The organism is Aquisalimonas sp. APHAB1-3, from assembly GCF_048323695.1.
Taxonomy (GTDB): domain Bacteria; phylum Pseudomonadota; class Gammaproteobacteria; order Nitrococcales; family Aquisalimonadaceae; genus Aquisalimonas.
In genome coordinates, this window is record NZ_JBLWFT010000011.1 from 1 (window position 1) to 57,671 (window position 57,671).

At 66.2% G+C, this 57,671-nt stretch carries 46 protein-coding genes (1 of these 46 running past the window's edge); 13 read left to right on the plus strand and 33 right to left on the minus strand.

What is annotated here, in order from left to right; genetic code table 11:
- Nucleotides 1-333: 333 nt before the first annotated feature.
- From ACNSTU_RS14085 to ACNSTU_RS14100, 4 genes are all read right to left on the minus strand, one after another.
- Nucleotides 334-1,749 (minus strand): FAD-binding oxidoreductase, encoded by a 1,416-nt coding sequence (locus ACNSTU_RS14085; RefSeq protein ID WP_290636878.1) that lies wholly within the window; start codon nt 1,747-1,749, stop codon nt 334-336.
- Entirely contained in the window at nt 1,730-2,896 is a 1,167-nt protein-coding gene (locus ACNSTU_RS14090) for a toxic anion resistance protein (protein ID WP_418212511.1), read from the minus strand. The genes ACNSTU_RS14085 and ACNSTU_RS14090 overlap by 20 nt, the downstream gene beginning before the upstream one ends.
- 11 nt (nt 2,897-2,907) lie before the next feature.
- Complete coding sequence (locus tag ACNSTU_RS14095; protein WP_418212512.1) at nt 2,908-3,849, minus strand: cobyrinic acid a,c-diamide synthase; 942 nt, start codon at nt 3,847-3,849, stop codon at nt 2,908-2,910.
- 70 nt (nt 3,850-3,919) lie between these two features.
- Nucleotides 3,920-4,771 carry a 3-hydroxybutyryl-CoA dehydrogenase gene (locus tag ACNSTU_RS14100; RefSeq protein WP_418212513.1) on the minus strand — a complete coding sequence of 284 codons (852 nt, stop codon included), beginning with the start codon at nt 4,769-4,771 and terminating at the stop codon, nt 3,920-3,922.
- A 207-nt stretch (nt 4,772-4,978) separates the two neighbouring features.
- On the opposite strand from ACNSTU_RS14100, the gene ACNSTU_RS14105 reads away from it, so the two are divergent.
- Nucleotides 4,979-6,196: an acyl-CoA dehydrogenase family protein gene (locus ACNSTU_RS14105; protein WP_290633375.1), complete on the plus strand. Its 1,218-nt coding sequence runs from the start codon at nt 4,979-4,981 to the stop codon at nt 6,194-6,196.
- 348 nt (nt 6,197-6,544) lie between these two features.
- Here the strand turns inward: ACNSTU_RS14105 and zipA are convergent, their stop codons facing one another.
- Together zipA and smc are read right to left on the minus strand one after the other, a co-directional pair.
- Nucleotides 6,545-7,618: a cell division protein ZipA gene (gene zipA / locus ACNSTU_RS14110; RefSeq protein ID WP_290633505.1), complete on the minus strand. Its 1,074-nt coding sequence runs from the start codon at nt 7,616-7,618 to the stop codon at nt 6,545-6,547.
- A gap of 156 nt (nt 7,619-7,774) precedes the next feature.
- Nucleotides 7,775-11,293 carry a chromosome segregation protein SMC gene (gene smc, locus ACNSTU_RS14115; RefSeq protein WP_418212514.1) on the minus strand — a complete coding sequence of 1,173 codons (3,519 nt, stop codon included), beginning with the start codon at nt 11,291-11,293 and terminating at the stop codon, nt 7,775-7,777.
- Between the two features lie 149 nt (nt 11,294-11,442).
- Between smc and queF the strand changes: the two genes are divergently transcribed.
- The 7 genes from queF (at nt 11,443) to ACNSTU_RS14150 (ending at nt 20,192) form a co-directional block, all read left to right on the plus strand.
- The gene (gene queF, locus ACNSTU_RS14120) at nt 11,443-11,832 is read left to right on the plus strand and encodes a preQ(1) synthase (RefSeq protein ID WP_290633501.1); all 390 of its coding nucleotides are present in this window, start codon (nt 11,443-11,445) and stop codon (nt 11,830-11,832) included.
- A gap of 8 nt (nt 11,833-11,840) precedes the next feature.
- Nucleotides 11,841-12,746, plus strand: a complete 906-nt coding sequence (gene gluQRS, locus ACNSTU_RS14125) for a tRNA glutamyl-Q(34) synthetase GluQRS (RefSeq protein ID WP_290633499.1) — start codon at nt 11,841-11,843, stop codon at nt 12,744-12,746.
- 97 nt (nt 12,747-12,843) lie between these two features.
- Nucleotides 12,844-13,041 carry a hypothetical protein gene (locus ACNSTU_RS14130; protein ID WP_290633497.1) on the plus strand — a complete coding sequence of 66 codons (198 nt, stop codon included), beginning with the start codon at nt 12,844-12,846 and terminating at the stop codon, nt 13,039-13,041.
- Complete coding sequence (locus ACNSTU_RS14135) at nt 13,031-16,006, plus strand: sensor histidine kinase (RefSeq protein WP_290633495.1); 2,976 nt, start codon at nt 13,031-13,033, stop codon at nt 16,004-16,006. Before ACNSTU_RS14130 ends, ACNSTU_RS14135 begins: the two co-directional genes overlap by 11 nt.
- A gap of 16 nt (nt 16,007-16,022) precedes the next feature.
- Entirely contained in the window at nt 16,023-17,375 is a 1,353-nt protein-coding gene (locus tag ACNSTU_RS14140) for a sigma-54-dependent transcriptional regulator (protein ID WP_290633493.1), read from the plus strand.
- A 282-nt stretch (nt 17,376-17,657) separates the two neighbouring features.
- Nucleotides 17,658-19,595, plus strand: coding sequence for an acetate--CoA ligase (gene acs / locus ACNSTU_RS14145; RefSeq protein WP_418212515.1), 1,938 nt, complete (start codon nt 17,658-17,660; stop codon nt 19,593-19,595).
- Nucleotides 19,596-19,820: 225 nt separating this feature from the next.
- Nucleotides 19,821-20,192: a hypothetical protein gene (locus ACNSTU_RS14150; protein ID WP_290630153.1), complete on the plus strand. Its 372-nt coding sequence runs from the start codon at nt 19,821-19,823 to the stop codon at nt 20,190-20,192.
- Nucleotides 20,193-20,272: 80 nt separating this feature from the next.
- Here ACNSTU_RS14150 and ACNSTU_RS14155 read toward each other — a convergent pair whose 3' ends face one another.
- The 4 genes from ACNSTU_RS14155 to ACNSTU_RS14170 all read right to left on the minus strand — a co-directional run bounded on the left by ACNSTU_RS14155 (nt 20,273) and on the right by ACNSTU_RS14170 (nt 26,633).
- Nucleotides 20,273-21,046, minus strand: coding sequence for an SDR family NAD(P)-dependent oxidoreductase (locus ACNSTU_RS14155; RefSeq protein ID WP_290630151.1), 774 nt, complete (start codon nt 21,044-21,046; stop codon nt 20,273-20,275).
- 11 nt (nt 21,047-21,057) lie between these two features.
- The gene (locus tag ACNSTU_RS14160) at nt 21,058-22,755 is read right to left on the minus strand and encodes an ABC-ATPase domain-containing protein (protein ID WP_290636883.1); all 1,698 of its coding nucleotides are present in this window, start codon (nt 22,753-22,755) and stop codon (nt 21,058-21,060) included.
- Between the two features lie 36 nt (nt 22,756-22,791).
- The gene (locus ACNSTU_RS14165; protein ID WP_418212516.1) at nt 22,792-23,457 is read right to left on the minus strand and encodes an MOSC domain-containing protein; all 666 of its coding nucleotides are present in this window, start codon (nt 23,455-23,457) and stop codon (nt 22,792-22,794) included.
- Nucleotides 23,458-23,564: 107 nt separating this feature from the next.
- Nucleotides 23,565-26,633: an EAL domain-containing protein gene (locus ACNSTU_RS14170; protein WP_290636885.1), complete on the minus strand. Its 3,069-nt coding sequence runs from the start codon at nt 26,631-26,633 to the stop codon at nt 23,565-23,567.
- Between the two features lie 257 nt (nt 26,634-26,890).
- Between ACNSTU_RS14170 and ACNSTU_RS14175 the strand changes: the two genes are divergently transcribed.
- Both ACNSTU_RS14175 and ACNSTU_RS14180 read left to right on the plus strand, forming a co-directional pair.
- Nucleotides 26,891-28,177, plus strand: coding sequence for a metallophosphoesterase family protein (locus ACNSTU_RS14175; protein WP_290636886.1), 1,287 nt, complete (start codon nt 26,891-26,893; stop codon nt 28,175-28,177).
- The gene (locus ACNSTU_RS14180; RefSeq protein ID WP_418212517.1) at nt 28,174-31,455 is read left to right on the plus strand and encodes an AAA family ATPase; all 3,282 of its coding nucleotides are present in this window, start codon (nt 28,174-28,176) and stop codon (nt 31,453-31,455) included. The genes ACNSTU_RS14175 and ACNSTU_RS14180 overlap by 4 nt, the downstream gene beginning before the upstream one ends.
- 72 nt (nt 31,456-31,527) lie before the next feature.
- On the opposite strand, the gene flgL is transcribed toward ACNSTU_RS14180, so the two are convergent.
- The 13 genes from flgL to ACNSTU_RS14245 all read right to left on the minus strand — a co-directional run bounded on the left by flgL (nt 31,528) and on the right by ACNSTU_RS14245 (nt 44,154).
- Nucleotides 31,528-32,754 (minus strand): flagellar hook-associated protein FlgL, encoded by a 1,227-nt coding sequence (gene flgL, locus ACNSTU_RS14185; RefSeq protein WP_290630139.1) that lies wholly within the window; start codon nt 32,752-32,754, stop codon nt 31,528-31,530.
- Nucleotides 32,755-32,756: 2 nt separating this feature from the next.
- Nucleotides 32,757-34,745 carry a flagellar hook-associated protein FlgK gene (gene flgK, locus ACNSTU_RS14190; RefSeq protein WP_290635725.1) on the minus strand — a complete coding sequence of 663 codons (1,989 nt, stop codon included), beginning with the start codon at nt 34,743-34,745 and terminating at the stop codon, nt 32,757-32,759.
- Nucleotides 34,746-34,763: 18 nt separating this feature from the next.
- Complete coding sequence (flgJ, locus tag ACNSTU_RS14195; protein WP_290635723.1) at nt 34,764-35,750, minus strand: flagellar assembly peptidoglycan hydrolase FlgJ; 987 nt, start codon at nt 35,748-35,750, stop codon at nt 34,764-34,766.
- A gap of 11 nt (nt 35,751-35,761) precedes the next feature.
- Nucleotides 35,762-36,859, minus strand: a complete 1,098-nt coding sequence (locus ACNSTU_RS14200) for a flagellar basal body P-ring protein FlgI (protein ID WP_290635727.1) — start codon at nt 36,857-36,859, stop codon at nt 35,762-35,764.
- A gap of 46 nt (nt 36,860-36,905) precedes the next feature.
- Complete coding sequence (locus tag ACNSTU_RS14205; protein WP_290635721.1) at nt 36,906-37,577, minus strand: flagellar basal body L-ring protein FlgH; 672 nt, start codon at nt 37,575-37,577, stop codon at nt 36,906-36,908.
- A 68-nt stretch (nt 37,578-37,645) separates the two neighbouring features.
- Nucleotides 37,646-38,431 (minus strand): flagellar basal-body rod protein FlgG, encoded by a 786-nt coding sequence (gene flgG / locus ACNSTU_RS14210; protein ID WP_290635719.1) that lies wholly within the window; start codon nt 38,429-38,431, stop codon nt 37,646-37,648.
- 36 nt (nt 38,432-38,467) lie between these two features.
- Nucleotides 38,468-39,211: a flagellar basal-body rod protein FlgF gene (gene flgF, locus ACNSTU_RS14215; protein WP_290635717.1), complete on the minus strand. Its 744-nt coding sequence runs from the start codon at nt 39,209-39,211 to the stop codon at nt 38,468-38,470.
- A 21-nt stretch (nt 39,212-39,232) separates the two neighbouring features.
- A complete protein-coding gene (gene flgE / locus ACNSTU_RS14220; protein WP_290635715.1) occupies nt 39,233-40,510 on the minus strand; it encodes a flagellar hook protein FlgE in 1,278 nt (425 codons plus the stop codon).
- 15 nt (nt 40,511-40,525) lie between these two features.
- Entirely contained in the window at nt 40,526-41,203 is a 678-nt protein-coding gene (locus ACNSTU_RS14225) for a flagellar hook assembly protein FlgD (protein WP_290635713.1), read from the minus strand.
- A 10-nt stretch (nt 41,204-41,213) separates the two neighbouring features.
- On the minus strand, nt 41,214-41,639 hold the full coding sequence (gene flgC, locus ACNSTU_RS14230; RefSeq protein WP_290635711.1) for a flagellar basal body rod protein FlgC: 426 nt from the start codon (nt 41,637-41,639) through the stop codon (nt 41,214-41,216).
- Nucleotides 41,640-41,642: 3 nt separating this feature from the next.
- On the minus strand, nt 41,643-42,050 hold the full coding sequence (gene flgB / locus ACNSTU_RS14235; RefSeq protein ID WP_290635709.1) for a flagellar basal body rod protein FlgB: 408 nt from the start codon (nt 42,048-42,050) through the stop codon (nt 41,643-41,645).
- Between the two features lie 223 nt (nt 42,051-42,273).
- Nucleotides 42,274-43,107, minus strand: a complete 834-nt coding sequence (locus tag ACNSTU_RS14240) for a CheR family methyltransferase (RefSeq protein WP_290635708.1) — start codon at nt 43,105-43,107, stop codon at nt 42,274-42,276.
- Nucleotides 43,108-43,212: 105 nt separating this feature from the next.
- Complete coding sequence (locus tag ACNSTU_RS14245; protein WP_290635706.1) at nt 43,213-44,154, minus strand: chemotaxis protein; 942 nt, start codon at nt 44,152-44,154, stop codon at nt 43,213-43,215.
- Between the two features lie 175 nt (nt 44,155-44,329).
- Between ACNSTU_RS14245 and flgA the strand changes: the two genes are divergently transcribed.
- From flgA to ACNSTU_RS14260, 3 genes are all read left to right on the plus strand, one after another.
- Entirely contained in the window at nt 44,330-45,088 is a 759-nt protein-coding gene (gene flgA, locus ACNSTU_RS14250) for a flagellar basal body P-ring formation chaperone FlgA (RefSeq protein ID WP_290635704.1), read from the plus strand.
- A 151-nt stretch (nt 45,089-45,239) separates the two neighbouring features.
- Nucleotides 45,240-45,551 carry a flagellar biosynthesis anti-sigma factor FlgM gene (gene flgM, locus ACNSTU_RS14255; RefSeq protein ID WP_290635701.1) on the plus strand — a complete coding sequence of 104 codons (312 nt, stop codon included), beginning with the start codon at nt 45,240-45,242 and terminating at the stop codon, nt 45,549-45,551.
- 4 nt (nt 45,552-45,555) lie between these two features.
- Nucleotides 45,556-46,041 carry a flagella synthesis protein FlgN gene (locus ACNSTU_RS14260; RefSeq protein ID WP_290635699.1) on the plus strand — a complete coding sequence of 162 codons (486 nt, stop codon included), beginning with the start codon at nt 45,556-45,558 and terminating at the stop codon, nt 46,039-46,041.
- Between the two features lie 278 nt (nt 46,042-46,319).
- Here ACNSTU_RS14260 and ACNSTU_RS14265 read toward each other — a convergent pair whose 3' ends face one another.
- From ACNSTU_RS14265 to ACNSTU_RS14310, 10 genes are all read right to left on the minus strand, one after another.
- Nucleotides 46,320-46,568: a hypothetical protein gene (locus ACNSTU_RS14265; protein WP_290635697.1), complete on the minus strand. Its 249-nt coding sequence runs from the start codon at nt 46,566-46,568 to the stop codon at nt 46,320-46,322.
- A gap of 36 nt (nt 46,569-46,604) precedes the next feature.
- On the minus strand, nt 46,605-48,068 hold the full coding sequence (locus ACNSTU_RS14270) for a DHA2 family efflux MFS transporter permease subunit (protein WP_418212518.1): 1,464 nt from the start codon (nt 48,066-48,068) through the stop codon (nt 46,605-46,607).
- A 92-nt stretch (nt 48,069-48,160) separates the two neighbouring features.
- Nucleotides 48,161-50,749, minus strand: a complete 2,589-nt coding sequence (gene tssH, locus ACNSTU_RS14275) for a type VI secretion system ATPase TssH (RefSeq protein WP_290636889.1) — start codon at nt 50,747-50,749, stop codon at nt 48,161-48,163.
- 13 nt (nt 50,750-50,762) lie between these two features.
- Nucleotides 50,763-51,740, minus strand: a complete 978-nt coding sequence (locus tag ACNSTU_RS14280; RefSeq protein ID WP_290635691.1) for a type VI secretion system baseplate subunit TssG — start codon at nt 51,738-51,740, stop codon at nt 50,763-50,765.
- Nucleotides 51,725-53,428, minus strand: coding sequence for a type VI secretion system baseplate subunit TssF (locus tag ACNSTU_RS14285; protein WP_290635689.1), 1,704 nt, complete (start codon nt 53,426-53,428; stop codon nt 51,725-51,727). Before ACNSTU_RS14285 ends, ACNSTU_RS14280 begins: the two co-directional genes overlap by 16 nt.
- Nucleotides 53,406-53,852, minus strand: a complete 447-nt coding sequence (gene tssE, locus ACNSTU_RS14290) for a type VI secretion system baseplate subunit TssE (protein WP_290635687.1) — start codon at nt 53,850-53,852, stop codon at nt 53,406-53,408. Before tssE ends, ACNSTU_RS14285 begins: the two co-directional genes overlap by 23 nt.
- Before the next feature lie 55 nt (nt 53,853-53,907).
- A complete protein-coding gene (locus ACNSTU_RS14295) occupies nt 53,908-54,393 on the minus strand; it encodes an Hcp family type VI secretion system effector (protein ID WP_290635685.1) in 486 nt (161 codons plus the stop codon).
- 110 nt (nt 54,394-54,503) lie between these two features.
- The gene (gene tssC, locus ACNSTU_RS14300) at nt 54,504-56,024 is read right to left on the minus strand and encodes a type VI secretion system contractile sheath large subunit (RefSeq protein WP_290635682.1); all 1,521 of its coding nucleotides are present in this window, start codon (nt 56,022-56,024) and stop codon (nt 54,504-54,506) included.
- A gap of 14 nt (nt 56,025-56,038) precedes the next feature.
- Complete coding sequence (tssB, locus tag ACNSTU_RS14305) at nt 56,039-56,548, minus strand: type VI secretion system contractile sheath small subunit (RefSeq protein WP_290635680.1); 510 nt, start codon at nt 56,546-56,548, stop codon at nt 56,039-56,041.
- 58 nt (nt 56,549-56,606) lie between these two features.
- Nucleotides 56,607-57,671, minus strand: partial view of a type VI secretion system domain-containing protein gene (locus ACNSTU_RS14310; protein WP_418212519.1) — the 3' portion only. The gene runs 411 nt beyond the window's last position; only the last 1,065 of its 1,476 coding nucleotides appear in the window; its start codon lies off the right edge, out of view; it ends in the stop codon at nt 56,607-56,609.

The window sequence follows — 57,671 nt, forward strand, 5'->3', positions numbered from 1 at the left end:
GCCTTGATCGCCTGCATCCGCAGGGCATGCATGACTGCTTTGTCGATGGCACGACCGTCGTTCGAGCGTTTGCATTCCATGGGGAAAAGCCTAACACCATGGCTTTACTTTGTTAAAGGTTAGTAACCGCGGATGTAAGTCCCCACCAATGCGCGCCCTTCGATTCGGGTCCATGCGGGCCCATCCGGGGGCATGGGGCGGGCACCCTGATCACGGACACGCTGTGAACCCTTCCCTGGGCACTTGACCGCGGCCGTCCGGGCCGCGGACAGTCCGTGATCAGGGCACCCACCCCATGCCGGAGGCTCACTGGCCATTGCCACCTTATCCGGGTCAGTCTCGCTGGAACACCTTTCCCGGATTCATCAGGTTGTGGGGGTCCAGGGCGGCCTTGATGCTGCGCATGACGGCCACGGCGTCACCGTGCTCGGCCTGGAGGAAGGGCATCTTGCCCATGCCGATGCCGTGCTCGCCGGTGCAGGTGCCGTCCAGAGCCAGGGCACGTTCCACGAGGCGCTCGTTGAAGGCCTTGGCCCGGGCGTAGTCGTCGGCGCTGTCCGGCTCGCAGAGAAGGATGACGTGGAAGTTGCCGTCACCCACGTGGCCCAGGATGGTGCCGGGCATGGGCAGGCGCTCCAGTTCGCGCTGGGCGTCCGCGATGCAGTCGGCCAGTGAGGACACGGGGACGCAGACGTCGGTCAGCACGGGCCGGGCTCCCGGGCGCAGTTGCAGTGCGGCGGGATAGGCGTCGTGCCGAGCCTGCCAGAGGCGGTTGCGCTCTTCTTCGACGGTGGCCCACTGGAAGGTGTGCCCCCCGTGCTCGCTGGCAATGGCCTGGGTGGTCTCCGCCTGCTCGGCGACGCCCGCCGGAGAGCCGTGGAACTCCAGGAACAGGTGCGGCGCCTCGGGGTGATCCAGGCCAGCGTACCGGTTGATGGCCTGCATCTGCAGTTCGTCCAGCAGTTCCACCCGGGCCACGGGCACGCCAGTCTGGATGGTCTCGCTGGCCGCCTCCACGGCATCCCGCACGGTGGGAAATGCGCACACGGCGCTGCTGATGGCCTCCGGCAGGCCGTGCAGGCGCAGTGTGATGTCGGTGATCACACCCAGGGTGCCCTCGGCGCCAATGAGCAGGTGCGTGAGGTCATAGCCGGCAGAGGACTTGCGCGCACGGCGGCCGGTATCGATGACGCGCCCGTCCGGGAGCACGGCGGTGAGGGAGAGGACGTTGCCGGCCATGGTGCCGTAGCGCACGGCGTTGGTGCCGGATGCGCGGGTCGAGGTCATGCCGCCGATGGACGCATCCGCCCCGGGGTCGATGGGAAAGAACAGGCCGGTATCGCGCAGGTGGCGATTGAGCTGTTTGCGGGTCACGCCCGCCTGCACGGTGCAGTCCATGTCCGCGGCATGGACCGCCACCACCTGGTCCATGCCGGCGAGGTCTATCACGACACCGCCCTGCAGCGCCTGCACGTGCCCTTCCACGGCGGTGCCGGTGCCGTAGGGAATCATGGGCATGCGGTGGCGGGCGCAAACAGTCACGGCTGTCGCCACGTCGTCACGCGAGCCGGCGAAGACCACAGCGTCCGGTGGCATCACCGGCCAGCCGGATTCGTCATGGCCGTGCTGCTCGAGCACCGTGGCATTGGTGGAGACCCGCTCACCCAGGCGCTCCCGCAGCTCGGTCACGACATGGTTCACCGTATCGGCGGACGGCCTCGTGCCGGCATCACTGATCGTGCCTGTCATGACTCGCATTCCCCTCGTCCATGGACCGGACCGACGCCCGCCCCCGGACGGCGAGCTGGTCCAGCCGGTCGATCTGTTCGTCCAGCCGCGGCAAGGCCTCGCGCCGGTAGCGGGAAACCTCGTCGATGGCGGCGAGCACGTCGGTAAAGGCCTGTTCAAGCTGCTCCATGTCCAGGGACGTGGAGGCCGCCCGGTTCTGGATATCGACACCCTGGCCACGCAACGCTTTCGCGGTGCCGGCAATCATGTCGGAGGTGCCGCGATTGAGCGCCTCGACGCGGTCCAGCACCAGCCGCTGGTTCGCCAGGCCCATGGCCACGGTCACGGCCACGTTCAGCGCCGAGACGGTGACGTTGATGGCGCGATCGACGCCGCGCATGAGTTCACGGTTGTTGCGAATGACCACTTCCAGCGCCAGCACGCCCTGCTGCGCCACGGCCAGCTGTTGCTGCAGATCGGTGATGCGCTGGCGCAGCGGAAACAGGAGTTCGTTCTCGAGAAAGGCGCGGCGCGGGTGCTCGGCCGGGTATTCCGCTGCGGCGGCCACCAGACGCTCATCGATCAGCCGGCCCAGGGCCACTTCCCGCTCCAGGCGCTCCAGACTGGACCGCAGCGCGGTCTGATCGTCACTGAGGGTGAGGTTGTCGCGCCGGAGCATGTCACGGCCGCCTTCCAGGTCGTGGATAATGGCATCCAGCGCTTCCTGCGCCGTCTCGAAGCGGCGGAAGTACCGCTGCACGGGGCTGCCCACGCCGGGGATGCGCCCGAGCAGGCGCGACACGCCACCGCGGGAGAGCGCGTGGCGATGCGGGTCAAGGTCGTCCATGCGCGTGCGCAGATCCTCCAGGGAGCGGGCCACGGGGCCGCCGTCATCTCCCTGGTGCGCAAGCTGACGCAGCGGCGTCTGCAGCATGGCGCTGCGGTGTGCGGCTTCCTGCTGGGCGTCGGCGCCCATGGTATCCACCACCTCGCGCTGCTGCTGGTCGTGTTCCGCATCCGCCTCCAGTATCCTGCCGACGAACGCATCGGCCTCGGCGGCCAGCGCCGACTCCTCATCGGCCGTGCCGTTCTGCGCCGTGAGATCCTCCGGATCCGGGATGGCGAGCTTCAGGGACTCTTCGCCGCGGTCGTCACTGGTCTCGGTCATGTGTTCGCCCGTTATTCGCTACGCTGATACCGCCCCGCGCCGTCGACAAATCGCTGCAGGTCCTGCAACGCCCGCTCGGCAGCGACGGACGCATGAGGCCGCGCCGTCTCGATACGGGCCACCGCGACCGTGGCGTCGTCCAGCGCGGTAATCACCGCCTCGTTACGGCCGCCCAGCGCTTTCAGGCTCTGTTCCGTCTCCCGCAACAGCTCCAGGCGACGCTCCAGGGCCTGACGCTCCTCCGTTGGCAGCGTATCACCTTCACGCCGCAGGCGTCCGCGCACGTAATCGGCATCCACGCCGGCCACGCTGGCCGCCTGGGAGGCCATGGCCTGGAAGTTGTCCAGCGCGCCCCGGCAGACCTCGGCCATGAGGCCAGCAGCCCGTTGATAGGTCAGCTCGCCGGGATCGAAACGCGCGCCCAGCACGGCGAGGCCGTGGCTGTAGCGGGAATACAGACGATCCACCTGCAGCGCCAGATCGTCCCGCCGCGCCCCGAGCAGTCGTTTCTTGACGCTGCAAAGCTCCCGGACCACCGCGTCGGCGTCTTCCGGCGGGTGATCGGGATCGAGCACGGCGACCCCCGCCTCCCGCGCCCGCGCCTCCTTCTCGGCCCGTCGCTGCCGCTGGCTGGCATCCTGTTGCCGGCGCCGCAGTCTCTCACGGCGGCGTGTCAGCCACCGGCGCCAGGCCCGCTCCAGCGGCACTTCCACACCGATGGCAACGAGCCCGACGATCCAGCCGGCCAGCGTCGGGCCGAACCCGCCCCAGAGCGACGTCAGCCAGAGCAGGAAGGCGAGAAACGGAATGCCCAGCCAGTAGCGCAGGATGACGTGCCAGCGGCTCGGCGGCTCGTTGGGCACCGCCACCGCCGGGTTCACCATCCCGGCAATGAACCACGGGATACACGAGAGAAACAGCCCGTAGGCGAACCCCTGGAGAAAACCCAGCATGCGCTACCCGCCCCCGCGGCGCCGGACGGCTCCGCCGATCGGAACGGCGAAGCCGGCACGCGCGGTCGCCTCAGTCGTAGACGTAGAAGCCACGGCCAACCTTGCGCCCCAGGTATCCGGCGTCAACCATCTGCTGCAGCAGCGGTGACGGCCGGTATTTCGGGTCCCCCAGCGCGGAGTGCAGCACCTTCATGACTTCCAGACAGGTATCCAGACCGATCAGGTCGGCCAGGGCCAGCGGCCCCATGGGGTGGTTGGCCCCCATCTGCATGACCTTGTCGATGTCCTCCGGCGCGGCGATGCCCTCGGCGCAGGCGAAGCAGGCCTCGTTGATCATGGGCACCAGGATGCGGTTCACGGCGAATCCGGGGCTGTCCTTCACGGCCACGGGCTCCTTGCCCAGTTGCCGGGTCAGGCTTTCCACCTGTTCGAACACGGCGTCGCTGGTCTGCAGCGCACGCACCACTTCCACCAGCTTCATCACCGGCACCGGGTTGAAGAAGTGCATGCCGATGACCCGCTCGGGGTTCGCGGTGGCGGCGGCGATGCGGGTGAGCGAGATCGACGAGGTGTTGGACGCCAGGACGGTCTCGGCACTGACCAGCTCCGAGAGCTTGCGGAAGATGTCCAGCTTGAGCTCCTCGCGCTCGGTGGCCGCTTCGACGATGAAGTCGCAGTCGGCGAGGCCGTCGAGGCCAACCACACCCTCCACGCGCTCCAGCGCCGCGCCATGGTCGGCCACCGAGAGCTTGTCCTTGGAGACCAGGCGGTCCAGGCTCTTCTCGATCGCCTTGCGACCGCGGTCCACCTGCTCCTGCCCGATATCGGACATCTTCACGCGGAACCCGCTCACGGCGAAGGCCTGGGCGATGCCATTCCCCATGGTGCCCGCTCCGATCACACCGACTGTCTTGACGCTCATGGCTTGCTACTCCTGTTTGATGTCGCATTGCACGAAAACCGGCTCACATTAGCAGGGTTTTCGCCCGTGGCAAGCGGCCGCAGGGCCACGGCCAATCATGCACAAGATGAATTGATACGAATCCAGTTAATTCATTGGATTCATTCTCTAAGGTTCACCACACTCGATACTTCCTGCGAATCATTGAATACGGCTCCGGAGGTTGCCATGCATTTCGAACACTCACAGCGAACCCTTGAACTGCGCGACCGCCTGCAGGCGTTCGTGGACGAGCACATCGTGCCCAATGATGCGCGCTACAAGGAAGAGCTGGAGGCGAATCGCCAGGCAGGCAAGGCCTATGCGGCGGTTCCGCTGGTGGAGGAGCTCAAGCCCCTGGCCCGGGAGGCCGGGTTGTGGAACCTGTTCTTGCCCGAGGAGGAGTACGGCGCCGGGCTGACCAACCTGGAGTATGCGCCCCTGGCGGAGATCATGGGCCGGTACATGTGGTCGTCCGAGGTATTCAACTGCAACGCACCCGACACGGGCAACATGGAGGTGCTCGCCCGCTACGGCAGCGAGGAGCAGAAGCGGGACTGGCTGTATCCGCTGCTCAACGGCGAGATCCGGTCGTCCTTCGCCATGACGGAGCCGGCCGTTGCTTCCAGCGACGCCACCAACATCGAAACGCGCATCGAGCGCGTCGGTGACGAGTACGTGATCAACGGCCGCAAGTGGTTCATCACCAACGGCTGCAGTGAGAAGACCCGCGTCTTCATCCTCATGGGCAAGACGGATCCGGACAACCCCGACCGTCACAAGCAGCAGTCCATGATCATCGTGCCCAAGGATACCCCCGGCGTGCACATCGTGCGCGACATGCCGGTGTACGGCTATTACCACGCGCCCAAGGGGCACCCGGAGATCGCGTTCGACAACGTGCGCGTGCCGGCCTCGAACATGATTCTCGGCGAGGGCCGCGGCTTCGAGATCGCCCAGGGCCGGCTGGGGCCGGGGCGCATCCACCACGTCATGCGGGTCATCGGCCAGGCGGAGCGGGCGTTCGAGCTCATGTGCAAGCGCCTGAGCGAGCGTGTCGCGTTCCACAAGCCTCTGTCCGAGCAGGGTGTGTGGCGGGAGCGGGTCGCCGAGAGCCGCATCCGCATCGACCAGCTGCGCTGGCTCACACTGAACGCGGCCTACATGATGGACACCGTCGGCAACAAGGTGGCGAAGAAGGAGATCGCCATGATCAAGGTGGCGGCTCCGGACATGGCTTGCCAGGTCATCGACTGGGCCATCCAGGCCCACGGCGCCGCGGGCTACACCGAGGACTTCCCGCTGGCGGACATGTACGTCTACGCACGCCACCTGCGCACCGCGGACGGCCCGGATGAAGTCCACCGGAATGCGATCGCCAAGGAAGAGCTGAAGGCGTACCTGTAAGGGAAGCAGTACCCGGGCCGGGGCCGGGTCGTGCGGGTGCGGTGACGGCAGATCTGTATGGGTTCCGGCACTGCGCCTAACTTTGCTTCCGTTCGGAAGCAAAGTTTCCGCGTCTCCGGCCTGGTCGATTTACAGCACATCCCTGTGCTGTAAATCGATGGCGGCGTCCCTGCCGCCACCCTTCGGGCCGGGCGGCCTCCGGCGCGGAGCTTCGTGAGTCACCCATACAGATCTGCCGTCACCGCACCCGCGCGACCCATCACACCATTCACCCGGCGTATGGCGCATGGCAGAAACGTCTCTGGTGCGCTCCGGAAGTAAGTGCGATCGGTCAGGAGGACTGGCCGCTCACGCCCGCGTCTTACGCGCCGCCAGATGGGCCAGTCGGCGGTACTCGCGCAGATCCTCGCGAATGTGCTCCACGGACTGCGCCGTAAGATCGCAGCGCTTGCCATCCAGCAGGTGGCCGTCGAGCTGATCCGCGAGCCGGCGGGCGATCTCCAGCATCTGCTCGAAACCGGACAGGCCGTCGAACGGCCCCGGCAGCTGCATGAACAGCGCCAGACCGGGGGTCTCGAGGGTTTCCGGCTGCGACGGGTCCAGGGTGCCGGGCTTGACCATGCTGGCAACACTGAACATGGGCTCCTCGCCCCGGCGCGTCTCCACGTGACGGTGGAAGATCTCATGCTGCCCGAAACGCAACCCGACCTGCTCCAGCGCATCACTCACGCCATCAGCAGTAAAGCACATGCCTTCGCCCGCATGCACGTGCAGAACGATGATCTTTTCGCCTACCGCCTGCGCCACCGCATCCTCGTAGCTCGACTCTTCGGCTTCCTGTTCCTCGCTGTCCACGCGACCGCCGTGTTCGCCACCCAGCCAGCCGGCCTCCTTGACCCAGGCAGGGCGCGGAATCCGGACTGGCCCGAGGTTCCAGCCGTCGGCTCCCCGCTCATGTTCGGGAGCCTCTTCGGACGCCTCCGGCGCCTCGTCGTGTTCCGGCTCGAAGTCGTCGTTCCAGGCGCCCGTCTCGTGGTCATTGAGGGCGTCTGAGAAATCAGTGGCACCCACATCGTCCGCCACCGAGCGCACGCGCACGGGGCCGACGCTGGAGTCGTGATCATCGGCCTCGTGGTGACTGGAGCGCACTCGCGCACGGCTGACGGGCGCGTCGTCCGGATCCGGCTCCACATCGGGAAGATCGGCCGCATCGTCAATGCCGTCGTCCAGCAGAAAGTCGTCCATGTCGCGCAGCGCGGCCTCCACGTCGCGGTCACCACGCACGGACCGTCTCACCCCCGCTGATCTGGAGGTACTCCGTCGACCGCTGCTGCTCTGGCGCTCCTGCCACTTGTAGTAGCCGAACAGTCCGGCAATCACCAGTACGCCAACAGCCAGCAGTATCCAGCGCAGTGTATCCATTGTGTCCATCCGCGAAAGTCGATTCGTAGTACCCGGCTGCAGCCACCATGGACGATCGGTCAATGGTCCGCCACCCCTACAGGGTCCATGGTCTGCGGCGCATCGTCCAGCGTCTCCTGCAGGAGACGCCACGAGACGCCATTTGTTCCTGCTCGATCAGGCCACTGCCATCTCGGCAGCCTCGTCCACGTCCACCGCCACCAGCCGCGATACACCCGCCTCGTGCATGGTCACGCCCATGAGGTGGCTGGCGATCTCCATGGTCGCCTTATTGTGGGTAATGAGGATGAACTGCACCCGCGCCGACATCTCCTTGACCAGCTGGCAGAACCGGCCCACGTTCGCCTCGTCCAGGGGGGCATCCACCTCGTCGAGCATGCAGAACGGCGCCGGGTTCAGCTCGAAGATGGCGAAGATCAGTGCCACCGCCGTCAGCGCCTTCTCCCCGCCCGAGAGCAGGTGAATGGTGCTCACGCGCTTGCCTGGCGGCCGCGCCATGATGGTGATGCCGGTCTCCAGCAGATCGTCGCTGGTCATCTCCAGGTACGCTTCACCGCCGCCGAACAGGCGCGGGTACATGTGCTGGATGCCGGCATTGACCTTGTCGAAGGTCTCCTTGAAGCGCTGCCGCGTCTCCCGGTCGATCTTGCGGATGGCCGACTCCAGGGTCTCCATGGCCTCCGTCAGGTCGGCGTGCTGCTGGTCCAGGTAGCCCTTGCGCTCCGAGAGCTGTTCATGCTCGTCGATGGCCGCCAGGTTGATGGGCCCCAGGCGGTTGATGCGCTGCTCGACCTGCTCCAGTCGCGCCTGCCAGTCGCCCTCGGTTGCAGCCTCCGGGAGATTGGCCAGCAGGGTGTCCAGATCGAACCCGAGCTCCACCAGCTGCTCGGACTGGGTCTGACGGCGGACACGCAGCTCCTGATCCCGCAGCTGCATCCGCTCCAGCTCCTGACGCAGGGTCTCCACCTGCTGCTCGGAGCGCTGACGCTGCTCTTCGCGGCCGCGGAGCTGCTCCTCGATCTCGGCCATGCGGTTGCGGGTCTCCTGCAGCGCGCGCTCGGCATCGACACGCTGCTGGAGAAGCTGCTCCCGCTGCGCTTCCAGCTCCGGGACGGGGTCGCCCTGGGTTTCCCGGGCCTCGGTCAGTTCCTCTTGGCGGGCCTCCAGACGCTCGCGCTGCTCCGCGAGCCGACGAAGCTGTTCCTCCAGGGACTGGCGCGATGCATTGGCATTCTCCTGGAGCAGCAGGAGCTCATGCCGGCGCTCCCGGCGCTCGCGCATGGCTTCACGGACCGCCGCCAGCGTTTCCTGGTGCCCCTCGCGCTCCTGCTGCAGCCGCTCGCGTTCATCGCCATCGGCCTCGCTGCGGTCCAAGGCGTCCTGCAGCCTGCTCCTCGCCGCATGCACGGCCTCGGTGGTTTCCGCCGCTTCTTCGTCCAGTTGCACGAGCTCTTCTGCCAGGCGCTGATCCCGCGCCTGCAATTCATCCAGGCGCTGGCGCTGCCCGTCCTGCCGGGTATGAACCTGCGTGAGCCGCTGCACGACCCCATCGCGCTCTTCGCGCAGCTGATCGCGGCGCGCCTCGCTGTCCTGGCGCTGCTCTTCGAGCTCACGCCGCTGGTCGACCAGCTGGTCGCGCTGCTCGCGGGCCATATCCAGCTGTGCGCGCAGCGCCTCCATGGCCCGCTCCCGGGCCAGCACGCTGTCGCCATCACCGGCATCGCCGGATAGCTGCGTCCATCCACGCCCGAACAGCATGCCGTCAGCGGTGACCAGGCACTCGCCGGTGCGCAGATGGGGGCGCAGACGTTCGGCATCGGCGGCATCACTGGCGCAGAACACGCCATGGAGCAGGTCATCCAGGGCACCGGGTGCGGCAACATGGGCCAGCAGGGGCTGCAACCCGTGGTCGTGCTCGCCGTTGCCGGTGACCGCACCCTCGGTGCTAACCAGGGTGACACTGCCCTGGGTCGGGCTGCCGAGCCGGTCGGCGGTCGGCACCTCGCCGGCGTCGATGCACACGGCCTGCAACCGGTCGGCCAGCACCGCTTCCACGGCCTGCTCCCAGCCCGATTCCACGGACAGCCGCTGCGCCAGCCGGCCACCGCTGCCCAGACCGTGACCGGCAAGCCAGTCCGCCACCGGCCCCTCGGTTTCACCCAGGGCGTCCTGCTGCAGTGTCTCCAGGGAGGTCAGGCGGGCCTCGCTCTGCTGGATGTCGCCGCGGAGCGCGTGAATCCGGTCGTCCAGTGCGGTTTCCTGTTCCGCCAGGCTGGCCGCCGCGGCTTCCGTTTCCTCCAACTGCCCGCCAAGCAGCTCCTGCCGTTCGCCCAGCTCCTCCGCTTCCTCGGCCAGCGCCTCGAGCGCATCGGAGACGCTGTCGGGGTCCAGGTTCTCGCGCTCGCTCGCCAGCCGCTGACGCCGATCAGCCAGGGTCTGCTGGCGTTGCTCCAGGCCCTCGATGCGGGTGCGCTCCACCTGCGCGGCCTGCACGGCCTCGGCGGCGCGCTCGTTGAACGCATCCCAGCGCTGCTGCCAGTCGTCCATGGCCTGCTGCGCCTCGGCCACCTGCTCCGAGGCGGTTTCCTCGAGCTCCTGGAGTTCCTCGATCTCGGGCTCCAGTTCGGCCAGGCGCTCGCGGGTCTCGGCGAGCTTGTCCTCGTCGGCGCGGGCGGTCTCCAGCAGTTCTTCCAGCGCCTGGCGATTGGCGGCCAGGTCTTCGTCCTGCTTCTCCCGCCGTTCACGCTCGTGGGCGATCTGCTGCTCGATACGGTTGATATCGCTGCCGAGCGCGTAGTAGCGCCCCTGGGCCTCGTTCAGGCTCTCGCTGACTTCACCCTGCTGCTCGCGCTGTTCCACCAGTTCCCGCTCGGCCCCGCGCTGACGTGCCACCTCGGCCTCGAGGGCGTTGCGCTGCTCCTCCAGAGCGCGCTCGCCGGTCTTCATCTCGTCCACCAGGTCACGTAACCGCACCGCCAACAGCTCGGCCCGCAGCTGGCGCTCCTCCGCTTTGAACTCCTTGTAGCGCTCGGCGGTACGCGCCTGTCGGCTCAGCTTCTCGAGCTGCCCCGCCACCTCGTCACGGACGTCGTCCAGCCGTTCCATGTTGTCGCGGGTGTCGCGGATGCGCCGCTCCGTCTCCCGCCGCCGCTCCTTGTAAAGCGAGATGCCCGCGGCCTCCTCGAGATAGACCCGCAGCTCCTCCGGCTTGGCCTCGATGATGCGCGAGATCATGCCCTGTTCGATGATGGAGTAGCTGCGCGGCCCCAGGCCTGTGCCCAGGAAGACATCCGTAATGTCGCGCTTGCGGCAGCGTGTGCCATTGAGCAGGTACTGGGACTGCGCCTCGCGATTGACCTGGCGCTTGACGGAAATTTCGCTGTAACTGGCGTACTGGCCGCCCAGGGTGCCGTCGCTGTTGTCGAACACCAGTTCGATGGAGGCCTGCCCCACCGGCTTGCGGCTGCTGGAGCCGTTGAAGATGACGTCGGCCATGGACTCGCCGCGGAGGTGCTTGGCCGAGCTCTCCCCCATGACCCAGCGTACGGCGTCAATGACATTGGACTTACCGCAGCCGTTGGGGCCGACGATGCCCACAAGATTGCCGGGCAAATGCACGGTCGTCGGATCGACGAACGACTTGAAGCCTGCCAGTTTGATCTTCTTGAGCCGCATGAAGGATGGCCTTCCCTGTCGCGTTCGCGGATTCCGCACGTGGCCGAGCAAGGCGGCGACCGGTAGACTTGTGCCGAAGCCCGATCCGGTCGCGTGCCGGGCAACCGTTCCGGGCGTATTATCCCGTTCACCCAGACAATTGGAAAGCCATGTCCTCACAACCAAGCCGCGAACTCGAGACCTTCCCGAATCCTCAGCCGGAGCGGGACTACACCATCCGCATGTGTATTCCGGAGTTCACCTGCCTGTGCCCGAAAACCGGCCAGCCGGATTTCGCCACGATTCACCTGGAGTACGTTCCAGACCGGGACTGCGTGGAGCTGAAGTCACTGAAGCTCTATATCTGGTCGTTCCGGGACCAGGGGGCGTTCCACGAGCAGGTCACCCACGACATGCTCAGCGACCTGGTCGCCGCGACGAAGCCACGCTTCATGCGCGTCACCGGTGAGTTCAATGTGCGCGGCGGCATTGATACCACGGTGATTGCCGAGCACCGCGCGCCGGGCTGGACGCCGCCGCAGCCGGTGGTTCTCCCCTGATCGGCCGCATGGGTGCTGATGCCGGCTACCGCGGCCGCTTCGCTCCCAGCCCGACAGGCCCCCTGCACTTCGGATCGCTGGTGGCGGCGCTGGGGTCCTGCCTGGAGGCCCGCAGTCACGCCGGCGAATGGCTGGTCCGCATCGACGACATAGACCCGCCCCGAGAGCAGCCAGGGGCGGCAGACGCCATTCTGCGCACACTGGAGCGGTTCGGCTTCGAACACGACGGCCCGGTGCTCTACCAGAGCACGCGGCACGACGCCTATCGGGCCGCTGTGGATACGCTCCATCGCCACGGCCGGGCATTCCCCTGTGGATGCACCCGCAAGGAGGTGCTGCGCGACGGTACACCCGGGGTCAACGGCGTGCTCTACCCGGGCACCTGCCGCAACGGGCTTCCGGAGGGCCGGGAGGCACGGACATGGCGCGCTCGCGTCGAAGGCACAGTGAGGCTCGAAGACCGGTTCCAGGGGGCAGTCGTCTGTGACCTGGAGGCGGAGATCGGCGATTTTCTCGTGCAGCGGGCCGACGCACTTCCGGCGTACCACCTGGCGGCCGCCGTTGACGACATGGCCACCGGCATCACCCATGTAATCCGCGGCCACGATCTGCTGGCGTGCACGCCACCCCAGTGGTTCGTCATGGAGCAACTCGGCGGCACGCCGCCTGCCTACGGCCATCTGCCGCTGGCCGTAAACGCCGACGGCCGCAAGCTCAGCAAGCAGAACATGGCGCCCCCCCTGGATGACGCGGGCCCCGCCCCGCAGCTGGTCTCCGCACTGGAGCTGTTGAACCAGCAGCCTCCTGCCGGCCTCCGCAACGCCCCGGTGGCCACCGTGTGGCAGTGGGCCCTCGACCACTGGAATCCGGCCCGTCTGCGCGGCATCGCCAGCAGGGCCATTGCACCGCAATGATCCGGAACACGACCCATGGTCGCCCCCACCCGAGGCGTGTGCTACCTTAGGTAACAAATAAGACGACACGAATCGTCAAGACCGGAGGAGAGGTTCCATGGCCCAACTTCAGGAAACGGGCCCCGGCGGATACAGCGTGCTGCTGTTCCTGCTCGGTGTGCTATTGCTGGCGTCGCCGTTCACCGTCTGGTGGATGAGCACGGGCGCACCCTGGTACACGGCATGGGTCATCTGGGCCCTACTGATCGCACTGTCGGGCCTGATCGCCCACCGGCTCGGACACCATGACGCTTGATCTCGGTGTCATCTCGGCGGCAGTGGTCGGCTATCTGCTGCTGCTCTTTCTCATCGCCTACGTCACCGACCGGCAGTGGCTGCCCGCCTGGCTGACCCGCAATCCGGTGGTGTACGTGCTCTCGCTGGGCGTCTACGCCACCACCTGGAGTTATTACGGCAGCGTCGGCTTCGCCCAGGACCAGGGACTCAACTTTCTCACCATCTACCTGGGCGTCACCCTGGCATTCGTGCTGACGCCGGTGCTGCTCATGCCCATCCTGCGGCTGACTCGCACCTATCAGCTCACCTCGGTGGCGGACCTGTTCGCGTTCCGCTTCAACAGCCAGTGGGCCGGCGTGCTGGTGACACTGCTCATGCTTGCGGGGGTACTGCCCTACATCGCCCTGCAGATCCGGGCGGTGGCCGAGTCCACGCAGGTTCTGACACCGGAATCGTCACCCGACGTACTGGCATTCTGGTTCATGGTGCTGGTCACCGTATTCACCATCATCTTCGGCGCGCGCCACGTCTCGCCCCGGGAACACCACGACGGCCTGGTGGCGGCGATCGCGTTCGAATCGCTGATGAAGCTGGTGGCCCTGCTGCTCGTGGCCGGCGTGGCCGTGTGGCAGGCGTTCGGCGGCATCGGCGGGATGCAGGCGTGGCTGGCCGACAACCCCGAGCACCTGGAGGCCCTCTACGCCCCGGCGCGGGAGGGTCCGTGGACGAGCCTGCTGGTACTCGCCTTCGCCGCCGCGTTCCTGCTGCCCCGGCAGTTCCACATGCTGTTTGCGGAAAACCAGAACCCGCGCGACCTGAGCCTGGCAAGTTGGGCATTCCCACTGTTTCTGCTGGCGCTGACGCTGGTGATTCCGCCGATCCTCTGGGCAGCCGTGGTCCTGCAGCCGGGCACGCCGGCCGATTATCACGTGCTTGGCCTGTCCCTCGCCAGCGGCAGCCCGTCGCTGGCGCTGCTCGCCTACCTCGGGGGGATCTCCGCGGCAAGCGCGATGATCGTGGTCAGCACCCTGGCGATCTCGGCCATGACACTGAACCACCTGGTGCTGCCCCTGGCGGGCCCGCAGCCCCACCGGGACCTCTACGGCGCGCTGCGCTGGGCGCGCCGCGTGGTCATGGTGGCGGTGATCGCCGCCGGCTACGGTTTCTACCTGATTCTGGAACCCACCACCGGACTGGTCGGCTGGGGCCTGATCTCCTTTCTCGCCATGGCGCAGCTCCTCCCGGGGATCATCGGGCTACTGTTCTGGCCCCGCGCCACCAGCCACGGCTTCATCGCCGGGCTGATCGGCGGTGCCTGCGTGTGGGTATTCACGGTGCTGCTGCCACCGGTCACCGGTGACAGCACCATGCTCTGGATGGGGCTGCCTGCACCCGACGGCGAGCAGCCGGCGGTGTATCAGTCAGCCACGTTCTGGTCACTGTGCATCAACAGTGTGCTGTTCGTCGCCGTATCCCTGCTCAGTCGCCCCGACGAGCGCGAGCGCGAGGCCGCAGCCGTCTGCCGCGACCTCAACCCCACCCTGCCGGTGGGGGATCTGCGCGCCCGCTCTCCCCAGCAGTTCGTCAAGCGGCTGGCTTCAGTCATGGGCAAGACCGCCGCCCGCAAGGAAGTGGAGAAAGCGGTTCGTGAACGGGGACTGCACTGGGGCGAGACACGCCCCAGCCATCTGCACGGCCTGCGCGCGCAGATCGAACGCAACATCTCCGGGATGATGGGGCCGGTGCTGGCACGGATGATCGTGGATGAACAACTGCAGATGGACACCCGCAGCCGCACCGCGCTGGCCCAGAACGTCCGCCTGATCGAGGACCGACTGGAGACCTCGCGCACCCGTCTGCGCGGGCTGGCGGCGGAACTGGACCGTCTGCGGCGCTATCACCGCCAGATCATCGAGGACCTCCCCCTGGGCGTGTGTGCCGTCGCCCAGGGCGGCCGCCTGGTCCGCTGGAACCCGGCCATCGCCGAACTCACGCGCGTGCCCATGTCCGACGTCATCGGCCGCCGGCTGGACGAGCTCCCCGACCCGTGGGGTCCTCTGCTGGCATCGTTTCTGGACTCTGACGCCAGTCACTGGCACCGGCAGGAGATCCAGACCAACGACCACGCGCGCTGGTACAGCCTGCACAAGGCGGCCATCGACGACCCGTCCAACAGCAACCGGGCTGCAGACACCGTTCTACTCGTGGAAGACCTCACCGAGGTCTCCGTACTGGAGCAGGAGCTCGCCCACAGCGAGCGGCTCGCCTCCATCGGCCGCCTCGCCGCCGGTGTCGCACACGAGATCGGCAACCCGGTGACCGGCATTTCCTGCCTTGCCCAGGAACTGCGCGACGAGGACACCGACGAAGAGCGCACCGGCGCCATCGCCGAGGAGGTCCTGAACCAGGCCCAGCGGATCAACAACATCGTCCAGAGCCTGGTGCGCTACGCCCATGGCGGCGTCGGCAGCCAGCGTCCGCCCGAGCCGGTGGACCTGCGCCAGACCGTGGAGGAGGCGATGCGGCTCACCACCCTGAGCCGGCGGGCCCGGTTCGTACGGTTCGACAACGAGGTGCCCGACGGGGTGACCATCAGCGGTGAACCCCAGCAGCTTGTGCAGGTGTTCGTGAACCTCTTCAGCAATGCCGCCGATGCGTGTGCGAACCGTGAGGATGAGGGAGCGATCCGCATCGCCCTCGAACACCACGGCGACGGCTGGATCAACGTCCACGTGCACGACAACGGCAGTGGGATTCCCGATGACGTGCTCGACCACGTGCTCGAGCCGTTCGTCACCACCAAACGCCCCGGCTACGGCACCGGCCTGGGCCTGCCGCTGGTCTACAACATCATCCGCGAGCATGGCGGCGAAGTTCTGGTGGACAGCGACAGCACCGGCACGTGCATCACGTTACGGCTGCGCCCGGACATCCCGCTAGCCGCGCGGCAGACCGCCCTGGCCGACGGGCAATCGCGTTCCTGAACGGAGAGAGACCACCATGGCTTACATTCTCATCATCGAAGACGAGAACGTGATCCGGCAATCCCTGCGGCGTCTGCTGGAGAAGCGCCAGCATGTCGTCGCGGAGGCGGACTCCGTGGAGAGCGCCGCGCGGGAGCAGGAACTCACCGGGTTCGACCTCATCATCGCCGACCTGCGCCTGCCCGGCGCCGACGGCACGGCCGTGCTGGAGCGCGCGCCGGCCGTACCCACCATCATCATGACCAGCTATGCCAGCGTCCGCTCGGCCGTGGAGGCCATGAAACTCGGCGCCCTGGATTACATCGCCAAACCCTTCGACAACGATGAGCTGCTGCTCACCGTCGACCGAGCCCTCAAGGAACAGCGCATGGAGCGCCAGAACGCGGCGCTGAAAGCGGATCTGGACCGCGACTACCCGGTGTCCGGCATCGTCGGGACGTGCAAGGCCATGCGTGACGTCTTCGACCGCATCACCCGCGTGGCACCGACCACCACCACGGTGCTCGTGCTGGGTGAATCCGGCACGGGCAAGGAGCTCGTGGCGCGCGCGCTGCACGAGAAGAGCGAACGCAGCGACGGCCCGATGATCACCGTGAACTGCGCCGCCATTCCCGACACCCTGATCGAAGCGGAACTGTTCGGCCACGAAAAAGGCGCATTCACCGGCGCCGTGGGCGCACGCCAGGGACTGGTGGAGTCAGCCGACGGCGGCACCCTGTTCCTGGACGAGATCGGCGAGCTGCCGCTGGCCGCCCAGGCCCGGCTGCTGCGCGTCCTCCAGGAGGGGGAGATCCGGCGTGTCGGCTCATCCTCGCCCCGGCACGTGGATGTCCGGCTGGTCGCCGCCACGCACCGCGATCTGAGCCGACTGGTAAGCCAGGGCGATTTCCGCGAGGACCTCTACTTCCGCATCAACGTCATGGAGATCCGGCTGCCTCCGCTGCGCGAGCGTGGCGACGACCTCGCGGAGCTCGCCCGGCACCTGCTCGAACGGGCGTGCAAGCGGCTCAAGAGCCCGCCCATGCGGTTCAGCAACGAAACCATGGAGGGCATCCGCCGCTACAGCTGGCCAGGCAATGTCCGGGAGCTGGAAAACGCCATCGAGCGGGCCGTGATCCTCAGTGACAGCACGGTTATTACGCCGAACATTCTGGGTCTGCGCCCGGACGAGGAACCCCAGCCCGACACCACGTCTCCGGGGCTGTCCCTGGAGGACTACTTCCGGCAGTTCGTGCTGGCCAACCAGGACCACTGCACGGAGACGGAACTTGCGCGCCGGCTCGGTATCAGCCGCAAGGCGCTTTGGGAGAAACGACAGCGCCTCGGCATCCCGCGCAAGCCGCGCATGGAAGAGTCGGAGGAAGGCTGAGCGGCGTTACAAATTGTCGCATCCAGTGTTACCACGTGTAACAGAACCGCCACGACTGGCATCGATAACTGATTGATCGGAAATGTGTTCCGCAGATGGCACGGCTTTCGCTTTTGCTGGCGGATAGCAACGCGCCAGACAGAACGGCCTCACCGGGGCAGCCGCCGGTCCACACCGGCGCACTGCCCTCCCGGGGTGCTAGGCTTGCCAATAACGGGACCAAAGAAAATGACGGGTCGGTGCACCGCACCGGCCACCCATTCGAAGAGGAGGAGTCATCCCATGTCCGAAACCAAGGTCTACCCTGTTTCCGCGGACGTCGCCAAGAACGCCCATATCGATGCGGACACCTACGAGGCCATGTACAAGCGGTCTCTGGATGATCCGGATGGATTCTGGGGTGAACAGGCCGAGCGGCTGACTTGGTTCAAACGCTGGGATTCGGTGAACAACTCTGATCTGGTCAAGGGCGATATCCGCTGGTTCGACGGCGGTCGTCTCAACGTCGCGTACAACTGCGTCGACCGTCACCTGGACAAGCGCGGCGATCAGACGGCCATTATCTGGGAACCGGACGACCCGAAGGATGCGGCTCAGCACATCACCTACCGGGATCTGCACGAGCGCGTCTCCCGGTTTGCCAACGTTCTGCTCGACCGCGGCGTCAAACGCGGCGACCGGGTGTGCATCTACCTGCCCATGGTACCGGAAGCGGCAGTGGCCATGCTGGCCTGTGCGCGCATCGGTGCCGTTCACTCGATCGTGTTCGGCGGCTTCTCGCCCCAGGCGCTGCGCGACCGCATCCAGAACTCCGACTGCCGGGTGCTCATCACGGCCGACGAGAGCGTGCGCGGCGGCCGCAGCTTCCCGCTCAAGGCCAACGCCGACGAGGCGCTGCAGGAGTGCCCCAACGTCAGCACCGTGGTCGTGGTTCAGCGTACCGGCAACAAGGTGGACTGGAACGACAACCGCGACATCTGGTTCCACGAAGCCGCCGACAAGGCCTCGGCCGATTGCCCTGCCGAAGAAATGGAGTCCGAGGATCCGCTGTTCATCCTCTACACTTCCGGGTCCACCGGCATGCCAAAGGGGGTGCTGCACACCTCCGCCGGCTACCTGCTCGGCGCGAGCATGACTCACCAGTACGTGTTCGACTACCAGGAGGGCGAGGTCTACTGGTGCACCGCGGACGTGGGCTGGGTCACCGGGCACAGCTACATCGTCTACGGGCCGCTTGCCAACGGTGCAACCACGCTGATGTTCGAAGGCGTACCCACCTACCCTGACGCCGGCCGCATGTGGGAGATCGTCGACAAGCACAACGTCGCCATCTTCTACACCGCCCCCACGGGCATCCGTGCACTGATGGCCAAGGGCGACGAGCCAGTGAAGAAGCACAGCCGCAAGTCGCTGCGCATTCTCGGCACCGTCGGTGAGCCCATCAACCCGGAAGCGTGGGAATGGTACTACAACGTGGTGGGCGACGGCCGCTGCCCGATCGTCGACACCTGGTGGCAGACGGAGACCGGCTCCATCATGATCTCCCCGCTTCCCGGTGCCACGGACCTCAAGCCGGGCTCGGCGACGCGGCCGTTCTTCGGCATCGAGCCGGAACTGCTGGACAACGAGGGCAACGTGCTGGAGGGCGCAACGGACGGCAACCTGTGCATCTCCCGGTCGTGGCCGTCGATGATGCGCACGGTCTACGGCGACCACAAGCGCTTCATGGAGACCTACCTGTCCGCCTACAAAGGCAAGTACTTCACTGGCGACGGCGCGCGGCGCGACGAGGACGGCTACTACTGGATCACCGGCCGCGTGGACGACGTGCTCAACGTGTCGGGCCACCGCATGGGCACCGCCGAGGTGGAAAGCGCCATGGTGCTGCATCCGAAGGTCGCGGAGGCAGCCGTGGTCGGCTTCCCCCACGACGTGAAGGGTCAGGGCATCTACGCCTACGTCACCCTCATGAGCGGTGAGGAGCCGTCCGACGAACTGCGCAAGGAGCTGGTGGAGCTGGTGCGCAAGGAGATCGGCGCCATCGCCAAGCCGGACTTCATCCAGTGGGCTCCGGGGCTGCCGAAAACCCGCTCGGGCAAAATCATGCGCCGCATTCTGCGCAAGGTCGCGTCCAATGAGCTGGACAGCCTCGGCGACACCAGCACGCTGGCCGATCCGGCCGTGGTGGACGAACTCATCGAAAACCGGGAAAACCAGTAGACCGTCCGCCGGGCACCTCCGGGTGCCCGGCAATCCCGATCCGGGTGGCGGCACACCCCTGCCGCCTGTCCCCGAAGCCATGTTACGGCGAGCACCGATGATCCCGCATCACGGCGCGGGCGTGTCCCGTCGCGAGGCTGCCTGGCGTGAATTCTGCTTACGTCTCCGCCCGGACGAAGCGCTGCTTTGTCCAGGCAATTCATTGGCAAACAGGAGATTCCCGACATGATTGACGGAATCGGAGCCAGTACGGCGACGTCGACACGACCCGCCCAGGCTGCGGCCGCGGGCAACTCGGCTCAGCCACAGGCCGCAACAAACCCGCAGGGCGCTCTGGTCGGCAGCAGTCCGGTGCAGACCGCTCCCCAACCTGCCCCCGCGGCCGCCCAGCCGACCAGTGCACCAGCGGAAACCAGTGCTACCCAGTCGGTGAACGCCACGCAGGGAGCCACGCAGACCACGGCCCCTGTGAACGGCAACGCCGCCGGCGACCAGGCCGGCGTCGGTGCGGGAAGCACGGAGACGGTTTCATCCGATGGCACTATTGAACGTGGTGTCGCCGAGACGGTGGGATCACAGGTGAACGACGAGGTCTGATCACCTGCGTCCCGATACGTGTCGACAATCACGGGGCGGTGCCATCGCCCCGTGTGTCATGCGGGGTACTCCCCCGACGCTTACAGAGACTTCAGCAGGTGTCCACCGTCCACGGGCAGTGCCACGCCGTTCACGAACGACCCGGCATCGGAGGCCAGCAGCAGCAGCGGGCCGGAGAGCTCCGGCAGGTCACCGAGACGCTGGCTCGGAACGCGATCGCGCACGAACGCCTGGCCCTGCTCCGAGGCGAAGAAATCCCGATTCATTTCGGTCTCGAAGTAGCCCGGGCAGATGGCGTTGACCCGAATCCCGTGACGCATGAGCTCCAGCGCCATGTGCCGGGTCAGGTGCACCACGCCGGCCTTGGAGGTGGCGTAAAGTGATTCCCCGAACTGAACGCCCAGGCCCAGCAGGGACGCGATATTGACGATGCTCCCGGGCCGGCCGGCCTGTTTCATGCGCTCCGCGCCGGCGCGGGCCACGCGCCAGGCGGCCTTGAGATTGGTATCCATGACGTAATCCCAGTCCGCCTCGGTGGTCTTGAGAAACGACCGTGGCTGCGCGACGCCGGCATTGTTAACCAGCAGATCCACCGTGCCATAGGCCTGCTCGGCGGCATCGAAACCGGCGGCCACGCTGTCGGCATCGGTGACATCCATGGCAATGGCCGTGGCCTCCCCTCCCTCTGTCTGAATGGCGTCCACGAGTTCACGCAGGCGCTCCTGGCGGCGGGCCGCAACGACGACCCGGGCGCCGTTCCCCGCCAGGACCCGGGCGAAATGCGCACCCAGGCCACTGGATGCCCCGGTGACGAGGGCGATGCGCCCGGAGAGGTCAAACAGGTTTTCGTTCATGGATGTCTCCTCTACTTGTTATGTGCAACGGAGTGATCTGACGGATTGTTGCTGGCAGGGCGAAAACGCGCCGAGCGCAGCCGGTTGAGTACGGCCATGAGTTCCGTGAGACGGGGACGAACCAGATCGCCGTCGGGGCGGCGCGTCAGGGTCTCCCAGGGCTGGGTCAACCACTCGCGGAACCACCGGGGGGCGTCATCCAGCCAGCTATCCGCGGCAGTTCCCGCCGCGGGGAGCAACAGCCCGATCGCCCGCGCCTGGGAGGCATCCACCAGTTGCTCCAGCGCGCGCAGGTCCACCACATCGTCGCCGAACTCCAGGGCATCGGTGCCGCGCACTTTCACCCGCCGTTTGCCGCGCTTGCCGGCCGGCTCCACGGAACGTACGTCCAGACACCGCGGCGATGGCGCCTGCAGAGGCGCCGGCGCCTCGATCCGGCGCTCCGACGGGTTCGCTTCCGCAATGCGACGGGCCTCGGCCGTGACATCCCGAGGCTGGTAGTCATGCATCTGAATCACGGTGTCGGCCGCGCCGAAGTAATCGCCTGAACCTCCCATGACGAGCACTGTGGAGACACCCAGCCGGTCACGCAGCTCGGCGATACGGTCCACGAACGGCGTAATCGGCTCATCATCCTTGGCGACCAGGGCCTGCATGCGGGCGTCACGGATCATGAAGTTGGTGGCGGAGGTATCCTCGTCCACCAGCAACGTGCGGCTGCCCATCTCGAGTGCTTCCTGCAGCGCAGCGGCCTGGCTGGTGGAGCCGGACGCCAGTTCGGTGGAAAACGCGATGGTCGACTTGCCATAAGGCAGGGCATTGATGAACGGGGACAGGTCCATGGCCTGCACCGCACGCCCATCCTCTGCGCGCAGCTTCACCGCCTCCGGGTCGGCAACCACCTGGTGGCGGCCATCGCCCGGCACGTGATCGTAGACGCCGAACTGCACCGCCGACAGGAGCGTCGACTTGCCATGGAATCCGCCACCGACCACCAGCGTGATTCCGCGCGGAATCCCGAGCCCGGTAACCGGGCCGGCGTTGGGCGCCGGGAGTTCCACCCGCAGGCTGTCGGGCGTCCGGAACGCCACGGCCGACTCCAGCGGGCGATCATCCACACCGGAGCGCCGCGGCAGTACGGCGTCATCGGCCACGAAGGCGACCAGCCCGCGGGCTTCCAGCGCCTCCCGCAGCGCCGCCTGGTCTTCCACCACGTCCGCGTGCCGCCGCATGGCGTCGTCGTCGCGCTGCCCCGGCAGCAGGGTGCGTCGGACGATGCGTGGCAGAGTCCGGCACAGCAGGTCGCGAGCCGTCTTGCCGAGAATCGTGCGCCCATTGGCGGGCAGACTGACCGTGAATCGGATCTCGATGCCCGCATCGGTAAACAGCACTGCCGTACGATCCAGTACGGTCTGGCGGCCGGCATCGATGCGGATCTCCGGGGAATCACCGGCAGCCTCCCGAAACACCCGGCCCAGCCAGTCGCGCACAGCCACGGCACGGGGCTGCGGCTCACGCGCGTCGTCCGGCAGCATCGCCTGCTCCCACGGCATGATGACCCGCAGGCGCGACGGGCTGGCGAACGGGTCGCCCTGCACATGGTCGACCCGCAGCTGGAAGTCGTCGAAGGCGTATTCGCCAGTAAGCTGACGGTAGGCTTTGTAGCCCTTGCCATCAATGCTCAGCAGTATCGACTGCAGGCGTTTCATGGGTTCTCCCTTGCATCATGACGGGCCGACGCAGCGTCACGCGTGGCGACGCATCCAGTCAAGGCGGCTGGCAAAGCGCTTGCGCCAGGACTCCGCCAGAGTCTCCAGGGACGCAAGCAGCTCCAGGTCCTGGATCGGCGGGCGGCGCATGTGATGCAGCGTCCACATGTCGGCGAGAGTAACCCCGTGTTGCGCCTCCTCGACGCGCTCGGCCACATCACCGGGCCCCACGTACCCAGGCTCCAGCACCCGGTAGAGCCAGCCGGAGCGGCCGCTGTCCACCACGGCCCGCGCCAGCTCCGGCACATCCAGTCGATGGCTGATCTTCCAGCAGGGCTGTCGCGGCTGACTCACCTGCACCACGGCCGTGCTGAGGCGGAAGACGTCGCCCACACACACGTGACCCTCGCTGAGGCCGTTGGTGGAGATGTTCTCCCCCAGGACTCCGGGTGTCAGATCGGCTGCCGCGTCCGGGAATGCCTGGGCCCAGACGGCGTAATGTTCTGCGGGATAGTGGCTCAGGGCCCGATCCGGGCCGCCGTGCGCCCGGGTATCCCCGCGGCTGTCACCGACCAGCCCGGCATCGTCCACGGCCACGGCCTCGCGCACGGGCTCCTTGTAGATCGCCGTTGGGCGGCCATCGCCTTCCATTGGCCCTACCTGCCCCTGGTAGACGCCGGTGATGGTTACGATATCAGTCATCCTTCGCCTCCGCTTGCACGCCCGACAACGCCGGGAGTCAGGCGCTCAGGTTACAACGCCCGGGGGCCGGGCTGCACGGGAAACACGTGAAGACGAGAGGCGCCGGATCACGACGGGTCGAGCTGCAACAGCCCGGTGATCCCGTCAGGCGCGATGGGGCGATGGAAGTAGAACCCCTGGAAGGTCGAGCAACCCAGTTCCTGCAGCCGCACCATCTGTTCGCGGGTCTCGACCCGCTCGGCCACCACGTTCAACCGCAGCGCATTGGCCATGACAACGATCGTGCGCACGATCTCTTCATCTTCCGGGCTCAGCAGCATGGCGTCCACGAATGAACCGTCGATCTTGAGTTCGTCGATCGGCAGGCGCCGCAGGTAGGCGAGGCACGAGTAACCCGTGCCGAAGTCGTCGATGGCGAAGCGCACGCCCATCTGCCGCAGGCGCTGCATGCGGCGGATCACCGCGTCCCCCTCTTCCGCCAGCAGGCTTTCCGTCACTTCGAGAAGCAGTGCCCCGGCCGGAAGCCCCGTTTCGGAGAGGACGTCCTCCACCAACGCTTCGAAATCCGGATCATGGAACTGGCGAACACTGACGTTCACCGCAAGCCCCGGAAGCAGCTGGCCCGGATACCTGCCGCGCAGCTCTGCTAGGTACTGGCAGGCACCGCGCAGGACGTGACCACCCAGAGGCCGGATCAGCCCGGACGCCTCGGCAATGGGAATGAACCGCGCCGGTGACACGGGCTCCCCTTCGTGCTCCCAGCGTGCCAGGACCTCCAGCCGCTCCACGTGACCGGCCGCATCCACCAGCGGCTGCAGGTGGAAGCCCACATCGCCCTGGCGCAGGGCCTGGCGCAGACCACGCTCAAGACTGAGACGCTCCCCGGCGAGCTGCTCCATCTCCGGATCAAAGAAGGCGACGCAGTTGCCGCCCTGGTGCCGGGCCTGGGCGGCAGCAATCTCGCCGCGGGTAAGCAGTACGGACGGCTCTTCGATGCTGCTGTCCATGGTCGCGACGCCAATGCTGGCCCCGGACTGCACCATGGTGCCGGACGCCTCCACCGGGTGCGCGAATGCGCGCCGCAGACGCTCGGCTTCCCTGGCCAGATCCGCCTCGGCGAGGCCCCGCCCGTCCTGCCCCCGTAGCACCACGGCAAATTCATCGGCACCCACGCGGGCAATGGCAACCGCGCCGGGCACCAACCCTCGCAGACGCGCCGACTGGATCTCCAGCAGTGAGTCCGCCATGTCGTACCCCATGCCTTCATTGACACGGCGGAAACCATCCAGGTCCAGAAGCAGCAGCGCCGCCCCGTCCAAGGTCGCCTCGCTGCCTTCGCGTTTGAGGCGTGACAGAAAGGCGGCCCGGTTCGGCAGGCCAGTAACCGCGTCTTCGTACGTCAGCCGCTGGATCCGCTCCTCCGCCTCGCGGTTCCAAGTCACGTCCAGGAAGCTGCCCACGTAGCGGGCGTCACGCTCATCAGGCTCGTGCAACGCGCTGATGCTCATGCGGTAAAGCCGACGTTGCCCCTGCTGGCCCCGGGCCCACACCTCACCCTGCCAGTAACCACTGGCGGCCAGTGATTCGCGAATCTCTCGGCGGATACGCGCGCCATCCTGGCCCGTGAGCAGAAGATCGAGACCGCGCTGCATCACAGCCGGCGTGGTGTAACCCGTCAGGTTGCAGAACGCCGTATTCACCCGGATGAAACGGAACTCCTGATCCAGGATCATGATGGCTTCGTACGTTTCAAACGCCAGCGCCGCGAGCCGTGTCTCGCGCTCGGCCCACTGGCGCTGCACCTCCAGGCCCACCCGCGCGGCGGCAAGCTCCAGCGTACTCTGCAGGGCCTCGGCCGGCCCGAGGGCGTAGCGGCCAAGCACGGCGAGATGACCGAACACCGTCCCGGACTGATCGCGCAGGGGGACCCCGGCGTAACTCTGCGCCCCCATGGACGCAAGCAAGGGGTCATCCGGATACTGCTGCATCACGGCCTGATTGATCACGCACACATCCTGACGGCTCAGCAGCTCACAGGGCGTGCCGGCCAGCTCGTAGCGTTCCAGCTCGAGGTCATCTCCACGAAAACTCGAGGAAAGCACCCGCGCAGTGCGACCGCCCTCCTCTAGGGTTGCCACCAGGGCGACATCCGCCCCCATGACTTTGCGGATCTGTTCGATCAGGTGATTGAGATAGGAGCCGGTTGCGGGCAGCCGGGCCAGGCGGTCCGTGTACCGCCTGGCAAGCGTGCTCTCCGTGACATCCTTAACCAGCGACAGAAAGCCGGTGATGCCGCCGTGACGATCACCCAGGGCGAGATTGAACCACTCGCACCAGATGGGTACGCCGTCCTGGCGCCGGTTGCGGGCGTATGTGTGCAGGTGGCGCACGCCGCCGCCGAGCAGGTCTCGCTTGACCGAGGCCAGCCCGGCGCGGTCGTCTTCGCGCAGCAGGAAGTCGCCGGCCTCCATGCCCACCAGCCGATCCGGCAGATACCCCAGAGTCCGACCCGCCGCTTCATTGCAGTGGCGAATCCTGAAATCGGGGCCCCATTCAATGCAGCCGATCGGGCTCCCCTGCATGTGGCGCTGGAGCCCTGCAACATCGCCGTGCTGGTGCTGAGTCCACTCATGCGTGGCGATCGCGGTGCCGACCAGCGCCACCAGCCGTTGCATGGGCTCGTGCAACCGGCTCGGGGGCGTCTTGCAGGGTTCCTGAAAATGGAGTGCCACTGTTGCCACAACGGCACCGCTGTCGTCCAGCACCGGCATGGACCAGGCGGCGCGAAAGCCCAGCGCGTTCACCACGTCACGAAATTCCGAGTAGCAGGACGCCGTGGCTGCATCTTCCACGAACACAGGCTCGCCGCGGAGCGCGGCAAGGCCGCATCCGCCGGAACGCTCGCCGGGCTGGATATTGTCAATGATCCGACCGTAGACCGCCGGCATTGCCGGACCGGCGCTGTAGCGGAGGTGCCCGCCACGCATCACGTGTACGGTGGTGGTGACACGATAATCGCCAAGCTCACGGTCCAGGGCGTCGCACAGCGAGGAAAGGGCGTGCGCCAGGCTCCCGCCACCGAGCAGGATTCCCGTGAGAAGATGCGCTCCGTCAGTGAAACGGGAGACGGAAAGCTCGACTTGTCCGGAGTGATTCCCTAAACCTGTCGCCCCCACCCTGTATCCCCTTGACCCGTGATGGCCGCTGCCTGACCAGACCCTGCGCGGCCACTTCCGGAGGTCTCGGTATCGTCAATGGCCCATTGTGCGCATTTCTGGCAGCACCACAATAGACAGAGCCCGCAAGACGCCCAGACCGAACGGTTATGCAGCCATTTCCTACTTACGCCGGCCCGGGACGAATCGATCCATTCGCCCACGCCCGGGAAACCGGTATGGTGTGAGCGCATGAGCACGCAACCCGGAACACACCCATGCATCTACTCGCGGTAGGCGACCTGCACCTGGGACGGCGCCCCGGCCGACTCCCGGAACCGGTTCTCACCCGGCTCGGCGCACGGCGCCTGGGGCCTGCGGAAGCGCTCGAACGCCTGGTGTCCGCGGCGCGCCGGCATGCAGTGGACGCCGTCGTCTTTGCCGGCGACGTGGTCGAGCAGGCAGATGATTTCTTCGAGGCATACGCGGAGCTCCGGCGCAGCGTCACGGCACTGGTGGATGCAGGTATTCCGGTGTTCGGGGTCGCGGGCAACCACGACGTGCAGGTGCTTCCCCAACTCGCCGAGGAAGTGGCTGGCTTCCGTCTGCTCGGCGCCGGTGGCACCTGGGAGTCGACGACACTGACAGGCCGCGACGGCGTGCAGGCCATCATCCACGGTGCGTCGTTCAGTGCGCCGTTGGTACACGACAGCCCCCTTGCCGGCGTCCGCTTCGATGCCAGCCCTCTCCCTCAACTGGGGCTGCTGCACTGCGACCGGGATCAACCCGGCAGCGGACATGCACCGGTAACCAGCCGTCAGCTGGAAGAGGCCGGCGTGGATGCCTGGCTGCTGGGGCACATCCACAAACCCGACCCGCTCGACCGCACGCGCCCTTCCGGCTACCTCGGATCGGTGACCGCCCTGCGCGCGAGCGAAACCGGCCCCCGCGGGCCCTGGCTCTACACCATCGGCAGCCAGGGCATCGAGCAGGTGGAGCAATGGCCGCTGGCACCGCTGCGGTGGCAGCAGATTGATGTGGACATCTCGGGGATGAGTGCGGCAACAGACGTGCGCCCGCGCATCATCGCCGCCGCGGAGGCGGCCGCTGCCGACATCGCGACGACGCAGTTCCGGCCTGACGCCATCGGCCTGCGCGTCCGGTTGCACGGGCGCACCCGCATTGGCCACGCCGTCGAGCAACTGCTGGAGAACGAGACGCTCGACGACCTGCCGCTGACCGGGGGGATACAGGGGTTCGTCGGCCGTTGGTGGCTGGACACACGGCCCGAGGTGGACCTTTCGCCTCTTGCCCGCAGGCCGGATCCGGCCGGGCTGCTGGCCCGGCGGCTGCGCCTGCTCGACGAGGCCCCTGCGGATGACCCGGAGCGCCAGGCACTGATTACCCGCGCCCGCGAGCACCTCAACACCGCGCACCGCGACCCCGCCTGGAGCCGGCTCAACGCCGCACCGCCCGACGACGACGCCATCGCGGACTGGCTCCGCCGTGGCGCTGTAATCAGCCTTGATGCGCTGCTGGCGCAGCAGGAGGATGCGAACCAATGAGGCTGGACGCACTCCACATTCGCCGGCTCCCCGGGATTGACCGCGCGCTCCACCTCGAGACATTCGGGCCCGGCGTCAACGTGATCACCGGGCCCAACGCCTCGGGCAAGAGCAGCCTGCTGCGCGCACTGCGGATGCTCATCGCGCCGCGCAGTGATGACCCGGGCAATGTGCTTCTGGAGGCGGCATTCACCCGCGACGGCGAACACTGGCGTGCCGAGCGGTTCGGCCGCGACGTGGTCTGGCTGCGCGACGGCGCGACCAGTGAACCGCCGCCACTGCCGGCACCGGACACACTGGGCGGCTATTTTCTACCCGTTGACGAACTCCTGCACCGCACCCGGAGCGATGCCGCCATTGCCGCACAGCTACGCCGGGAGCTCGCCGGCGGCTACGACCTGGCGGCACTGCGCGCCGAAGGGGGGCCGCTACCGGTCCACCCGCGCCGTGACCGTCAGGCCGGAGAGGCGCTGAAGGCCGCGGAGCAGACGCTGCGGGAGGCGGAGTCCGGAAATCGCACCCTGCTCGCGGACCGTGAGCGCCTGCCGGATCTGCGTGTCGCCATCCAGCGGGCCACGGAAGCCCTGCAGCGGCGAGACCACTGTCACAACGCCCTGGCCCTTGTGGATGCCCGGGAGGCGACGCGCGCCGCGCGAGCACGGCTGGGCGCATTCCCGGAGGTCATGCCGGAGGGCATCGATGCCCGGGAACTGGAACGCCTGGAGCAGCGCCGCGACCAGGAACGCGAACGTGCCCGGGCCGCGAGAGAGGCCATGGAAGCGGCCAGTGAGCGGCTGCGCGACACCGGGCTTGCCGATGAGGCGGACGGAGGCCCGTATCTCGCCCCCATGCGCAGACGGCTGGACGAGATCCGCGACCTGACGGCGCGCCTGGAGCAGGCGCGGGAACAGCTCCAACGGGACACCGCGCGCGTCACGGAGAACGAACAGTTGATCGGTGATGCGGATGGAAACACGCCCCGCATCGACCAGCAGAGCGTCGCCCGCCTGGAGGAGGCCGCGCAGACACTCTCCCGGGCCCTCGGCCACTGGCACCAGCTGGGCGCCGGGGCCGACACCACCGAGGCGGACGGACCAACAACCAACCGGAGCAGGCGCGTGGTCTGGCTCGACCGGCTTGCGGTCGCGGCCACGGGGATGGCCGTTGCCGTCCTGGCCTATGCCGGTTACAGCGGTAGCCCTGCCCTGACCCTGGCTGCCACAGGCAGTGCCGGCGCCGGCCTGGCCTGGCTGCTCTGGCGCAGCCTGCCGGGTGCAGCCAGCGCTGTGGACCCGCACCAAGAGCAACGCACCTGGGCCGCCCGGGGCGAACTCGAGGACGCCCGCACTGCGTTGCGGTCACTCGCCGCCGACATGGGCCTGGCCCTGGACACCGACACCCTGCCCAACCATCTGCAGCTCCTCGTCCAGCGCCTGCTTCGCCTGGACGAAGCGCGTATCGCCCGCGAGGAGAGCCAGGCACGCTGCGACCATCTGGACCGCAACCTGGCGCCGCTGCGCGACGAACTGACCCATTTCCTCGCGACGTGGCAGAGCGCCGCCGCGAGCCAGGACATCACCGACCTCACTCACGCCCTGGAGCAGCTGGAGCGACGGGCGCAGACAGCCGCCGACGCCCGCCACGAGCGCGCTCGGGCAGAGGACGAGGCGACCCGCGCCACTGCCGCGGAACAGGAGGCGAGCGCCGCCCTGGAGCAGTTGTACGCCCGCGCAGGCATCGCCAACGGCGACCGCGAGACGCTTCTCGCACGACTGGATGAACTGCCGGCGTGGCGCGAGGCGAAGCAGGCCCTGCACACCGCAACCGTGCGCGAAGACGATGCACGCGCACGGCTGCAGACAGCTCCGGACGACCTCCGCTCCCTCGCGGATGCCGATGATCGCGCCAACCTGACCGCGGAACTGCAGCGGGCCACAGCACAGTCCGAGGAACATGACACGCTAGTCCGGGAGGAAGAGCGTATCCACCAGCGGTTGCGGGACGCCGAACGCCGTTTCCGGCTGGAACAGGCGCGGGCGGACCGGGACGAGGCCCGTGACGCGCTGGCGGAGCGGCTCGACCAGCGCATGGTGGCCGAGGCCGGGCGCTTTCTGCTCGAGGATGTCGAAGCCGATCACCGGCGCGAACATCAACCCAGGGCCGCAAGACTTGCGGACCAGTGGCTGCGCCGCTTCACCCACGAGCAGTTCGCCCTGGAGCTCGACGATCATGGCGAACCTGGCGCGCGCGAGGCCGGCAGCGGTGAACTCCGGGCGCTGGAAGCGCTCTCCGTTGGCACACGCATGCAGCTGTTGCTCGCCCTGCGCATGGCCTGGGTCGAGGAGCAGGAACATGGCAACGTCCCACTGCCGCTCATGCTCGACGAAGCGCTCGCCACCACCGACCCCCTGCGCTTCGACGCCGTCGCCACCACCCTGCACACACTGGCGCGGGACAGCGGCCGACAGATTCTCTATCTGAGCGCGCAGCCGGAAGACGCGGAGCGCTGGCAGCGCGCGACCGGCGAGGCGCCTCGGGTGATTGATCTCAACCGCGTGCGCGCAATCAATGCCGAAAGTGCCGATGCGCTGCCCCTGCCGGAGCCGGATGCGGTACCGGAGCCCGACACCGACGACCCGGCAGCCTACGCCGCGGCCCTGGGCGTGGACGCGCCCAACCCGCGCGCGGAGCCCGGCGTACTGCACCTCTTCCATCTCCTCCATGACGACCTGCCAACACTCCATCGCCTGATCGCCGACTTGCGCATAACAACCGTGGGCCAGGCGGAACGCCTGCTCGAGGGTACGGCGGCGCGCCACCTGGAGGCGCCGGCCCGGGCCATGCTCGAGCGGCGCACCGCGGCGGCCCGGGCGTGGGTCAACGCATGGCGCGTCGGGCGCGGCGAGCCGGTGGACCGGCCCCGTCTGGAGGAGAGCCCCATGGGCAAATGGAAAAACCTGGACGCACTGATCGAGCGTGCCGAAGCGATGGACGGCGACCCGGACGCACTGCTCGCCTCGCTGCGGGAAGAACGGCTACCGGGTTTCGGCGACAAACGCATCCAGCAGGTGGAGCAGTGGCTGGAGCAGGAGGGGGCGCTGGACCACCGCCCGCGCCTCGACGCGTCCGGGCGGTATCACGCGGTTCTGGCCAGCCTTCCGGACACGGACAACGCCATCACCGATGCCCGGCGGGTGGTCGACGCACTCGAAGCCGCCACCCCTGCCGACATCGACGTCCAGTCCAGCGCCTCGCCCGAGGTCATGCCCGGCTGGTGAAGACGGCTTCACGAACAACGCCCGCCGGACCGTGCGGTCATGCGGCGGGCGTCAGGTCCGGGTCGTAAAGCCTCAGATATAGTTGAACAGCGACAGGTTCTGGATCTGGGAGTAGCTCTGCTGCGCCGCCTGCAGGCCGGCCTGCTGCTGCTGAAAACGACTGATGGCTTCGGCGTAGTTGAGATCCTCGACCCGGGAGAGCTCCGTCTCCAGGTCCAGGCGCGCGGCCTCGTTGGCGCGCAGCTCCGACTCCAGCGCGTTCAATCGCGCCCCGGTCTCGGCGCGGGTCTGGTTCAGGGAGCCGAGAGCCGAGTCCATGTTCTCCAGGGCCTCGTAGATCTCCGTTTCCAGCTTGGCGCGATCGGCCCCGTCATCCGCCCGACTTTCGAAGGCGTCAATCAGGTTGTCAACGGTCTGGAACAGCGACTGGCGCGGCGCCGAATCCACTGCGAAGCTGTCACCGTCCTCGGGCTCGCCCTCGAACGTCACGGAGCGGCCATCGAACTCGATGGGCGCTCCGTCCTGGTAGGCCCCGGCCACCGGATCCCCGTTTGCGTCGAGAGCAGGGTCACCATCCCCGTCCACTACTTCGAACTGCATGTCCCCGTCGGCATCCTCCTCGAACAGAATCTCGTAGGGGCCATTGAAGTCGATGCTGTCGTCGATGACTTCTTCGTTGGCCAGGCGCGCGCGCCCCTGGTTGTCTTCGTTGACCGCCACCTGGAAATCACCGTTGCCGGTGGGGATATCCATGAAGGTCTCGTAGCCACTGTGGCTGCTGTCGATCTTGCGACTTGGCCCCACCTGGGTGTCGCGCTGCCCCTGATCGCCACGGTACTGCACGCCCTCACCTTCGCGCACGAACGGCTCGATGTCCGTCTTGTAGCCTGAGAACAGGTACTCACCGCGGCCATCGTCCGTGTTGGCCAGATCCTGCAGTTCGTCCACGCGCTCGCGCATCTCCGCCGCAATGGCCTGACGGCTCTCCTGGTTCTGGCTGGCATTGGCGCCCTGGACGGTCAGCTCGCGGATGCGATTGACCACGTTGCTGGTCTCGTCGAGGACCGTGTCTTCCAGGCGCAGGCGCAGCTCAGCCTGCTCGTTGTTGCGCTGGTACTGCTCGCTGGTCTTGACCGCCTTGTCCAGATTCAGGGCCTGGGTGGCGCCGGACGGATCATCGGACGGCGACAGAATGCGCCGGCCGGTGCCGAGCTGGTTCTGGATCTGCAGCAGGTTGGACTGCTGATCCAGAACCGTGTTGATGGAGGACTGCTGCAGGTCACTGGTGGATACACGCATGGTTATCTCCCCACCGTGTTGATCACTGTCTGGAACAGGTTATCGGCCACGGACGCCGCCTGGGCAGCTGCCTGGAATCCCTGCTGGAACCGCAGCAGATCCGCTGCCTCTTCTTCCAGGTTTACGCCGGAGACCGATTCACGGTCGGCTTCCGCCTGGCGCAGCAGGGATTCCTGTGCGTCCCGGGCGCTCTGGGAGCGCTGGGTTTCGGTGCCCACTTCACCGACGATGCGGCTGAAGAAGTCCTGCGGGCTGTCGTTGCCGTCGTTGAGCAGTCCCTCGTTGGCAACCTCCGCCAGCGCCTGGGCGTTCCGGTTGTCACCGGAGCCATCCTCGTTGGATTCGATGACGAAGGCATCATCCGTCCGGGGCGTACCAGCCATGGTGAACTCGATCCCCGTCAGCGGATTGTCCGCGCCGAGGTCGTCCCCGGAGAAGGTCTTGCCGTTGCTGTCTACCGCCGGGTCGTAATCCAGAGTACCGATCACACCTTCATTGTCGGATTCGACGGTGAACTGGTTGGTATCGGCGTCGAAGGTCAGCGTGACTTCGTCATCGAACGGCACGTTGTCGTCCGAGGTCATGTTGAAGTCGCCAATCTCGCCGTCACCGCGGTTGACCCCGGCGGTGCCGCCGTCACCGGTCGCCTCACCGCCCACCACCGGGAACGCCGCCGCCACTTCATCGGCAGTGCGCAGGTTGGATTCCATGGCGGTAATGGAGTCGCGGGTCGGCTGGATCTCGAAGCGGTCACCGTCCTCGGCATCCTCGATCTCACTTACATCGATGCGCAGCCCCTCCACGTCCAGGACGTCGCCGTCACCGTCGTTGTTCACGGAGAATGTTTCGCCACTTTCGCGGTTCTCCACTTCCCAGTCACCGCCCTCGAAGGTGACACGGTAATCCGCACCGGTGAGCTGGCCCACGGAGTCTTCGACGAACGCCACGTCCGGCACGCCGTCGATGGCGTCGCTGTTGCGGGTGGAGGGCAGCACGCGCGGCTCGGCCACAGAGAAGACGTCACCCCCCTGCTCGCCGTTCATCTGGATACCCTGGTTATGCTGGGCGTTGATGGCGTTACTGAGATCCGTGGCGAGCTGACCGAGATCGTTACGCACGCTGTCGAGGGTGTTCTCGCGGAACTCCATCAACCCGCCCAGTTCACCGCCGCTGATCACGTTGGTGACGTTCTTGGGCGAGCCGTCGGCACCCACGAACACCAGCTCTTCACGGCTGGGATCGAACTCGTTGCGCTGAGTGTCGAGCGCGTTGGCGTCGTTCCCGAGTACCAGCGGCTGACCATTGCCGATCATGACATCAATGCCGCCGTCATCGGTATGAATGGCCTGGGTGCCCACCAGATCGGAGAGCTCCTGAAGCTGCTGGTCGCGCTGATCCCGCAGATCATTGGCCGGCTGCCCACCGGAACGGCCTTCCGCGTCCCGGATCTCGCGATTGAGATTGGCGATGGACTCGGCGTACTGGTTGATCTGGGAGACGTTGTTCTGCATCTGGTCGGTGACTTCGTCATCCAGACTGCGCATCTGCCGATCCAGGAGATCGAAACGGCTGACCAGATTCTCGGCCTCGGAAATGACCATCTGCCGCGCTGAGGACGACGACGGGTCGTTGGCCACGTCCTCCAGGCTGTCGAAAAAGCTCTGCAGGGCGGGCGACAGCCCGGCGTCCTTGTCGGCCAGCAGATTGTCGACCCGACCATTGAAGTTGGCCAACTTGTCGAATGACTGAAACTCGGTACCGGCGCGGCGCACGGCATCCTCGAGGTTCTGGTCGAAGATCCGCTGCACGGTGCCCGTCTTCACACCATTGCCGACGAAACCGCCGCCCTGATCGGAGGCCGGCCGCGTTGACAGCTCAGCGCGCTGACGGCTGTACCCCTCGGTGTTGACGTTGGAGATGTTGTGCGAGGTCGTCGCCAGCGAGCGCTGGAATGCCAGCAGGCCGGAGGTACTGTTGTTCAGCATCGTCATTGTCTACTACTCCCTGATCTATGCCTCGTTTATCGGCCGTTCCGGCCCGGACTTGAGGGGGTCGATGGCCGCCTCCAGCAGGTCACCACTCATGATGCCGCGTATCTTCTCGGCATAATCGGGATCAGTGGCGTAGCCGGCCCGCTGCAGTTCCTCAACCCAGGTTTCAGGGTCGTGGCTATGCTCCAGCGCATCGCTGTAACGCGGATTGCTCTGCAGGAATTCGACGTAGTCCTGGAAGCTCTCCTCGAGGGAGTCGTAGGCGCGGAAGCTGGCCACCTCACGCTCCGGCACGCCGCCCCGGAATTCCAGCGTGGGCACGGACACCGAGTCGCCGTCCCAGCGCTGATCGGCCTTGATACCGAACAGATTGTTGACACTGTCGCCGTCACCGTCGCGAATAACGTGCTGCCCCCAGCCCGTCTCCAGTGCCGCCTGCGCCACCAGAGCGCGCGGATCGGCATCCAGCGCCTCGGCCGCCTTTTCGGCCGCCGGCCAGACATCCTGTACAAACGCTTCGGGAGAGTCCCAGCCGGCGCCCTTGCCGCCAGGCCGCCCCGGCTCCGGCGCTCCGGTCCTGGGTGCCGCCTCCGCCCCCTCATCATCGGGAGTCACGATCTGCATGGGCGGCATGCGACGGTCATAGTCCTCGATGGAGCGACCATGAATGCCGACCTGGTGGTCGGTCTCGAAGCCGGCATTCTCGCGCAGCTGGCGCTCAACCATGTCGGCGATGCCAAGCCCCCCGGAACGGCCCATGCTCTGCGCCAGCTGCTGATCGTGGAGCTGCTCGTACTGCTCCATGGCATTGCTACCGAACAGGTCGTCACCGGGCGTTGCCGCTCGCATGCTCTTGAGCATCATGCCGACGAACACGGTCTCGAACTCCTCCGCCACCTCGCGCAGGTCCTGCTCAGACGGGTTCTGCAGATTGCCGCGCATCCGGTCCAGAGAGCCGTTGTCGAAGATGTTCGGGTCCGGATGCTGGGGAGTGCTGATCGCCATGGAACCGCTCCTCAGATTACGACCAGTTCTGCGCGCAGGGCACCGGCCTGTTTGAGCGCTTCGAGGATCGCCACCAGATCACTGGGAGCAGCGCCTACCTGATTGACGGACTCGACGATCTCTTCCAAGCGCACCCCCGGGCCAAACAGGAACATCGGGCTGTCTTCCTGCTCCACCTGGATATCGGTATCGGGCGTTATGACCGGCTGTCCGCCAGCGAACGGAGGCGGCTGTTCAACGTCGAAATCCTCACTTATCGTTACTGTCAGGCTGCCGTGACTTACCGCTGCCTGACGCACACGCACTTCGCTGCCCACCACCACGGTGCCGGAGCGCGAGTTGACGATGACCCGCGCGGGCGCCTCACCGGGCTCGACACGGATATCTTCCAGGTAGGCCATGAAGCCCACCCGCTGGTCGGGGTTCTGCGGCGCCTGTACGGTGACGGCCGCGGCATCCTCGGCGCGGGCGGTGTCCGGGCCAAGTTCCTCGTTGATTGCGTCAGCCACCCGGCGCGCGGTGGTGAAGTCCGCCGTGTTCAGATTGAGCTCGATGGTGTTACCGGTGTTGAAAGGCGAGGCGACTTCCCGCTCCACGGTCGCGCCATTGGGAATGCGCCCTGAACTGGGCACGTTCACCGTAATGCTGGATCCATCTTCGCCGTCGACCCCGAACCCGCTGACAGTGAGATTGCCCTGAGCCATGGCGTAGACTTCTCCGTCGGCCCCGCGCATGGGAGTCATAAGCAGGGCACCACCCCGAAGGCTGTCGGCATTGCCAATGGAGGCCACGGTAACGTCGATGTCCTGACCCGGTCGGGAAAACGCCGGCAGATCGGCGGTGACCATGACCGCGGCGACGTTGTCCGTCTGGAAGTTGACGTCGGGCGGAACCTGAACGCCCTGAGAACTCAGCATGCTACGGATGCTCTGCACTGTGAACGGCGTCTGGGTGGTCTGATCACCCGTGCCGTCCAGACCGACCACAAGCCCGTAACCGACCAGCTGGTTGTCCCGGACGCCCGCAACCGACGCGAGATCCTTGATTCGCTCGCCGGTCCAGGTCTGGGCGTTGAGCGAAACGCTGGTCCAGGCCAGCATCGCGCTCATGAGCATCACGATGGTAAGACGTTTCATTGCCATTGCTCCCGTGGCGTCAGAACGGCCACAGCGGACTGTTCACAATGCGCTGCCCCCAGCCCATACGGTTGGAGTCCGCCAACGACCCCGTACCGGTGTACGAGATCTGCGAGTTGGCGATACGCTCCGAGGAGATGGAATTGTCCGGCGACAGATCGTCCGGCCGCACCAGCCCGGTAATCGTGATGTACTCATCACCGTGATTGATCGTGAGCTTCTTACGGCCCTGCACCACCAGGTTCCCGGAGGGGTGCACGTCCACGACGACGGCGCTGATACTGCCCGTCAGCTCGTTCCCCTGATCCACGGCACCGGAACCATCGAAACCGCTTGCGGACTCCGCCCCAACGGACAGCGGGTTGCCGCCAATGGTGGCGTCGCGACCCAGGATATTCGGCGCCCCCATATCCACGTCGCTGTCTCGGGTTACCGACGTGCTGGCGTTCTTGCTCGCCCCGGTCTCCTCTTCCAGGAAGATGGTGATGATGTCGCCTGGTCGCAGGGCCGTGCGATTCTCGAACAGCCGTTGCCCCTGACTGGCCTGATAGATGGAGCCATTCGCCTCCGGCTCCTCCTCGGTAATCACCGGCTCCGGCAGCGACGGCGGATCCTTGTACTCCGGCGGCGTCGTCACGGCGCAGCCGGTGATGAATACGGCCCCGACAAGCAATACTGCGAATGCTTTCATGGTGTGTGCCCCCTACCCGGACGCAACTCCAGGTGATGTGGCCGCCATCAAGGCGGCCACCAGCGGAATTACAGGTTCTGCGTAATGAACTGCAGCATCTGGTCCGACGTGGAAATGGACTTGGTATTGGTCTCGAAGGCGCGCTGGGTCTCGATCATGTTCACCAGTTCTTCGGCAATGTTCACGTTGGAGGACTCCAGCGCACCCTGAAGCACCCCCCCGAGCCCGTCGAGCCCGGGCGTACCGGCCTGCGGTGCACCACTGGCAGCGGTCTCCATGAACAGGTTGCCACCGATGGGCTCCAGGCCCGCCGGGTTGACGAAGTCCACCAGTTCGATCTGTCCCACTTCCTGGACGTCCGCCTGACCGGCGAGGGAGACGGTAACCGTGCCGTCCTGCCCGATGGTGACGTTCTCGGCGTTCTCGGGAATATTGAGCGGCGGCTCCAGCTCGAAACCACTGGAGGTCACCACCTGCCCCTCGCTGTTCACCTGGAAGGAGCCGTCGCGGGTGTATCCAACGGAGCCGTCAGGGCGCAGGATCTGGAAGAAACCCTCACCTTCCACGGCGAGATCCAGCGGGTTTTCAGTCTGCTGCAGTGTGCCTTGGGAATGCTCTTTCTCCGTGGCAACAACGCGCACGCCGGTGCCCAACGACAGCCCCGTGGGGAGCTGCGCATCCTGAGTGTTCTGCGCGCCGGCCTGACGCACGTTCTGGTAAACGAGGTCCTCGAACACCGCACGGTCCTGCTTGAAGCCGGTGGTGTTCACGTTGGACAGGTTATTGGAGACGGTCTGCATGCGCGTCTCCTGCGCGTCCAGGCCGGTCTTGGCGACCCAAAGTGCGGGATTCATGGTTACCCTCCTGCCGTGTCGACGGCGTTATTCGTCTCAGCCCTGCATCCGCAGCAAGGAGCTGCTGGCGGCATCGTTCTCTTCGGCGTTGGTCAACATCTTCACGTGCATCTCGAACTGGCGCTGGTTGTCGATTAGCTCGACCATGGCGTCCACCGAGCTCACGTTGCTGCCCTCGAGCGTCCCGGAGTTCAGGCGCATCTGCGCGTCGGCCGGGGCAACGTCGCCGTCCGCCAGACGGAACAGGCCATCCTCCCCCTTCTCCAGATCCTGCTCCGCCGGATTCACCATCTTGATGCGATCGATGATGACCAGCTCGTTCGCGTCACCGCCGTCCGGGACGATGCTGATGGTGCCGTCGTCACCGATGTCCACCTTGTCCGCCGGCGGCACAGCGATCGGCCCGTTCTCACCCATCACCTGCTGACCGGCACCGGTCTCCAGCAACCCCATGTTGGACACACGCATGTCACCACGGCGTGTGTAGGCCTCGTTGCCGTCAGCGCCCTGGACCGCGAAAAAGCCTTCACCCTGCAGCGCGACATCCATGTCCCGGCCGGTGGTCTGCATGCTGCCGGGGTTGAAATCCCAGCCAACGCTGCTCTCCGCGGAGTAAGCCCGGCTGTCGAAACCGGGCCCGCTGACCGGGTGCGTGATCAACTGATCCATGTCCGCCCGGAAACCGGGCGTATTGGCGTTGGACAGGTTGTGACTGGTGTGCTGCTGCGCCTGCAGAGCGTGCTTGGCACCGGTCATGGAAAGATATGCAAAATTATCCATGGGTCATGTCCTCGCCCCGCCTTAGCGGATGTTGAGAATCTCCTGGGTCACCTGATCCTGTGTGCTGATCATCTGCGCGTTGGCCTGGAAGTTCCGCTGCGCGGTGATCATGTTCACCAGCTGCTCGGTGATGTCCACGTTGGACTGCTCCAGGGCACCGCTCTCGATGCTGCCCAGACCGGAGGTGGTGGGCTGGCCGAGGATGGGTTCACCGGACTCGGCACTCTCCAGCCAGAGGTTGTCGCCCACTTCGGTCAGATTCTGTTCACTCGGGAAGCGCGCGGTGGCGACCCGGCCCAGCTGCAGCGACTCACCATTGGTGTATCGGCCGAAGATCGTGCCGTCTTCCTCGATGTCCAGGTTGGAGAACTCACCGGCCTCGAAGCCGTTCTGGGTCAGTTCATTGACAGCGGAGGGAGTGCCGAACTGGGTCAGTGCACCGTAGTCGAGCCGAATGTCCTGATCATCGAGACCATCGCCCGGATCATAGGTAAAGCCGACACGCCCCTCACCCTCGTCCGTGCCCGACGCGCCTGCATCGATTCCGGCAAAGCTGCCATCCTCGTTGAAATCCACTGTGAACATCTCGGCCGGATCGGGGTTGTCAGGATCACCGCCAACGTTCTGCAGCTCATCGCCAACCTCAACGACAGATTTCCAGGAGTTATCCTCAGCTTCATCCTTGATGAAGTAGATGTTGGCACTGCGGGACGTCCCCTGACCGTCGTACACGGTGGTGGAGGTGGAGAAATTGAACGTCTCCGGGTCGTTGGCGTTGAAGTCCTCCGGGTTGAGAGGATCCGCGTTCGACTGCAGGTTGGCGTCGATGTCGATCTCGGTGGTCGGCTGCGGCGGCACGTTGCCGGTGTCGATGTCCAGCGCCTGCAGGGTACCACCCACGTTGCCGTCGCCATCCGCCGGGTAGCCGGTGAGGGCACGACCATCGGCATTGACCAGCACCCCGTCCTGATCAAGCTGGAAGGCACCGTTACGGGTGTAGGAGGTGCTGCCGTCCGGATCCTCAAGGCGGAAGAACCCCTCACCGTTCACGGCCAGATCCAGGTTATTGCCTGTGAAGTCGAACTGACCCTGGGTGAACTGCTGGGCGACGTTCTGCAGCCGCGAGCCGGAACCGATGGCGTTACTGGCTATACCGAACTGGGTCTGCGCGAACACGTCGGCGAACTCCGCACGGGAGCCCTTGAAGCCCACGGTGCCGCTGTTTGCAATATTGTTACTGGTGACGTCCAGATCGGAGGACGCGGAGTTCAGCCCTGAGAGGGAGATGTTGAAAGACATGGTCGCACCCCTTCCTTATTGAATATGACGAATAGAATCGAGGGAATATTCACCGGCCCCTTCGAGCGTCAGCATGGGGCTGCGCCCATCAGACTCGAGGCTGACACTGGTCACTGGCGCGGCCGCCAGTGTATTGACGGCGGTAGCATCGTCACCGCTGCCGATGCTGGCCCGGACGCTGTACGTTCCATCCGGCATTTCGTCGCCGTCATCGTTGAGCCCATCCCAGTGGAACGGCACATCGCCGGCGTCCTGTCGGCCCATGCTGATCTCCCGCACGGTCTGACCGGCACCGTCGGAGATGGTGATATTCAGGTTCTCGCTGTTGCGCGGCAGCTGGGCGACGCCGCTGAGCCCGTTCTCCCCAAGGGGCATGCTGTCGCTTTCCACCATGACGCTACGGCCAACCAACGACGCCGCCTGGAGAGCCTGGTCCTGGCCCATCTGCGACGCGAACTCCTCGAATGATTCCTGCATCCCGGAGATCCCGGAAGCCGACGTGAACTGCGCCAGCTGCCCCATGAACTCGCCGTCCTCCATTGGCTCGAACGGGTCCTGGTTCTGGAACTGGGCGATCATGAGCTGCAGGAAATCGGAACTGTCCAGCTCCTCGGCGGTCTTGCCCCTGGCATCCTCAGGCTGCTCCAGCTCGGAGCTCTGGGTGTTGCCCATCAATGCATCAATTCCCATCATGGCGATTGCCTCAATTCTGGGCGAGCTGCAGGGTATGCAGCGCCAGCTCCTTGGATGTATTCATGACTTCCACGTTGTTCTGGTACGAACGGGAAGCCGAGATCATGTTCACCATCTCTTCGACGCTGTTGACGTTTGAGCGGTAGACGTAGCCGTCTTCGTCGGCGGCCGGGTGACCCGGCATGTGCAACGGCTTGTTGGGCGCGTCGCTCTCGACAATCTCGTCCAGGCTGACCCCGACATTGGCCGGGTTCTGCGCGCCGCCCTCTACACCGCGCAATGCCGCGGCAAACACCGGTTGCTTGGCCTTGTAGGCCTCCTCTGGCGTCGTGGCAACAGCTTCCGCATTGGCCATGTTGCTGGCGGTGGTGTTCAGCCGAACAGACTGGGCGTTCATGGCCGAGCCGGCGACATCGAAAACGTTGAATACGGACATGGTTTATTCGCCCCTGATTGCGCCAACGAGGTTGGAAATGCGCCCACCGAGGAAGTCCAGCGAGGCGCGGTACTTGACCGTGTTCTCGGCGAACTGCGCCTGCTCCACTTGCGACTCCACTGTATTACCGTCCAGCGACGGGCTGTTCGGCACGCGGTAGAGCGCATCGGCCGAGGAACCATCACCGTTGGGCGACGGAATATGCTGTGCATGGGTGGTCTGCATCACACCGCCGCTGCTGGCCTGGCCGTTCTCGGCCTGCTGCAGCGCGGTGCGGAAGTCCATGTCCCGGGCCTTGTAGTTCGGCGTATCCGCGTTGGCGACGTTCTCCGAGAGCAGCTGGTGCCGCTCACCACGGAGCTTGAGCGCTGACGCGTGCAGGCCCACTGCGTTGTCGAAGGAAATTGCCATGATCACCCTCCAGTGAATCGACAACGGGCCTGAAGCAAGCGTCGTGCCAGCTCACTCAGGCGGTCACGAAAAAGAGGGACAAGGCGAGCGGAAAGGCGCGTCCGGGCGGGCGTTGCGCCTTAACTGCGACTCACGTCGGGAACGGCACCGGCAGAAAACCGACGCGGCAACGCCAGCGTTCCGGCAAGGGCAAGGCGGCAACGGAGCGGCAACCGCTTGCCGCTCACCGCGACGGCTGACGCACGCGGTAGATGACGCCGCCGTGACTGCGCACCATCTCCAGCTGTCCGGCGTGCCGGGCCAGCGATTCCGATGCGCCGACGATCAGGTAGCCGCCGGGGCGCATCTGCTGGATCATGCGGTTGAGGATGTTCTCCCGCGATTCCGCAGAGAAATAGATGAGGACGTTGCGGCAGAACACCACGTCGAAACGACCGAGGCTGGCGTAGCTGTCCAGCAGGTTGTGCACCATGAACTGGGTCCGCCGGCGAATCTCCGGGCGCACCACCCAGTCGGCGCCGCTGCGCTGGAAGTAACGATCACGGCGGTCGGGGCTCAGCCCGCGGTTGACCGTGGAATCCGAATACTTCGCTTCCTTGGCCTGGGCGATCATGGCCGGCGAGATATCGGTCCCAACGATCTCTGCCTCGATACGGGCGCCACGGGCCCGGAACTCCTCCAGGGCGATACTCATCGAGTAAGGCTCCTGCCCCGACGAACATGCGGCCGACCAGATGCGGAGGGTGTCGACACCACGCTTGTGGAACTCCGGCAGCAACGTTTCCTGGAGAATGGTGAAGGGGTAACTGTCACGAAACCACTGAGTTTCGTTGGTGGTCATGGCTTCAATGACGGTGCCCCGAAGGCGTTGGCCACCAGGCTGCTGGACCTTGTACACCAACTCGCCCAGATCCCTGATCCTCTCGCTCTCCATCAGATGACCGAGCCGACTGGAGACCAGATACTGCTTGTTTTCCCCGAGCACGATCCCGCAGGACTGCTCGAGGAACGCGCGAAACGCCTGGTAGTGTTCCGGGGCAATGGATCTGGACGTCACGGAGGCGGCTTCCTCATTGATCGGCAATTGGCTGTAACGGCCGCTCCAGAGCGGCCGACGCCGGGCGAATTGTAGCGTGATGAGACCTGCTAAGACTACGCTGATTCAGGCGGTCACCTGCTCCAGGCGGGCCTGAACCCGAGCCGCCAGTTCGGTTGCTCCGAACTTCGCCAGAAAATCGTCGGCACCAACCCGCTTGACCAGATCCTCGTTGAACATGCCGCTCAGCGAGGAGTGAAGCAGCAGGTGCAGCCCCTTGAGCGCATCATCCCGCCGGATTTCCGTCGCCACTGTATAGCCGTCCATGCGCGGCATCTCCACGTCGGAGATGACCATGAGAAGCTGCCGCCACGGGGACTCTTCCGGGCGAGCCGCCCAGTCCTGCAACGTCTCCATGGCCTCCTGGCCGTCCCGCGCCATGGTGACCTGAACACCCAGGCCTTCGAGGGTGTCATGAATCTGACGCCGGGCCACGGAGGAATCATCGGCAACGAGCACGTGCCAGTCTTCGGCGCCGGAGGCAGGCTTGACGCCGCCCTCCTCCACGCCGGGAAGCGGGCCGATACCGCCCGCCTGGTTGATCTCGTCCATGACCTTCTCCACGTCGACGATCTGCACGAGACGCTCATCAACGCGGGTCACGCCGGTCAGATAGGCGGTATTCGACCAGCTGCTGGGCGGCGGCATAATATCCCGCCAGTTAACGTTCACGATCCGGTCGACACCCCGCACCATGAACCCCTGCACGCTGCGATTGTATTCGGTGACGATCACCGAGCTGGTATCACGCTCTTCCAGCGCCCGCCCGGTGGTTGCCATCCGCAGATCGAGGACGGCGATCGTGCGGTCGCGGATATAGCACACACCGGCGACCGTCGGGTGGGAGTGCGGCAGCTGGATCAGACGCGGCACCGGGATCACCTCGCGCACCTTGAATACGTTGATCCCGAACAATTGGGCGCCGGACAGCTGGAACAGCAGCAGTTCCATGCGGTTGGTGCCCGCAAGGGTGGTGCGCTGGTCAACGGAATCCATGATGCTGGCCATTTGTGAACCTCTCCTGCACCCGCCTGCCGCGCGGGGCTGCTTGCTTGACGTGTCGATAACCGGATATCGGCGCCCGACCGGCAAACTTGACGGCAGATAATGGCGCGAATATTGCTTTCAAATCAGGGCAAGTGACGCCTCGATCCGCGGGGCATTAACGTAGCGCCTGAAACCAATGAACACATGGACTCGCATCACAACCTGGCTGACCGGTGACCGACCAAGCGCGCATCACCGCCGCGGCGGCATGCTGGTCGCGTTCGCCCTCCCGATCGCTCTCGGAGCCGGTACGGCGACCGCTGACGACATCCAGCCTCTTGAGGAAATCCGCGACGCTGTGGAAAGCCATGCCGAGGCCAACCTCGCTGGCGGCGGACAGAGCACGATCAACGTCGGCCGCGTCGACCAACGCCTGCGACTGCCGCGCTGCGAGGAAACACTGGAGACGTTCAGCCCGCCCGGCCGATCAAGCCAGAGCCGGGCGACCGTCGGCGTACGTTGCCACCACCCGAGTCCCTGGACACTCTATGTATCGGTCCGGGTGGAGACATTGAAAGAGGTCTACGCAGCGGCACGCTCCCTGTCCCGGGGAGCACTCCTGAGCGAGGACGACCTGGAACGGGTGGAGATCAACATCAACCGAACGAGCCGCGGCTACTACACCGACGCGGAACAGCTTACCGGCATGGAGCTCAACCGCGCCATGCGCGCCGGTGAAATCGTGACTCCGTCGCGCGTCAGCGCCCCGCAGCTCGTCGAGCGCGGGCAGACCGTGCTTCTCACGCTTGACTCGAGAGCAGCCAGTGTCAGCATGAACGGTGAGGCACTGCAGTCCGGCGCGCTCGGGGATCGCATCCGCGTCAAGAATACGTCGTCCGATCGGGTCATTGAAGGCGAGATCACTGGTGACAGTCGGGTCCGCGTCGGGTACTGACCCCCGGGCCGGGCTTCCCCGGCCCGGGGCACGACGCATCCCGGAAAAAAGTTGCACCTGACGCTAAAGTTGCGGTGAGCCCTGCCGATAGCGGTTCTGACAGGGTGAGTTGCCACTCACTGCGACGCTTATGGAAGGACAGGAGCAAGTCATGGCAAATCCAATTGAGGGCGGCAACCGGCCCGGCACCACACCGACGCAGGACGCCCGGGACAACCGCCAGGTGCAGCAGCCCGGCGAGCGCCCCCAGGTCGGCCAGGAAGCGAATGGTCAAGCCGCCTCCGCCGGCACCAGCGAATCGGAGCGCCTGCAGTCGGTGCGCGACGCCATCGACCAGACCCCCGAAGTGGATCAGGGACGTGTCGACGAAATCAGGGAGCGTATCGCCAATGGCGAGTACCCCCTGAACGCGGAGAGCATTGCCGACCGCTTCATGGAACTTGAGAACCTGCTCGAGGAGTAACGCCGTGTCCGATCATGCGCGCGCCCTGGCCGACACCATCGACGAACAACTCTCGCTGATGCAGGAGCTGAACGTTCAGCTCGAGAAGGAGCAGGACGCGCTGGTGGTACGTGACATGGAGACACTGCAATCGGCATTGAGCCGCAAGGTGGATCTTCTCGGCGCCATCGAGACCAGCGAGAACCGGCGTCTGGCACTGCTGGAGGCCATGACTGGTGCTCACGACGTGAACGCCATCACGACCGCCCTCGAAACGCTGGAGGACCCGGAACCGGTTCAGGCGCAGTGGTCGGAGTTGCTTGACGAACTGCAGCGGTGCCGCGCCATCAACGAAGCGAACGGCCGGGTCATCCAGCAGCAGCAGTACGGTGTGCAGCGGACGATCGATCTGCTCCAGGGAGACGATGCACCCGCACCCCAGACGTATGGACCCGGCGCCGCCTCCGCCCCGCCGGAGAACCGTGGCGGCCGCGAGATCAGCCGCGCCTGACCCGCTCCCGCTTCGACACCGGTCCAGCCACCACGCTGCGTTTATTCCGGGCAAAAAAAACCCGGCCGCATTGGAGGGGCCGGGGGGCGCATATGGGGACAGGGTGCGCCAACGCGAGAAGCACTTCAGCAGACAACCACAATAAAACTCAATATGACCTTAACTTGAGTACAAGGTTAGTACAGTTTTAACCTTCGTGCAAACCTTGTAAAAGGAAAATACATAGCTACGGCTGTTGCCCCTGCAAAACCCGGCAAGAATAAAAGAGTTGTACAGGATTAGCGTTGGCTATGCTGTGGCGGAGGCCTGCGGCGAAGGGCGTTGACCACCCCAACAAGCACCAGAAGAACCACGAACCAGAACGCAAGCGACAGCACGGCCGACCAGAACACGTAGGATTCCATGGTGAAGCCAAAGCCATGGCGGATCACCACATCCGGCCAGGTGCGCGCCAGCCAGTCCATGAACGTGGCGCCGGGCCAGAGCAACACGTATTGCCACCAGGTCAGCGGAAGCTTGTGGAACACGGTCTCTCCTGAAGTGCTGCGTTTCCTGTCAGTTTATCAGCCCTGGTGTCGGCCGAATCGCGAGGCGGCGATCAACGCCAGTAGAAAGACGGCGCCGAGCAACAGGAAGCTCCACTGGAAACCGGCGACGTAAGCCTGCCGATAGAGATCCGGCGGCAAAGCGGCAAGCCCGCCGGCGACAGCCTCACGCCCTGCAACGGCCTCGACCTCACGCACCGCACGCCAGTCCAGCAACACCGACAACGACGTCACACCAAGGGCGCCGCCGAGCTGTTGCGCAAAGTTCAGGGCCCCGGCTCCCTGCGCGGTGCTGGTGAGCGGCAGGCGCGACAGTGAGCCGGTGTGGATCGAGGGCATCCCCAGGCCGAGGCCAAGACGGCCCAATGCCACCCAACCCATGACCGCAAGCAGTCCGGTCCCGGGGCCGGCAACCCCCATGGCGACGCAGGAGGCGGCCATGATGATGAGCCCTGCCACGATGGGAACCACCGCACGCATGCGGTCCGCCAGCATGCCGCCCAGAGGGAATGCCGCCGCCATCACAAGGCCAGCCGGCATCAGCACCACTCCGGCTGCGGTGGGCGTCATTCCCTGGATCTCCTGCACGAACAGCGGGATGAGGTAGGTGGAACCGAAAAGGCCCGCCCCGAACAGCAGCGCAATGGTCGAACCGGCGGCAAAGGCCGGCACCCGGTACAGACGCGGGTCCAGCAACGGGTCCCGTGCCAGCAGCTGCCGCGCGACGAAACCGATCGCCAGCACAGGCACGAGCGCCAGGGCGGCCAGCACCGGTGCGTGCGTCCAGCCGAGCCGTTGCCCGCTAACCATGGCCCACAGCAGTGCCGTCACGGCAATCGCCAACACCATGACACTTAGCCAGTCCAGCTGCGGCCGGCGACCGGATACGCGCCCCCGGGGCACGAAGAACAGTGCCAGCACGCCCCCTGCCACCGCCGTGGGCGCCGGCAACAGCATGACCGCGCGCCAGCCGGTGAGGTCCACCAGGACGCCACCGATGGCGGGACCAACGGCAGGGCCAAGAATGACGCCGAGACCGAACAGGCCGACGCCGAGGCCGCGCTGGCGCTCCGGGAACACCTGGTAGATCAGCGTAATGGCGAGGGGCTGCAGCAGCCCGGCCACCAGCCCCTGGAGCACGCGGGCAAGTATGACCAGTTCCAGCGTGTTCGCCAGGGCACCCAGCAGCGACGCAAGCACGAACACCGCCATGCCGGCGACGTAGACCCGACGCATGCCGAACCGCTGCAACGCCCAGGCATTGAGCAAAATGGCGGTGGTCATGGCCGCCAGGAACCCGGTTGACAGCCAGTGCGCCTCGCTCTGTCCCACCTGGAACACGCCCATGACGTCCGGGATCGCCACGTTGACCACGGTGGTGGCAACGGCCGTGGAAAGCGTTCCGAGCATGACGGCCGCGAGTGCCAGCCATTTGTACGCTGGTCCGTAGCGTTCGAACAGGCTGGTCACTTCATGCCGCACACCGGGTCTCCACCGCGAAAACGCGGTCAAACATACGGCAAGCAGTGACTGACCGCAAAGTCAGCCCGGCTGCGCGGGCACGGCAACCGCCATCAGGCAACGGCCTCGGCCGCGTCGAGAAACACACAGCTCAGACCGCCTTCCTCGTCCACACCGAGTTCCATGGCAGCCGGCACATCGCCTTCGGCCATGAGTGCGAGCAACTGCCTGGCCACGGACGGCAGCAGGCGCTGGTCGATCACCGCTTCCACCTGCCGGGCACCGGTCTCCCGTCCCTCGCACTGCGCGGCAATCCTGTCCACCACATCCGGCGCACAACGCATGGCCATACCGTGCTCGTCCTGCAGCCGGCCAGCCAGGGCATCCAGCTTCAGCGCCACGATGCTGCGCAGGCCCGCGTGATCCAGGGGCCGATACGGGACCACCTGGACCCGGGAGAGGAACGCCGGCGGCAGCGCACGCCGCACCTCCTGCCACGCCAGATCGGCAAGCTCGCCGTCGGTGGCGCCGGTTTCAGTCTGCACGGCGTCGAGAAGAGACTCGCTGCCGAGATTGGACGTGAGCAGGATGACGGTGTTGGTGAAATCCACCTCCCGCCCTTCCCCGTCGCGCATCACACCCCGGTCAAAGACCTGATAGAAGAGATTGAGAACGTCGGGATGCGCCTTCTCCGCCTCGTCCAGGAGCACGACGCTGTAGGGGCGCTGCCGCACCGCCTCGGTGAGCACACCACCCTCGCCGAAGCCGACATAGCCGGGAGGTGACCCTTTCAGCTGCGAGACGGTATGCGCTTCCTGATACTCACTGAGATTGATGGTGATCAGCGCCCGCTCGCCACCGAACAGCTGATCGGCGAGCGCCCGCGCCGTCTCCGTCTTGCCCACGCCGCTCGGGCCGGTGAGGAGAAACACGCCCATGGGCTGGTCGCGGCGCAGCAGCCCCGCTTTGGCGCTGCGCAGGGTCTGGCCGATGGTCGCGAGCGCACCGTCCTGTCCCACGACGCGGTCAGCCAGGGCACTCTCCAGTGCCAGTACGGCATCGAGCTCGTCCCGGAGCATGCGGCCCAGCGGCACACCGGTCCAGTCAGCAACGACGGCAGCCACCGCGGCGGCATCCACTTCTCCGTGGACCAGTGCCCGACCCTTCTGGCTGCGGGATAACGCGTCACGGGCCGAACGGGCCTGCGCCGCATCGGCATCGACCGCCTGCAGCATCCGGACCTGCTGGTCTTGCACTTCCCATTCCGCACGCACGCGGCCGAGTTCCTCCTCCTCCGCCGTCAGTGCTTCGCGCAGCGCTGCCAGCAGGCGTGGGTCGGTCTCCAGCCCGGCCGCCGCCTGCTCGTCCAGCCCGTCGAGGCGCTGACGCAGTGTGGCCGTGCGCTCGCGATGGATGTCCATGGACGCCGGCGGCGCACTCTGGCTGAGGCACACGCGCGATGCGGCGGTGTCCAGAAGGTCCACGGCCTTGTCCGGCAGTTGCCGTCCGGGGATATACCGCACCGAGAGGTTCACCGCCGCCGTGAGGGCGTCATCGGTAATGCGCACGCCGTGATGGGCCTGGTACGGCGCCTTCACCGCCGCCAGCATGTCCAGCGCCGTGTAGGCGTCCGGCTCGTCTACCTTGACCATCTGGAAGCGCCGCGCCAGCGCCGCATCCCGTTCGAAGTACCGCTTGTACTCGGACCAGGTGGTGGCGGCAATCATGCGCACCTCACCCCGTGCCAGCGCCGGTTTGATCAGATTGGCAGCGTCTCCGGTACCGGCCTCGCCCCCGGCGCCGATCAGGGTGTGCGCTTCGTCGACGAAGAGGATGGTCGGCGCTCGAGCCGCGGTCACATCCGCGAGCAGCTGCTTGAGTCGCTTCTCGAACTCGCCCTGGACACTGGCGCCCGCCTTCAGCTGCCCCAGATCCAGCACCCGGATCCGCACGCCGTGCAACGCCTCGGGCACGTCGCCACGGGCGATACGCAGCGCCAGCCCCTCAACGACGGCGGTCTTGCCCACGCCCGGCTCGCCGACCAGGATCAGATTGTTCTTGCGCCGCCGAAGCAGGATGTCGGCAACAGCGCGAACCTCGACGTTGCGGCCGATGACCGGGTCGATTCCGCCGGCTTCCGCCGCGGCCGTGGCATCGAAGGTGTACCGGTCAAGTGCGCTGTCTCCGGCGTTCCCTGCCGTGTCCGCCCGAGGGTTGACCGGCTCCTGCGCCTGCTGCCGACGGGTTGGCGCGTCGCGCCGGAGACGCTCGACATCCACCGCGGCGAGCAGCGCCGGGAGCGCGCCGCCCGGCATCCGCTGACACTGCTCGACCAGTGCGTCCAGCAGTGCGTGGCCGTCAATCCCGTTGCCCCCGTAGTGGAGTTCGGATGCGAGCAGCGCGCGTTCCAGCCACTGCAGCAACGGGTGCGAGAATGCCGGCTTGCCGCCATGGCCGCTGCGCAGGCGCTCCAGCGCCGTCATGAGTGCGTCCCAGACCGCATCGGGATCACCGCCGCACCCCTCCAGGGCAGCCGCAAACAGTGTCGCGCGCTCCTTTTTCTTCAGCAGTTTCACCACCACATGTTCGACATGGATCTCGTAATCGGTGCGTGCCCCGGCGAAGGCGGCACCGGCCTCCAGGGCCCGGGCGCACTCGCCGTCCAGCCGTTCAACAATCTGCCTGATTCCGTTGGCGCTCATGGATTCTCCTTGATCAACAGTCGTGTTCACTCGGGCCAGCGGCTCCGGCTTGGGTCATGCGAACGGGCGTGTCCCGGGGCACGTAATCACCGAGCCAGGCGGACACACCCAGTGCCCTGGCATCCCTGCCCAACAACCATGGCCGGCGGGGCCCCCGGCGCACCATCACTTCGATATCCACCCGATGGCCATGGCCCAGGTAGTCACCCAGCCAGCGCCGCAATGTCCGGCCCCGCTCGCTGCCCGGACCAAGCCCGACGGCCGCGACCTCGTCGGTGGGCCCGACACGCACCAGCATTCGGCCGCTGCCGACGGCCAGCGTTCGCCCGAGGCAGAGATCCTCACCCAGCACCGGCCCGCCGGCGCGGCCCAGACCTGCCTGGGCCTGCGGCAACCGGAACCGCACCGGTTGGCGATCCCGGACTTCGACGCGGGCGTGACCGGTGATGCGCTGAACCAGCCCGCGCACCCCGGCGCAGGTGGGCTGCCGCCCCTGGAACAGATCCAGTCCTCCGGCGGCCGTGATACCGCTCCCGGCACGCGCCGCCAGCGTCGCAAACGCGCGGGCCCAGCCCGCATGGGCCGGATGCCCGTCCGTGGCACGCCAGCCCGCGGCCAGCGCGGCGTGGACGCGGCCATTGAGCCAGTCCAGAAAACCCCGTACCCGGTCACCGCCTGCATCGTGCGCCTCCGACGCGGCGGCGTCGATCCAGTAGTGGGGCAAGGGCGAGTTGCAGCCGTGGAGCGCGAAGAGATCCGTCTCGATCACGACGCGACCGTGTTCGTCGAGGCTGCAGCGGCGAATCTCGCCGGCGGGAAACGTGAGATCGGACGACGGCCGGATGACGTAGCCGCCGGCACCCCCCTCACCCACGGGACGCAGCCCGGCGCGCTCCAGCAACAGCACCGCCTGTCGGAGGCTGAAGGCGTGCCCCGACTGCAGCAGGTCGCGCACCAGGGGCATCGCCGTCTGCCCTACTGCGTCGTCCACAGGGTCTCCTCGCCGCCCGGTTCAACGGCGACGCGCGTTGTCACATAACGGTCCACGGGCGCCCACTCCTGAAACAGGCTATGCAGCAATTCACCCAGCAGTGCCGCCTCGCCCGCGTTGAGCAGCCTCCGCCCGTCCACCGCGACCCGAATCTCCAGCCCCTGCTCTAGCACCCCACGTCGCAGGCGTCCGGTTGCCGAGCAGGTGACCTCCCGGACCGCCTCGATACGCGCCCTCGCGTCGGTGCCCTCCGTGCGATCGAGGCTGGCCAGCAGCGCGCGGATGGCGGGCCCCGTGGCCAGCCGCTCGAGATCGGTCCTGGCAAGCGCGGTCAGCGCCTGAAACGCCGCATCACGCGCCGGAGGGGATCGGTACGGCGTGGGGCGGCGCAGGCTGGTGACGCCGATACCATCCGGTAGCTCGGCGGCGGGCTGGTCCACGTCGCCCTTGCTCAGGTGAAGGCGGGGAATGGCACCGTGGGAGTAGAGTATGTCGGTGGAGACGGTCTCCAGCCCCGCGGCGCCGTCGTCTTCGAGAACGACGCTCAAGACCGGTGTTCCGGTGCCGTTATCCCGACGCTTGACGCGAAACAGGCGCTGTTTCTCCGGCGCAAAATCCCACTCCCAGAGAGGGACAAAGGGGGCAACCACACGCCTGTCCATGGATCGCCCTACAGCGGCAAGCACCTGGTGCACCACCCTCGCACCGACCCCGTCGGCGCTCGCCTTCACCAGGCACTCCGTCGCCCGGTGACCAAGACGCAGCGGGTCGGACCCGCCGCGCACCAGGTTCACCGCCGGCACGCAGTTGCAGCGGATCAGCCCGTCCCGACCCTCGACCGGGGTCGGCGGCGTGGCGTTCAGGAGCACCCGAACCTCCATCCGAGCGCAGTCATGGTCACGATGCAGCGTTTCCAGCCCGTAAAGCCGGATGCAATGCAGCGTCTCCCGTGCCATGAAGAAGTGCTGCAGCCGCTCCAGCGCCGGGCTCCCGGGAATCGTACCTTCCACCCGCTCGGCACGCGGAGCGGGGTACCACGGGGCAATGGCGCCACCGCCGCCCAAACGGTGCCAGCCGGTATCATGCCCGACCCGGGCCTCGACCGCGCTCACCTGCGCGGTGAGCCCATGCCGGAGCGCGTGGGCCAGCGCCGGCTCGGCATCAATGAACAGATCCAGCGCGTCCAGTGGAGGCAGTGCCTCGGCCCCGTCGGCACGCAGGGTCAGGCGCAACTCACTGCGCCCTTCGCCCGCGTCCACCCACGTTGTGCTGGCGGCGCGCAACGGCCGAACAACCGTGTCGAACAATGTCACGAAAGGAACCCGCACGCGCGTGTCACCGGCGGGCTGCGAGAGGACCCGCGCTCCGGCCAGCAGTGTCACGGCCCCCGGCTCGCCGTCGCGCGCACGGAACTGCAGCACGGTGGTGCTGGGGAACGGCTCGACCAGTTCGGGCGCCGTGCAGGCGAGCAACTGGTCGTGAAAATCACTCAGCGAGGCGTCGATCTCGTGCCTGACACCAGCTGTCAGGTAAGCAACCCCTTCCAGAAGGCGTTCCACGTAGGGATCCCGGTCATGGACCTCGTCCAGGTTGAGCATGCGCGCCTGTTCGGGGTTGGCATGGGCGAACGCCTGCCCCGATTCGGCCAGTCGCTGCATCTCCAGATCAAACGCGCGCTTCATGTCCATCGGACAGCTCCTGATCAAGCACCGCCGGTACGCCGCTCTCCCTCAGCCCGAGAGAGAGCCTCACCGGCTCTCCGGAGGCGAGGGATGCACTGACACGCAGACTCACCACAAACCCGCGCTCCGGGCATCCGGGCTCGACGGTCACCGCAACATCGCGTATCCGCGGCTCGTACGCCCGGACAAGACGCCGCACATCCTCGCCCAGGGCGGTGGAGACATAGGGGATATCGGTATACAAGGCGGGCAACGCCGGCGCGCCGTAATCGGGCATATGCACGAGGCTGCCCTGGCGTGCACTGATCAACCGCCGGATGTGCCCCCGGACGCTGGCGATCTGCGACTGCGGCGCGGTCACCACCCGCGCGTCCACCGGCGTGCCATCATCGAACCGCCCCAGCAGGACATCCAGAACTCCGGCCTTCATCGCACTCTCCCTGCGCGGAAGCAGGGGCGGGAAACCACCCGCCCCTGCCGGGTTCCTACCGCCCCTCGGTCCAGGAATCGGAGAACTCGATGTTGCCGTCCACGTACGCCCAGGTGATGCGACCGTAACGGATCGCAACCTCTTCCATGTGCGGGAAGCGTTCCTTGTCCGTTTCCTTGACGTTGTGCATGACCGGCTTGACCGACGTGATCTTCACGTCGTTGAGGGTGTGCCGGAAGTACTCCTTCTCGTTGCCGGTCTCGTCGATCTGATACCAGCTGAGGGTCAGCTCCTCCAGCGTCTGCCCCTTGCTGCACGCCTTGTAGAGGTAAGGCGATGCACTGTCGAACGACTTCGTGAAGACGAACGGCTCGTGCTTGCGGGTTCCGGTCAACGCGCCGTTGTCGCTGTCCGTGGGAATCCGCAGCTCGTGCTCGAAGCCGAGCACTTCAATGCTGCCTTCCCGGTCGGCAATGCTCACCGATCCCTCGATCTCATTGCCCTGATCATCCTTAAGCCACATGTAGGCCGGAATCGCCATGGTCCTTCTCTCCTTTTCCTTGAGTTCACCGAAACGTTGAATCGGGCTTACGCCCTGCTATCCGCAGCCCGGACCGGACCGCGAATCCGTTGGCACACACGGGCGTGCCTTTATGTTGGCAGTTGCGACACCAGCGACAGCTTGAGATCGATCCCCTCGATCTGGAAATGCGGCATCACCGACATGCTGACGCGGTAATACCCGGGGTTCTCCGGAATCTCTTCCACCTGGACCACGCCCTCACGCAGTGGCCGGGAGGCCACCAGGTCGGGATCCGGGTTCTGCATCTTGGTCACCAGCCCCTGCACCCACTCGTTGAGCTCGTTCTCCAGATCCTGGCGGCTCTTGGCGGAACCGATGTTCTCGCGCTGCAGAACCTTGAGGTAGTGCGCCAGCCGCGAGACCAGAAAGATGTAGGGCAGGCGCGAGTTGATGCGGGCGTTGGCAGTCGCCACGGCGGTGGAGTACTGCTGCGGCCGCTGGCTGGAGTTGGCCGAGAAGAAGCACGCGTAGTCGCTGTTCTTGTAATAGCTCAGCGGAATGAAGCCCTCGTTGGCGAACTCCAGCTCCTTGTTCTCGGAGATGAGCACCTCGGTGGGCGTTTTCACCTGAGAGCCGCGGCCGACGTCGTAGACGTGGATGGGCATCTGCTCCAGCCTACCACCCGCTTCCGGGCCCCGGATGTTCACGGTCCAGCCGTACTCCTTGAACGAGCGCGCCATGTTCGAGGCGAAGGCGAAGCTGGCATTGCCCCACAGGTACTTGTCGTGGTTCTCGCCGGTGACATCCTCCTCGTAGTCGAAGGAGCGCAGCGGATTGCTCTCCCCATAGGGCAACCGCAGCAGGAACCGGGGCATGGTCAGGCCCACGTAGCGGGAATCCTCGGTATCGCGGAACCCCCGCCAGCGGGTGTACTCCGCCTTGTCCAGGTAGCTGGAGATATCGGGAATCTTGAAGACATCGTCCACGGACTCCTTGCCGAAGAACTGCCGGCCCACGGCACCGATGAAGGGGCAGTGGGCCGCCGCTGCGATACGCGAGATTTCGGTCAGCAGCGTGATATCGGACGCCGAGCAGTCGAACTCGTAATTGGAGACCATGGCGGACATGGGTTCGCCACCGGGCGTGTCGTACTCCTGGACGTAGACATGCTGGTAGAGCCCGGACTGGGTGATATCGGTGACGTCCTCCAGCTCCTCGGCCAGATCCTCCTTGCTGACATCCAGCAGCTCGAGCTTGATGTTCGCCTTGGGGTCGCTGCGCTCCACCAGGAAGCGCAGGCTCCGCCAGTCGGACTCCACCTTCTGGAACTCCGGATGGTGGAAAACGGCATCGAGCTGTTCGCTGACAGCCGCATCAATGCGCGCGATATACTCGTCGAGCAACGTCTTGTCGATGCGCTCTACGGACTCGCCGCTCTCGCTGGTGAGTTCCAGAAAGACCTGCAGCGCCGCTGTCAGCCGGTCCTCGAAGGGGATGTCCGCCATCACGGTGGAATCCTGGAACGTACCGATATCCAGATCACCATTGATAGGCTGGATCTCCGCAAGCTCGCACAGACGGCTGTAGCTGCCCATGGGCTCTGTGGTGGTCTTCGCCGCCGCGGCGGCCGTTTGCTCCTGCGTCGACATGGTGTTTCTCCTGCTCACTCGCTGGCGGTGTCGGTATTGAGGGGGGCAGCGTCCTTGAGCTCGCCCATCACCTGCTCGAGTTCCGGCTGATTCTGGACAATGCGCTCAAGCTCCCGGCGGAAACGGGCGTTGTCCAGCACGTTGGACTTGAGGTCCTTGAGCAGATTGCGCATGGCCAGCATGTTGTTCACCTGTGGAATCTGGCGCGCCACTTCCTCGGGGGTGAATGCCCTGTAACTGTCGAAGGTGAGATCCACCTTGATGTCGGAGCTGTCCTTCTTGAGGGTGTTCTCCACCGTGGCCTCGACCCGGGGCGAGAGCGTGCCCAGCACCGAGTCCAGGTTGTTCTTGTCGATGGAGATCCTCTCTCGCTCGAGGATGCGTCCTTCGCCCTTGCCGTTGCTGTAGTCGCCCAGCACCAGCATCTTCAGCGGCAGCTCCAGCGTCTTCTTCGCCCCGCCGGTGTCAACATCAAGGGTGATGTTGACGCGGGATTTCGGCACTTCGTTTTGATAGCTTCCCATCGTTACTGCTCCTTTCGGGTGTACTGTCCTCGGTTAACCCCGCAAACAGGCATGCCGGCTACTGGAACCCGGCCGCCGCCTCCACATCGGTCAGCGCAACTCTGGCCTTGAGCGCGGCCATGCGCTGCCTGATCTCGTCGCGCCCCAAGGCAGCGCCGCCCTTTGGCGGGTGCCTGAGGGCCAGTTGCATGGTTCGCCACACCTCCAGTGCGAACTCGGGATCCCACCGGGTGATGCCCCGCCGCTCCATGTCCGTGTCCAGCTCGTCCAGCAGTGGCAGGGCGAGGTCGCTGCGCCCGGCGTCAATGCAGACCTTGGCGCGACCCAGGGTCAGGAGGGCACGCTCGCGATCGTTGCGGCACGCCACCACGTCCAGCAACCGCATGGCTGCGCCAAGCCCTTCGGCACGTACCGCCGTGCGGGCGTCCCCGAGGCGCTGGACAAGATCCGGTTCGTTGGCCTCGCTGGCGTCAACTCCCCGGACTCCTGCAAGCCACTTGGCGATATCCGGTGGCACCATGGGCTGTTCGTCGGCGAAGCGCAGCTGGGGCAGATCCGGCACGCGGGTCAGCAGATCGGCAGTGGCGGCGCGGATGGCGCGGGCGATGTCGGGTCGCCCCATCTCCATGGCCGCCTGATCGGCCCACGCCTGAATGCACATGGCGAGATGACCACCCGGCTCAAGGAACGCGTTCTCGCAGGCGATGAACGCGTCGTCCCAGGCGCCCTGGTCCAGCTTGGCGCGAACGGCGTCCAGCGCCTGTGGCCGCGGCGGCTGGATCTGGGTGACACCCGCCTCCGCGGCCAGCGCATCGAGCCCCGACCACTTCCACGCCCGCGCGAGGCCGACCATGCGACGCCACTCCCCTTCCTTGCGCAGATAGTCCAGGGCGCTTTTCAGCTGGCGGTTGAGATCCCGCTCGGACGCGGGCTTTGCCGCCTCGTCGTGCTTCTCTTTCTGCGCAGCCCGCTGACGGTTCTCGGCCGCACGGCTGGTCGCCAGCCGCGCCTCCGTCCAGTCGCGTAGCGGGCGGAACGACGGCGGCACATCCAGGCGTTCCGCGAGAGCCTCGCCGAGGGCTTCCAGGGCGTGCTGCACCCCCTTGAGGCTGTTCCTGTCCTC

Excerpts from the sequence above, each read along its gene's own strand:
- ACNSTU_RS14085 (WP_290636878.1), bottom strand. The coding sequence starts at position 1,749 with ATGACAGGCACGATCAGTGATGCCGGCACGAGGCCGTCCGCCGATACG.
- ACNSTU_RS14090 (WP_418212511.1), bottom strand. The coding sequence starts at position 2,896 with ATGACCGAGACCAGTGACGACCGCGGCGAAGAGTCCCTGAAGCTCGCC.
- ACNSTU_RS14095 (WP_418212512.1), bottom strand. The coding sequence starts at position 3,849 with ATGCTGGGTTTTCTCCAGGGGTTCGCCTACGGGCTGTTTCTCTCGTGT.
- ACNSTU_RS14100 (WP_418212513.1), bottom strand. The coding sequence starts at position 4,771 with ATGAGCGTCAAGACAGTCGGTGTGATCGGAGCGGGCACCATGGGGAAT.
- ACNSTU_RS14105 (WP_290633375.1), top strand. The coding sequence starts at position 4,979 with ATGCATTTCGAACACTCACAGCGAACCCTTGAACTGCGCGACCGCCTG.
- zipA (WP_290633505.1), bottom strand. The coding sequence starts at position 7,618 with ATGGATACACTGCGCTGGATACTGCTGGCTGTTGGCGTACTGGTGATT.
- smc (WP_418212514.1), bottom strand. The coding sequence starts at position 11,293 with ATGCGGCTCAAGAAGATCAAACTGGCAGGCTTCAAGTCGTTCGTCGAT.
- queF (WP_290633501.1), top strand. The coding sequence starts at position 11,443 with ATGTCCTCACAACCAAGCCGCGAACTCGAGACCTTCCCGAATCCTCAG.
- gluQRS (WP_290633499.1), top strand. The coding sequence starts at position 11,841 with ATGGGTGCTGATGCCGGCTACCGCGGCCGCTTCGCTCCCAGCCCGACA.
- ACNSTU_RS14130 (WP_290633497.1), top strand. The coding sequence starts at position 12,844 with ATGGCCCAACTTCAGGAAACGGGCCCCGGCGGATACAGCGTGCTGCTG.
- ACNSTU_RS14135 (WP_290633495.1), top strand. The coding sequence starts at position 13,031 with ATGACGCTTGATCTCGGTGTCATCTCGGCGGCAGTGGTCGGCTATCTG.
- ACNSTU_RS14140 (WP_290633493.1), top strand. The coding sequence starts at position 16,023 with ATGGCTTACATTCTCATCATCGAAGACGAGAACGTGATCCGGCAATCC.
- acs (WP_418212515.1), top strand. The coding sequence starts at position 17,658 with ATGTCCGAAACCAAGGTCTACCCTGTTTCCGCGGACGTCGCCAAGAAC.
- ACNSTU_RS14150 (WP_290630153.1), top strand. The coding sequence starts at position 19,821 with ATGATTGACGGAATCGGAGCCAGTACGGCGACGTCGACACGACCCGCC.
- ACNSTU_RS14155 (WP_290630151.1), bottom strand. The coding sequence starts at position 21,046 with ATGAACGAAAACCTGTTTGACCTCTCCGGGCGCATCGCCCTCGTCACC.
- ACNSTU_RS14160 (WP_290636883.1), bottom strand. The coding sequence starts at position 22,755 with ATGAAACGCCTGCAGTCGATACTGCTGAGCATTGATGGCAAGGGCTAC.
- ACNSTU_RS14165 (WP_418212516.1), bottom strand. The coding sequence starts at position 23,457 with ATGACTGATATCGTAACCATCACCGGCGTCTACCAGGGGCAGGTAGGG.
- ACNSTU_RS14175 (WP_290636886.1), top strand. The coding sequence starts at position 26,891 with ATGCATCTACTCGCGGTAGGCGACCTGCACCTGGGACGGCGCCCCGGC.
- ACNSTU_RS14180 (WP_418212517.1), top strand. The coding sequence starts at position 28,174 with ATGAGGCTGGACGCACTCCACATTCGCCGGCTCCCCGGGATTGACCGC.
- flgL (WP_290630139.1), bottom strand. The coding sequence starts at position 32,754 with ATGCGTGTATCCACCAGTGACCTGCAGCAGTCCTCCATCAACACGGTT.
- flgK (WP_290635725.1), bottom strand. The coding sequence starts at position 34,745 with ATGACGATGCTGAACAACAGTACCTCCGGCCTGCTGGCATTCCAGCGC.
- flgJ (WP_290635723.1), bottom strand. The coding sequence starts at position 35,750 with ATGGCGATCAGCACTCCCCAGCATCCGGACCCGAACATCTTCGACAAC.
- ACNSTU_RS14200 (WP_290635727.1), bottom strand. The coding sequence starts at position 36,859 with ATGAGCGCGATGCTGGCCTGGACCAGCGTTTCGCTCAACGCCCAGACC.
- ACNSTU_RS14205 (WP_290635721.1), bottom strand. The coding sequence starts at position 37,577 with ATGAAAGCATTCGCAGTATTGCTTGTCGGGGCCGTATTCATCACCGGC.
- flgG (WP_290635719.1), bottom strand. The coding sequence starts at position 38,431 with ATGAATCCCGCACTTTGGGTCGCCAAGACCGGCCTGGACGCGCAGGAG.
- flgF (WP_290635717.1), bottom strand. The coding sequence starts at position 39,211 with ATGGATAATTTTGCATATCTTTCCATGACCGGTGCCAAGCACGCTCTG.
- flgE (WP_290635715.1), bottom strand. The coding sequence starts at position 40,510 with ATGTCTTTCAACATCTCCCTCTCAGGGCTGAACTCCGCGTCCTCCGAT.
- ACNSTU_RS14225 (WP_290635713.1), bottom strand. The coding sequence starts at position 41,203 with ATGATGGGAATTGATGCATTGATGGGCAACACCCAGAGCTCCGAGCTG.
- flgC (WP_290635711.1), bottom strand. The coding sequence starts at position 41,639 with ATGTCCGTATTCAACGTTTTCGATGTCGCCGGCTCGGCCATGAACGCC.
- flgB (WP_290635709.1), bottom strand. The coding sequence starts at position 42,050 with ATGGCAATTTCCTTCGACAACGCAGTGGGCCTGCACGCGTCAGCGCTC.
- ACNSTU_RS14245 (WP_290635706.1), bottom strand. The coding sequence starts at position 44,154 with ATGGCCAGCATCATGGATTCCGTTGACCAGCGCACCACCCTTGCGGGC.
- flgA (WP_290635704.1), top strand. The coding sequence starts at position 44,330 with ATGAACACATGGACTCGCATCACAACCTGGCTGACCGGTGACCGACCA.
- flgM (WP_290635701.1), top strand. The coding sequence starts at position 45,240 with ATGGCAAATCCAATTGAGGGCGGCAACCGGCCCGGCACCACACCGACG.
- tssH (WP_290636889.1), bottom strand. The coding sequence starts at position 50,749 with ATGAGCGCCAACGGAATCAGGCAGATTGTTGAACGGCTGGACGGCGAG.
- ACNSTU_RS14285 (WP_290635689.1), bottom strand. The coding sequence starts at position 53,428 with ATGGACATGAAGCGCGCGTTTGATCTGGAGATGCAGCGACTGGCCGAA.
- tssE (WP_290635687.1), bottom strand. The coding sequence starts at position 53,852 with ATGAAGGCCGGAGTTCTGGATGTCCTGCTGGGGCGGTTCGATGATGGC.
- ACNSTU_RS14295 (WP_290635685.1), bottom strand. The coding sequence starts at position 54,393 with ATGGCGATTCCGGCCTACATGTGGCTTAAGGATGATCAGGGCAATGAG.
- tssC (WP_290635682.1), bottom strand. The coding sequence starts at position 56,024 with ATGTCGACGCAGGAGCAAACGGCCGCCGCGGCGGCGAAGACCACCACA.
- tssB (WP_290635680.1), bottom strand. The coding sequence starts at position 56,548 with ATGGGAAGCTATCAAAACGAAGTGCCGAAATCCCGCGTCAACATCACC.